The following is a 56,113-nucleotide window of genomic DNA, read 5'->3' on the forward strand; positions in this document are numbered from 1 at the left end:
CGAGCTTGTGATTCGCCCGCCGCTCGAGCTCTCGATCTGACATGGAATCTTCCTCCCAATCGGAAGACCCAACTGTCAACAACCTCCGTCAGTTTTAGAAGGCCCACGGTGGCGGGGTGGCTTGCGGGGGTTGCGCTACGCGCTTGCCGGCCGACCGACGTTGGACGTCAGGCCCGAGAGCCAGCCCGCTGCTCTTGCCTTCTGGATCCAGTCGGAAGCGGTGCGTTCGGGAATATCGAGCTCACCGGCGATGAGCTTGACGGGAGGCAGGTCCGCGAGCGCGGCCGTTCCGTAGAGGATTTCGATCACCTGCCATCGCTCGTCCTTCATTCCGCGCTTGACGACGGCCTCCGCCATCCACGTCGGGATGATCCGACCTTCACTGCTCGTGAGGTCTGCGACGGTCGTCCATGCGGTGTCGGGGCTGTCGTCGAGTTGCAACGTGACGCAGTGGGGTATGGCGGTCTGGATGATCGCCTGAGCGGCGGTGTGCTTCAGGCGATCTTCGTTGAAGTCGTCAGCAATCGCACGGTTCGTGATGGCGGTGATGACGTAGCGCCCTCGCTGAGGCCTGTACTGCGCCTCGATGGTGGTTTCCACTGCCGTCGACTCGTCAACGGTGGTGGCGACGAACGCCGGGGCGATGCGGAGCGCAGACCCAACTGCCTCGGTCGCGTTCGCTGCGGACATCGTCTCGCCGTAGGGCGTCTTTACTTCGACCTTCACGGCTTCAGTTTGCCTTACTGCTCCTGCGTTCCGCAGATACCTCTTGCGGAGTATACGGATTAGGAGTGTACTACTGCTGAACAGCATGAACGTTCCGCAGAAGGAGTGAGAGATGGCGACAACGGCGAATCCGGCAGAGCCGGTACTCAACAAGCGCCTCTTGACCCCGAACGACGTAGTCGCGTTGATTCCGGGCTTGAAGCTGAAGCTGCTGGCGGAGTGGCGGTACAAGAAGACTGGGCCGCCCTACTACAAGGTCGGGCGGATCATCCTGTACCCCTTCGATGATCTCGAGGCGTGGTTCGAAGGCCTCGAGCGAGGTGGCGGTTCCGATGACTGAGATCGACACGCACCGGGTAGGGGACGGTTCGCCGGCGGTGGCGATCGTGGCTGTTGCCAACCAGAAGGGTGGGGTTGGGAAGACGACCGTCACGATGCAGGTGGGTGCGGAGCTGTCGCGTCGGCATCGGGTGCTGGTCGTGGATGTGGACCGGCAGCAGTCCACCGTGTGGTGGGCGGAGAACGCCCGAGACCGACTGCCGTTCGACTTCGCCGGCAGCCAGCACCCCAACATGCTGAGCCGGCTGCGGGAGCTGCGCGCCGACTACGAGGTGGTGCTGGTAGACACCCCCGGCAGCCTCGAGGACACCGCCGTGCTGGAGACGGTGCTGGATGCTGCTGACTATGTGCTCGTGCCCGTCACCCCCGAGCCGCTGGCGGTGGAGCCCACACTCCGCACGCTGAGTCGGCTGATCGAACCGCGCCACCTGCGTCATGGGGTGTTGCTGAATCGGATCGACCCGCGGGTGCCGCACCAGCTCGAGACCTGGCAGCGGCTGCTGGACTCCGAACTCGGGGTGCCACGGCTGGAGGCGCATCTGCGGCAGTACAAGGTGCAGTCAGATGCCCCGGTGCTGGGTCAGCTGGTCACAAGTCTGCGACGCAACCGCCGCACCGAAGGACCGATCGCGGACATCGCCGCGATCGCCCGCGAACTCGAGCAGCTCCTGTCGCCCGCGCCCGCGGGAGCGTGGTGACGATGGCCAAGGTCGACCTCGCCGGCAAGCTCAGCGACGCACGGGCGCGCGTGGCAGCGGAGATGCCGCCAGATGAAGCGCCGGTGGCGATGTTCGCCCAGCTGTCTCGGAAGGACGCGCGGCTCCGCGACGACCAGCTCACCGCACTCGCCGCTCTGGTCGATGCGGTCATGAAGCGCCGCCGCTTCAAAGCGGAGCGGATCACAGAGAACACCCTCATCCGGATCGGGATCGATCTGCTCCTCGCGCACGCTGATCAACTGCGCGGCTCGACCGAGGACGAACTTCGGAACTCCGTGACCTCGGCACTCACGGACCTCTGCGCTCCCGCATCCACAGGGACGGTGACCCGCCCCACCGCGAGCGCGGACCACCCGACGGCGCGGACTGATCGAACTTCCGGAGTTCCGCAGATCGGGACGTCGGAAGTTCCGGACCCCGAACCTCACGTCACCGTGCCCGATACCCAAGGGGCGATGCGATGAGCCTGCGGCGGGAGGGGACATCCGAGGAGGAGCCCGCCAACGGCGCGGAGCAGGATCGGGAGGCGCGCCGCACTTACCGGGAACGCAACGCCGAGCGCGTCCGCGAGGGTCAGCGGGCATGGCGGCAACGCAACCAGGAACACATCCGCGCATACCGCGCCGCTTACAACGCGGAGCATCGTGAGGAAGTGGCCGCGCAGAAGCGGGCGTACATGAAGGGGTACACCGCGCGCAAAGCGGCCGAACAGCGACGACGCAAGTCGAAGCGGGTGAGCTCGAAGAAGTACTACGAGGCCCACAAGGCTGAGCACCGCGAGTACACGAAGCAGTGGCAGGCCCGGAAGCGCGCGGAGGATCCGGAGGCGTACAAGGCGATGCGCGCCAAGGCACAGCGGCGCTGGTGGCAGTCCCACAGGGACGAGTACAACGCGAAGCTGCGTACGCAGCATCGGGAGAACCCGGAACCGAAACGCGCGGCGGCGCGGGCGTACTACGCCGCGCACGCCGACGAGCTGAAGGCGAAGAAGCGCGCCTACTACGCCGAGAACCGCGAGAAGGTACTCGCCAACAACCGGGCATGGAAGGAACGCGAGAAGCGGCGCAGGGAGGCGGGGCTCCCACCGCGCCGGACCCGCACGATTAGCGCCGCGGAGCGCCGCACTAACGCCGCCGCGGCCGACGCGTTCTTCGCCCGAGCTCGGCCACCCGAGGAGATCGCAGCGATCCGGCGGAAGCCGGCCTCTCCCGTGGAGTTGCTGCAGTCCACACCGCCGGAGCTGGTCGCGGCGTTCGAACGCAACAGCCAGCGTGCCCGCATCGAACACACCCTCGCCACCGACGGGAGTTACGCGAGCCGCAGGCAGATCGCCGAGGCGCGTCGCTGGCAGGCCGCCCAGCAACCGACGCGTCGCGAGCAACGGCAGGCGATCGAAGATGCCCGCCTGGACGCGATCGGCAAGCAGGTCAACGACCGCCTCCGCCACCGCGATCCGCCGCGACGCCGACACCACCTCGACCCCGACCCCGCCGCGCCACACCCGATGCTGAACCCGAACACCACGATGGGAATGAACCGATGACCACCACCCCGACCGGAGAGACGATCATGCTCGACCCCGCCGAAGCCGAAGCCGCCCTGTACCGGGTCGCGACCTGCGCCTTCATGTGGCATCCCAACAAGGAGGCCGAGGAACCCGGCTGGACCATCACCGAAGACCTCGACTGGTGCCTCGCCCCACTTGCCGGACTCCCGACCGACGAACTGGCCGACCTGCGCGCGACGATCCACGTCCTGATCACCACCCCGACCGCGGACCGGCAGGCCTTCATCCGCCACCTCGCCGCGCTGAGCGGCGACACCTCCTTCGACAACCTCTAACCCCACCCAGCTCGAAAGGAACCATCATGAGCATCCCCACCCAGCTACTGCCCCTGGCCGCCGCCACCGCGATCGCCTCCACCCTCGCGGTGCTGCTGCTCCCGATCGCCGCGGGACAACTCCTCCGCGGGCACCCGATCCATGCCGCTCGCACCACCGGGGCCGCGGCTCTCTGTGCGGTTGTCGTTGTGGTGCTCGCCACCGCGCTGGCGACCTCAACCTTCCCACCAGGCTGACCTCGAGAGTCGGGGCTGCCGATCAGGTGCCGAGGGAGACGGGTCACCGCAGGCTGGGGTCTTTCCTGGCGGGTCATCGTAGCTCCCTCCGGGTACTCCGTACCGGGCTTTCGACGCTTCTATGTTTGTCAACGCTGAGAGCACGTCCGCGTGCATCAATACGTCGGATCTGCTGATCCGATGTCGGGCCGGTCGTAGGCTCGTCAGCATGAGCGGATACTGGTGTTAGCGCCTCCCGGTTGGGAGCTTGCTGGCGTGGTGAGCGAGGGCGAGCCGATCGACATTCGCGGCGTCGATCCATGGCGGCAGAAGTGGTCTGGATCGCGGCGGGCGATACCCGTTGCACATCCCTCGTATCCTCAGCAGCGGCACTCGGCAGACGTCTACCTCGCCGCCGATCCTGATGGCCAAGTCGTGACTTACGCCGCGGCAGAGCTATCCAACGGTGTGTACGCCTTCTTCGTTTGGACGGGGTTGGGGTAGCCGCTCATCTCCCTCAGACGGCGAGAGTGTAGCGGGGCGTTGACGACTCCGTTCCTGTCGTTCGCTTTTGCAGACTCCGCTGTCCGCTGCGCTGCGAGCTGCGCTTAGCATCGCTCGCTCGGGCACTACGTCGCCCCCTCCCCGCTTGATCAGCCGATTGTCGGAGCGAGGGCGGAGTCCGAGGCGTGTACGGTTCCGAGTGCATCGTCGTAGAGGACGTTGAGGGTTCGGTAGAGGTGTCGGGCGACGTAGCGTTTGATGCAACGGCGGATCTCAGATCGCGTGCGTCCTTCGCCGACGCGCTTGGCGACATAAGCCTTGGTCGCAGGGTCGCGGCTCATGCGGGTTATCGCGACAAAGTGCAACGCTCTGTTCAAGCGCCGGTCTCCGCCCCGGTTGAGGCGGTGCCTCGTGGTGTTGCCGCTGGAAGCGGGGATGGGGTTCACACCGGCGAGGGATGCGAACGCGGCCTCGTTTCGGACTCTGCCGGGGTGCGACCACGCGGTGAGGATGACCGCAGCGGTGTAAGCACCGACGCCGGTTTCCTCGAGCAGTGGCGCGGCGGGGCTTGCGGTGATGAGTTCGGTCAGGCGCGCATAGTTCTCTCCCAGAGCGTGGTGGAGATCAAGGATGCGGTGGGCCAGGCGGATCGCCTCGTGCCGTGCAGTGGCGAGAGCGAGCGGCTCGGTCCGGTGGTGCCATCGCGACACTTGCCCGATTTGATCCATGATGAGCGGCTTGCGGGCATCGATGCCGAGCTCGTTGGCTCGCAGCAGTGCGATGAGCGCGTTGATGTTCATCGTCTTCTCGGACGCCATCTGATCGCGGGCGGCGACCAGCACACGCAGCGCTTGACGGGTCCCGTCGTCGGCGCGGGGACGACACAGCCGGTCCTCCTCCACCGGAAGGACCGCTGTGGCGATTGCGCGCGCGTCCAACGGATCGGACTTGCCGACCCCGTGCCGGGTCTTCGCGTTCATCCGGGGTGCTTCGACCACCGCGTAGCCGCTCTCGGCTGCGGCCCGGGCCAGTCTTGCCCCGTAGGTGGCGATGCCCTCGATCGCCCACAGGGTTGCGGCGTCGCCTCCGGTCAGACGGCCGGACCAGCTCATTGCACGAGCGATGCCTTGCGGGGTGGTCGGGAACTCCTCGGTGCCCAGGAGCTGACCGGACGTCGTCTGTACGACGGCATAGGTGTGTGTCTTCGCGTGAGTGTCCACGCCGATGACGAATGGATGGGAGTGCGCGACGATCGTCATTGCGGATCGGTCCTTCCTCGATGGAATACGGGCTCGGCCGCGCGACGGCCGGCGCCGGCCGGGAGAGAGCCACATCGAGGCATCACTGTGACGGGCCACAATCCCCGGAAGGGGGTCGAGCAGGCTTCTAATCAGGCCATCGAGGTGGACCGGGAGGCGCCGGCCGCCCTCGCCCGGACGGACATGTCGAAAGCAAGGCCCATGAAGGGCCAACGGCATAGTGAGTCACGACCAGACGAAGGCGACCAACACCACTCAGCCAGCCAGTCCCAGACCAGCCTCGTCAAGACTCACAGCGGCATAGCCTCCCCCCTCCGCCAGGGCTCCGGGCCTCGTTATTCCACGGTCCCGGCACTGCGCACCCTCCGCTCGCACACGACGCCACTGCCAGGAAAGGCACCACCAAGTCACGAAACGAGGAACCATCATGAACACGACAACGACGTCCCCCACCCGCCAGGCGACGGGAGCGCACCCGGCCAGCATCGTCGCGTGGGACCGACTCGAAGAGACCATCGACCGGCTCGCCGACATCATCGATCAGCGACTCGCCGGCCACGACGACCAGCTGGTGTGCAGCCTGCAATTCCCGGAAGCGGAAGCCCTCGCGGAGGTGCTCGACGCCGGCAGGCACACCCACACCGCAGCGAGACTGATGCACCGGTGGGCGCTCACCGAACCCGACTGGGAAGACGACCGCGCCCACGAAGAGATCGTCCGGAGCTGGCTTGACCTCGACTACCACCCACAGCCGCCAGGCGCGGACCGCTAACCCGCCGAGTCGGGATCGCGGGGGAGCGGGGCGAGCGCCCGCTGCACCGAGTTGGCGCTCACCCCGAGCACCCTCGCGATGTGGGTAATCGGCCGATCCAGGTTGCGCAGCTCCACCGCCATCGCTACCTTCTCCGGGGTCATCACTGTCGGCCGACCGGGCCGCTTCCCGGCGGCCGCCGCCGACGCCATCCCCGCCCGGGTCCGCAGGCTCACCAGCCGGCGCCGCAGCCCCTCCACCGCCGCCAGCACCCGGGCCGGATCCACCGCCCGGTCTGCGCCGGTGCAGAAGGCCGGCTCCGTCAACGAACGGAATCCCACACCGCGCGCATCGAGCTCGGTGACCGTGGCGGAGAAATGGGTGACGGCGTGCGACAGGTGTGCGGCACTCGGCACCACCAGCACATCGCCGGCCTCGAGGAACGCCAGGCACTCAGTCAGCGCGGGGCGTTTGCGGGGATCAGCGCTCCCGTCGTCCACGAACACCCGCACCGCCCCGCTCGCCGTCAACGCCGCGACGTCGGCGGCTGTGTCGAGCTCCGGGGCAAGCTGGCGGGTGTAGCCGACGAGCCGGGTCACCGCGACACGCCTCCACGCTCCGGACCGCCCGGCACGACCACGGGCGCGGCGAGATCGATCGGACCCGCCGTCGGCGTGACGGACTGTCGGAGGGTGACGAGGGCGGCGACGGTCTTCTGCTCGATCGCGGTCGTAAACTTCCCGCCCGCGGGGACGTGCAACCGTGGGATCACCTCCCGCAGCGCCGTCTCGTGCAGGTTCACCAGCAACTCACCGACCCCGTCCGGCATCGATCGCAGGCTGACGGCGAAGTCGGTGACGTGGTGCAGCTCGCTCAGCCACTGGGTCGCATCGAACCGACTCATCCGCGCCGATTGCGCCCCCACCAACGCCGCCCCCGCCCCAGCGAACCCCGGCTCGGTGCGGGTCGCGTCGAACACGTGCTGGCCGTCGCGGGCGACGACCGTCACCCGGTCCACCCCTCCGGACTGCTCCACTGACTCCACCAGCCGCCGGGTCGCGTGGAACGCATCGTCGTGCTCAGCGCGGCGGGGCAGCGTTGCCCGGCGTCGGGCCTGCACATCGCGCAGGTAACCGGACGTCACCGACAGCAAACTCTCCGCCCGACTCGATCCCACCACCACCAGGCGGGTCGTGAACCCCTCCGCCGCGAACCGCTCGGCAGTGCCGACCACCGCTGGCACGTTGCCGAACGACCCCTCCAACACCACCGACCGGTGGTGCTCACGGGCGTAGCGGATGCACGCGCTCAGCCACCCCGCGACCGCCTGGGCCACCTCAGAGGAGTCCGCGCCCGAGTCGAAGAAGGCCGGGTGGAACCCGCGAAGCTCGGCGCTGTTCAGCACCACGAGCCCGGGCGTCGATTCGCTGCGCGGTTGCGCAGCCCCACGACTACGCCCGGAGCCGGGTTGCCCCGAGAGCAGCGTGAACGTCGGAGTCGGGTCAGCCTCCTGGCCGGGGAAGTACAGCGGCAGGATGTCGCGTCGCAGGATCTCCTCGCGCGCAGTGTCGTCCAGTGTCGGTGTGCTCACGGAGTTCCCTCGAGCTCACGGACGCGGCGGTCGATCCGCTCAGCGAGATCGGTCACCGCCGTCCGGTCGTACCCGTCGACAGCCGCCACCTTGCGACGCCACCCCGCCTGCTCGACCCGCGCCTGCTCCGCCTCGGGATCGGCCCCGTTCGCGATCGCGAGCAGCAGCGCGGACAGTGTCGTAGCGGCGTCGCGCATCCGGTCGTAGGTGACTACATCGTTGACTCGCCATGGCGAGGTCGTTCCGGGCATCGACCCTCCTCGTCGCCCATCGTACCGAGTACCCCAAAAAGGGGGTGCGCCACCTCTTTTGGTGTTGACCGCGGAGTCTGATCGGCCAGCCGCGGGCGGCTGCCAGTGCTGCCCGCCCGCTGCCGCGGGCGTTGTTCGCCGTGAAGCCTGCGGCAGTCTACGGTCGGCGCCGCTGCGCGCAAGCAGCTGACGCTGCCGGCTCCTCCGAGACTTTCGGCACGCGGTCGCAAGCTCCCTTATTTCGCGCCGAAACTCTCTCCCCCTCCGCCCTCCGGGTTGCACTCCGCGTCGCGCTCCCTGACAGGCACTTCGTGCCTTCCCGGCAAACAACGACAGGGAGAGAGACATGACCATCACCACCACCCCCACCGAGACCGTCGAACACATCGACCCCCGCACGCTCATCGTCGAGACCAACGTGCGCACCACCGCACCACTCGACCCTGGCTTCTTGGACAGCATCCGGCAGGTCGGCGTCCTCACCCCGTTGCTTGCCTGGCGGGACCAGGACGGGGGAGTGCACGTCCGCGCCGGGCAACGCCGCACGCTCGCTGCCCGCGAAGCCGGCATCACCACCGTCCCCGTCTATGTCGTCGACGCAGGGGATGGCGACACGGCGCGGCGGATCGTGGAGCAGTTGATCGAGAACGACCAGCGCGAAGCGCTCACCGACGCCGACCGCATCCAAGCCTGGCGCGCCCTCGAACTCGAAGGACTCTCCGCCACGACGATCGCCACGCGCACCGGCACTACACGCGACCGGGTCAAGACCGGCCTCGCCGTCGCCCAAAGCACCACCGCCACCGATGCCGTCACCGAGGGAGGGTTGACGCTGGACCAGGCGGCGATCCTGCTGGAGTTCGACGGCGACACCGACACCGTTGCGGAGCTGACCGAGGTCGCGACCACGGATCCCGGGTACTTCCCGGTCGCGGTGGAGCGGGCACGGCAGGACCGGGTCGCGCGGGAGGCGAAGGAGAAGGTCGAGCAGGAGGAAGCCGCCAAGGGACACCGGATCCTCGACGAACGCCCCAGCGACTACCACACCGCCCCGTACCGGGTGCGGATGCTCCGCACCGCCGACGACGAACCCGTCGACCCCGACACCATCCAAGGCAAGCCCGGTGTCGCCGTGTACGTCGCCACCTACTACGGGGGAGAGGCGCGGGCCGAGTACTACCTCGACGACCCCACCGCGCTCGGGCTCACGGTCCGCGAAGAGGCAGGCTACGGGGTCGGCGGTACGCAGTCGGGGCCGATGACCGACGAGCAGAAGGCGGAGCGGAAGGAACTGATCGCCAACAACAGGGAGTGGGATGCCGCCGAAGCGGTGCGCCGCGAATGGCTCGCCCAGTTCCTCGCCCGAAAGACGGCGCCGAAGGACGCGCAGGCTGTGATCGCGGAGGCCCTCACTGCCGCTCGGTGGAAGATCGCCGACGGGCTCACCCGAGGATCGGGAACCGCAAAGGTTCTCCTCGGCATCGACAGCCAGGACTACGGCGACCAGATCGCCGAGTACCTGACCGCGCACCCGAACCGGGCCGTACACGTCACCCTCGCCGTGCTGCTGGGCGGGATCGAGCAGAACACCAGCCGCAACACCTGGCGGGCGCCCAGCGCCGATACCGCCTGGTACCTGCGCACCCTCCAGGGCTGGGGCTACACCCTGTGCCCCGTCGAACGCATCGCCGCGATGCTCCCCGAGAACACCGTCGAATAGCCGGCAACGGGTGGGCATCCCGGAACGGATGCCCATCCAACGTCCCGACTCCCTGCCCTAGCCGAAAGGAAGGAAGTGTCATGAACACGGTGACCGTCTACACCACCGGACCTGGCTGCCAACGCTGCAAGCTCACCAAAGACATCCTGACCCGCAGAGGCGTGGCCTTCGTCGAGGTCGACATTCGTGAACAGCCGGCCGCCCGCCAATACGTCGTCGACGAGCTCGGCTACACCGAGGCTCCCGTGGTGGTCGTCGACGAGCACGACCACTGGAGCGGGTTCCGCCCTGACCAGATCGATCGGATCGCCCGATCATGACCACGCTCATCGACCTTTGGCTTGAAGCCGCTCACGAGGCGTATGCGCTCCGGGCACAACTCGCCTACCTCGAGGAAGCGTGGCTCCGTGCCGAAGCGGACGCGGACTTCTGGTACTTCCAGGCCTGCAATCGCAATCTCTCGGAAGCGCCAGGCTAAGCACAACAACCCGGCGCGGTGACAGAGGGGCAGGTGCCGTAGCCGAGGGCGCCGGATTGCTGAGACTCAACCGAACGTCATCCACGAGGATCGGTGAAGGGCTGGTGAAGCGCGCGGCGAGGGCGCATTGTTGGTTCGGAGGTTCAGATGATCAATGTCGATCAACAGAATCTGGTGTAGAACCGCTTGACGAATCAGCGTGGCGGCTGTGCGACACCAACATTGACGAGCACGACGCAGCGCGTCTGGTTGCCTACGTCGAACGAGTCGACAGCGGCTACGAGGCAATCTGGCTGGGGCTTGGCATGCGCCCCAGCTGGTATGCATCGCGGGACGATGTGCTCCGCACCGCTCGAGGCCTGCGGCGACCGGACGCGACCACGACGCGATCTAAGCCGCACCCAAGTCTCCGGGTCACTCCGGTGTGAACCATGCACCTCGAGCGGGCCATCACCGTAGTGGTGCGCACCGTGCGTAGCGAGCTTTCCCGGAATCGCCTTGTCTCCTGGCGTTAACAAGGGTGTCGTACCATCGCATCAGCACCGCGACCACTCCTGAGAGTCAGACCGGGATGAGGTGAATGCATCGTGACGGCACCGGGGTATGAGGTGAGCGTCTGGGAGCGCTACGCCACCGAGTTCACACTTGCTTTCGGTGAGAATCCGTCGCGCATCCGGGCGGTGCGGGTGGCCTACTTCGAGCACGAGTTCGATGTCGACTTGATTGCGCAGCTCAGCGGCTTCCCTGTCTGGAGGATCCGACAGGCGTTGTCCCAGGGACTTCCACAGGCGAGTTGAAGAATCGTCGACCAGAGTCCCAGAACTGCCTCGCCCATCTACCATCGAGCCGCGGGCCGATGACACTAAAACCTGCGATCATCGCCTCATGACTGATCGTCGACAATTGCAGTCGAAGTGGGTGCCTTACGTCGACAAACGGATCCCCGTCGGCACTCACCGGTTCCTCCCGCGCGGCCCGTACGATGCGCTCACCGCCGCTCGCGTGGATGACTTCGTTCGCGTTACTGCAACCGACAGGGACATTCGCCTGCAGGTCCTCGCGGTGCTGCGGATGCATAGTTCCAACGGCGCCGAGGTCGTCCTTGGACTTGCGGCGATCTTGCTGGCCGGATTGGCGATAGTTGTCAGCGTATTCGTCGCGATCGCCGGTTGGGGCACGACGATCGCCGTGGTCTACGCGGTACCCGCGCTGGTGATCTGCGGACTACTCACCAAGCCGGCAATCGCTGCTCACGCGAGAAAGATGACCGCGCTGGTCTGGCTTGGCGCCTATGAAGACGGGATCCGGGATATCGCCACTGGCGTCAGCGCGACTCCGGATCAACGACAAGAGGTCTGAGCTGTCTTCGCAACAACCGAGTCTTGGTCTCAGGGAGATCGCAGCGCACGCCGAGGGCATCCGAAAGCACGCATTTCCAACCGTGAGCCTGAGATGGCTCAACGGTCTCGGGGGGTCAGGAACGCGCCTGAGAAGAGCAGAGCCGGTCAGAAAGGCTGCCCGCTGCGGTCCCTCTGCCGGGCACCGGCCGTTTGAGGATCCGTAATCGGGCAATGCGCGCGAGGGGTGGGTCGCGGGCAGGCTACAGCGTGCTCGATTGAGGTTGCTGAGCGCGCATCGGGAGGCTGAAGTGAGCGATGACACCTACACGGATTCTTGTGAGAAGTGCCGTAGCCATCGCCGGTGATAGCCAGCGGCCGCGTGTCGCCGGCCGTGAGAGTTGCCAAGCGCGACGATGCTCGGGTACGCGTCGAGGAGGCCGTCCCATCCGACCACGTGCTCCGGCCTATCGACCGTGGGCAGTTCGGTGAGGAGCGAGTCCGACTTGCGCGCGTTGCACATGGTGTGGAGGGTCGTGAGGTTCGCGATGTCGCCGGTACCGCCGCGTGCGTGAGCGAGTGTGTGGTCCGCTTCCGGGGCGAGCGCCCAGTACATCGGGTGGATCGCACCGCGGCGGTAGTTCGGGTGGTACGGCAGTTCGCGAGGGAACAGTTCGCTGAACGCGACGAGGACGTTCCTCGGTATGCATCGCCCGCCGCAATAGGTGCAAGCCATCTCATCACGCAGGAAGACCTGCGCGCGGATGCGGTCGGTGACGTCGCGGGCGCGGCGCTCGACCGTATCCGAGGATGAGCCAGCCTTCGCTGCGTAGCGGAGCCGCCCCTCCCAGCGTTCGAAGGCGATCGGTCCGATGACCTCGCGCGCCTCGACGACGTCGCCGGTCACGATCGTTTTGGCTGCCGCGTTGAGTGCGTCGGCGTATCTGTCGACATCCGCAAGATCGATAGTGAGGACGGCGGCCACCGCGCCACTGTATCGATCCCGTGCGGGCGGTGCCCGGATGAGGGACGACTGCGTGCCACCGGGGCGTCACCGGAAGGGCTCGCATCCACAATCGACGTGTCTTCGCCGGAATGAGCGACGTCCGTACGGCAGACTCAGCTCTCGTCGGCCCGATCTGGGGGCGAGGGCGAAAGGGCTGCAATGACTACGAATCCTACGACTGAGACACGGGTGGCGTGAAGGATGCTCGACTTCACAACGATCGACTTTGAGACCGCCAACTCGTATCGGGGTTCTCCGTGCTCTGTGGGCTTGGTCCGTGTGCGAAACGGGCAGATCGTCGAGCGTCGGCATTGGCTGATCCGGCCGCCGGAGGGCGCTGACTGGTTCGATGGCTGGAACATCGCCATCCACGGGATCACCGCCGAGATGGTGGCGGACGCCCCGCGGTGGAGGGACATCCTGCCGGCCATTGTGGACTTCATCGGCGACGACGTGGTCGTCGCTCACAACGCAGGCTTCGACCTCGGCGTGATCCGGTATGCCTGCGCTCTGGACAACATCGAATGGCCCGAGATGAGATTCCTCTGCACCCTGGTCATGGCTCGCCGCGCAATGGCGCTCCCCACCTATCGGCTGCCGTTCCTCGCCGAGACGATGGGCATCCCATTCGAGGACCACCACGACGCGCTCGCTGACGCGACCGTGGTCGTGGACGTTGCCGCGCGATTGGCCGAGCAGCAGCAAGCCGCAGATCTGCTCGAGTTGGCGGGCTCTCTCGGCGTCGGCATCGGACACATGGGCTCCGGGATCTACCGGGGCAGCGTCGCCGTCTCGAGCGGCGGCCACGGTACTCGCAACTTCACCCCGATTGAGGTGAACGCCGACGCCGACCCCACCGGATACCTCTATGGCCGAGTCGTCGTGTTCACCGGCACCCTCATGTCGATGACACGAGACACCGCCCGCCAGGAGTGTGCCAAGGTCGGCGCGATTCCGGAACAGACCACCACCAAGCGAACCAACGTCCTCGTCGTGGGCGACATCAATCCGGCCGTACTCCGACCCGGCTCCAACGTCACAGGCAAGGCCCGCAAGGCGTTCGAGTTGCAGGACAAGGGCCAAGAGATCGAAGTCATGACGGAGGACGACTTCCTCCGCTGCCTCGACGGCAGCACGCTGGAGGGAGCCGAAGTGCTCCTCGCCGAATCGGAGCTCTCGGCCTGACGCGATCACTCGATCCCCAAGCGGGCGCTGCGCGAATGACGCGGGTCGCGTACGACTGATGTGGCGCACGCTTCAGGTTCCTATGTGCCGTGGTCAGCCGGGGTGGCAGAGGCCAGATGGCGAGTGCGATGGCGTTGAATCGCCCAGACCAGCAGGGCGGGGCCGAGGCGATCATCAATGCAATAGCCCGCGGGACAGGTGAAGCGACTCAGTCCATTCCTGGTCGGTTCGTCCACGAACTCGTTCCCCACTGCAATCCATTCCACGCATCGCGCAGGTCACTGTCAGTCTCCGGTGCGGCAACAGTCCGAAGTTCCAACAAGCGGCGCGCGACCCAGCGCGCATCAGCAAGCATCGACCTCGACCCACCGATGCTTTGTAGGCGCCTCGAAGCGTCACCGCCGTGAGCAATCGCGCTGCGGACTCGGTATACCTCGTCATATCGCTCGAATCGTTCCGCGCGACGCGCCGGTTCGCGCTCCAACAAGGCGAACCGTCCCTTGCTTACAGCGCCGGGGACCGCCTCCTTGCCCGTCAGTAGCGAATCCAACGCGACACTGACCGCCAACGCGGCGTCCTCATCGGCGTCTGCCCAAAATGCACGCGCATACCATCGCGCGGCTACGCGGAGTCGTTGCGCGATCGCATCAGTCCCCTCCAACAGATCCCCAACCAAGGCGCGCCCTCTGCTGTCCAACAGGCTGTCGAGCGGCATGGAATTCGCGCTGTACCAATGGAAGCTGTTGCGAGCACCCCAGTCCCCGATGGACAGAACTCGCGCCCCTAGTTCGCCCGCCCCCTTCTCAGAAAGCAGCTTCCCCAGTGCATCGCGGTCTAGTGCGAGCCCACGGATTCCCGGCCGGTTGGTGGCGCCCCGCCCAGAGACGATGCCATGTCGCTCCAACTCGCTTGAGAAGAGCAAGGTCAGCCCGATCAGATCGTCGAATGAGCGCAAGAAGTCGTCGTGGGCGAGCCGCTCTTGCCGGGCGCTGACAACCGACGCGACGACGTAGGGGCCGAACTCACGGGTGAGTTGCTCGGCGTGCGAACTGAGTGCTTGCGACGCTGCGCCTGACAGGCCCAGGTGGGAACTCAAACGTTCTGCATCCCCGTCTGATCCCATCGTCGCGAGGGTCACGGTTCCGATGGTTGAAGGGTTTGACTCCCAGGTCATGTTCGCCAAGGCGCCGAACTGCCGCACGGGTGTCGGTGCGACGATGCGTTTCGCAGCGAGCTCCAGATCTATCTCCGGTCTCGTGCTCGCCACCCCGATTAGTGACAATGCAACGGTCCAGACATCATCGTCGCGCCACTTCGCGCGGACGCGCGGATCACGGAGAAGTTCCTCGACGGCGTCTACAAGAGCTGGCATGCCGTCATCGTCGATCGTTAGCGCCCCCTTTGGGCCGATGAATGCCCGGTCAGCGGACGACCGATACGCCGGATCGAGCCACGCCCATCCAATCCGGGGGTCGGCGTCCGAACTACGGACGGCGTCACGCGCCATGGCCAGTCGAGATCCGATGCGTGGAAGATCTGTCTTTGGGCTCACGGCATCAGTTCACAGCATGAGCGGCCTTCGCACATACGTGGGACGCGCTCGCAGTTGGCAACGCTGGATCGGCTGCGTCGCCCGAATCTAGCCAACCCCGGAGACAGGCAGTCCATCTCGTGCGTTTCTCGCGCTTGCGTGTCCGTGCACCCGCTGAGCTCTCTCCTACATTGACCTGGCAGGGTTGCCCCGGTCAACATTGGCGCGGGGCGGGAACGCGGTCTCACGAGTTCCACCCCCTCGCGATTTCTTGTCCCACGTCCGCCAGGTCCTCGTCAAGCCCGCGTGGGACTAGTTCGTCAACAGTGACGAGCGCACGGCGCAACAGAATCACGGCTGCGGCTTGATTGCCCCGTGATTGGTTGCACACGCGGATAACGAGATCTTGTACTTCGCGAGACTGGAGCAACCGTCGCGCTGCATCGGAGATTATCCAGTCGAGATCTCTACGACTCGCCTGGATGGATTCCGAGTCAGTTGCGCTCGCGAAAGTCGTGATGTCGTCAAGGAGCGCCTCTTCCAACGCCGACCATTGCAAAGCCTCCTCCGGCGAGAAGCGAGCCGCACGCACGGTTGACTGGAGAACGCGCGAGGCCGACACCACGGGGCCACTTGCGTCACGCCGTCGGTCAAGACGCGTGCCCGTCTGGAAAGGGTCGAGCAGCTTCTTCGCCACTTGACCAGAAATCTTGGATTCCCGCTCCCAGTCGTGGACAACCGCCAAAGCTCCGAGGCGGTCCCTACCACCGGAATGGGAAGCGTTGTAGAGATTGTCTCTGACTATCTCGGCCGTGCGCTCGTCCCGGCCATTGATCGCCGAGCGGGCTATCCCGCTCAGTCGCTTGAGCTCCGGGCCGGGCCAACGTCCGATCTGCGACATCGCCAGCGTGAGGAGCGACCTGCGATGGGCAGGCACGGCGATACCGAAGTCGTCGTCAAGCAGGTCGATGGCCAACCGGGACCCGTAGCCGACGAACGAGCCGACGGTAGAGTCGTTGTCTAGTCTGCGGATTCTCTCAAGTAGCGCATCCCGCTCAAATTCCCGCGTTGTGTAGAGCCGGCCATAGGCCAGTAGGCACGTGTTCCGCCAGTAGGCCGAGGGTGCGAGTCTCGCCAAGCGTTCGTAGACGCGAGCCGCTGGACCCGTTGTTATTGCGCGTGCGGCCATGTACTCCTGAAGCGATCGCACCTCGAAGGATAGGTTTGAGCCTCGGCGAGCAACAAGCAGCACCAGTCGCTGCTTAACCGCCCTATCGAGGTCAGCCGACAGTCGGTCGATGTCCTTCTGGTCGAACTCTTGCTCACTTAGGCGCTTCCGGAACAGATCGACGACCGCGTCGTCGGGAAGTGAAGCTTCCGCTTCGCCCGACAACTCCGCGTTCCGCTGTAGCCCAAACCCAATCTGTTCGTGCACCCAATCAACCTGCTCGGAGTGCGTTCGGAGGAGCTGCCCCAGCCATCCTGCCTTTCGGCTCTCGCGCGCGTAGATGGCGCGGTAGTAGCCATCGAAGAGTTCATGCCTGGTATCCGGCACGCTTGCGAGTTCTTCGAGGAGGAACTCCATGATGGAAACCTGAAGCGGCGTCCGCATCAACCTTGTCGTGTGCGGTTGCTGCAGTGCCGCCTCGAGGTCACGCAGCACCTTCCGCGCGGTCTCCGGGTCGTCCCGATACTTGGCGCGGATGATCCTGCGCCCATAGGCCGCGCCTTCGGCCGAGCTGAGATACCGCAACTCGAGTTGCCTGGCATTCAGTTCGGAGAACTCGTCGCTATAGCCTTGCGGACGCGTCGTACAGACCACCATCACGTCCCAGTTATCGAGGCGCGACTCGATGATGAGGTCGTTCAGCGCTGCAATAACAGCGTCGCGGCTTGTACGTGCGGGAACCTCATCGAGCCCATCAAGCACGAGAAGCCACGGCCAGGTTGAGAGCCATGACGACACGGCTCCCGCTTGTACCGCGGCTCCCTGAGACCGGAGCTGAGTCGCGATGTACTCGACGACAGTGAGCAACGAGTTCTCGGCAAGTGCGTCGGCAAACGCGGCAAGCTCGACGACGACAGGCCATCTGCGATTGCGAGGTACGTCCAACTGCAACTCTGCGAGGCACTCCTTCGTAGCGCGAATCGCCGCGTCCACTTGAGGGGTAAGCGGCGACGTTGAGTTCTCGAGCAGGCCGATCCTGTATGACTGCGCGAGAATCTGGCCAACCGTGCTCTTTCCCTGGCCGGGCCCGCCGAGCACGACGAATCCGTACGGGGCTTCGCCACGGTGGGAGTTCCTCAGGCTCTTGTCTCCAGCCTTGAGCAAGTAGTCAACGACCATGAGGTCGTTGCCCGATGTCGTTACGGCCGGCAAGTCAATCGCAACTTCGCTCAAGCGGACCTTGTTGGCTTCTGAGATCTCACCCGTTTCGAGCTTCAGCGCCTCCTTCGCCGAAAGCTGAGAGGCCGCGTGGATCTTCAGTACGGATCCCACTCGCGAGGCGCTGCCATCCAGAACCTCGGCGAGCTGCGTCAGCACGTCACCGGGAGTGACGAACCCCGCAAAAGCCTTGCGCACACCGACGTGCTTGTCCAGGAGCCGGCAAAGGTGCTCGTAGTGCCAGATGGCATAGCCTGCGAGGCCAACCGCATGCAGTCGGAGCGTGTCCGAGACCCTGTCGATCCCACCTCCGGGCGTCGCTGACAACCGTGCGTTGGTCGCGATGATGTAGTTCCGTGGAGGTGCGGGAGCCTCCGCGTCTTTAACGTCCCTTGGCAAGAATCGATTGAGCTCTTGCTCGATCGCCGCGACAAGTGCGGTCGCATTTGCGGCAGGCTCTCTGGGGAACCTCATCGACTTGGCCTGCACGATCCCGTATCCGCGCCAGCTCCCAAAGTCATTGGCACCGTGGTTGCTAGGTCCCGCGTCGAAGGTTGCCTCGCGACCGCCATCCGCGCCCGCCCCGAAAGTGGAGACCGAAATGCCTAGCTCAGCGATTGCGAGCGCCTGAACCATGTGCTCAAACTCCATGGCGCCGAGGCGATCCAGGTCGTAATCCATGGCGCCCATCTTGCCGCAGTATCAGCAAGCGCCCGTGAGAACGACGAGATGCCCGAGGAGGGAGCACCGTGGCGGGTGGGAGTAGCCTGGCCCCGCGTTGGAGTCGCGGTGCGGGCAGCCCACAGCCCGCCGCCCCTCGATTTACGCCGCCTCCGCCGCGAAAAGCGAACGTGCGCGGCTCGACCCATGCATTCACCCGCATGGGGTGCACCGTCCCCTAGTCTTCGATGCAGGGGGGTATGGTGATCAACTATTCGTCGCTCAAGCTCGGGAACGTCATGATGCACCGGGTGCTTCGGGACAATCTCGGCGAGCACACATTTTCGACAATGCTGACCGACGCCCCCGTGGACCTCTCTCCGCAGGATCTTGGATACCTCGTCAGTCGCTTCCAGAAGTCCCTCTACAGCAGGGCCCTCCCCATCGTCCAGGCCGACGCGGAGAAGCACCCTGCTCGAGACACCCTCCTCGCACTTTGGGCGTCGTCCACATCGCTGGAGGCTGCGAGTAAGTTGCTGGCTGATGCTCTGGCGTCCACTCAACCCGGTACAGCGGCCGAAGGGTTACTTGTAGTCGCCGAAGCTAGCCTCGGGAATGAAGAGGGCTTCGTCATCGCCAAGGTCGAGCACCAGGAGGCGATGCGCTTGGAGCCAACCAAAGACGAGCATGGCAACAACGTATTCGCTGTCGAATTGCTACGGGACCTTGTATTTGGCGACAAGACAAGGATCTACAAGGTTGCGATCTTCATCAAGGCTTGGTCGGCAGCGGGCTTCGTGTCAGGAGAAGCCGTCGACGAGCAGAGTGATCGAAACATCGCCGCCTACTTCCTCGGCAAGTTTCTCGGGATGCGTCTGAGAGAGGAACCGTCGGTTATGACTGAGATGCTCCTCGACGGGATCACGCAAGCGATCAACCGGAGCACAATGACTGGCGACCAGAAGGTTGAGGTTCAGCACGCGCTCTTGTCTGAACTTCGTTCGAACGACAAGCAGTTTGATCCGACAGCTTTCATTCAAAAACACGTGCCGAACGGACACGGCAAAGAGATCGCGTCTCTGGCGCAAGCCGCCCACGCGCCCCTGATTGCCTTCTCGAAGGACAACTCACGTATCGACAGTCGCATGCGGAAGGTGCGGATCGAACTCGAGAACGACATCACCATCACTGCACCCCCCGAGGAAGTGGGGGGCGACGGCGCCGTGCAGGTGTCGGATGGCGCGGCCGGCCCCATCGTCGAGATCAGGGGAGCGCGCGTGGAGACCGTCAAGAACGGGGCACGATAGGGATGACGACTACAGCGCGAGAGCTGTACGACCAGTATGCGGAGCTGCACGAGCAGTACAAGTCGCAGGCACGTCAACTCGAGATTGCGCTGGCCGAGTGCATTGGCGAGCGGGGCGTGCTCAAGGCTTCTGTGTCAGCTCGCGCGAAGGAACCCCTCGAACTCTTCAAGAAGCAGCTCCGTAAGAAGTACTCCGACCCGTGGTCTGAATGCGCAGACATCATCGGCGCCCGCGTGATCGTCGGAACGTCCTCCGAAAGGTCGGAGGTAGTCGCTAGTCTGCGTAACTCCAAAGTCCTTGAAGTCGTCGAGGTAGAGAACCAGGAGGAACAGTCCGACCCATCGGTCATCCGTTATCGGGGCCTGCACGCTCACATTACGTCCGACGCCGTACGACGTCCCGACGGGACGCTGCTGCAATGCGAGGTGCAAATCAGAACCGCCGCGCAGCACGCCTGGGCTGAAACGGAGCACCGCTACATCTACAAGAAGGGGGAGGTGCCGGACGCCGTGAGACGACACTTCAACCGCCTGCTTGTCTTGATGGAACTCTTCGACCTCCAGCTCGAAGAGGGTGTGGCGATGGCACGTGAGCTCGACGGCTTCCGTCGGCTGGAGCTTTCTCAGTATCTCGAGGTTACGGTGAATCATCTGACGCACGCTCCCAGCGATGCTCAGCTCACGATGGATGTCATCGAGCAGGTAGAGGCGGCCGGACTTGGTTCCGCGGTCGAGCTACGGGCCCTCGTCGAGGTCTACATGCGGGAGAACCTCGAGGAAGTCTTGAGCGTCATCGATGAGTACGGCCCACAATCCGATTCGCATGATGTGACCTCAGGGTGGATTACGACTCAGGGCGAGCTCATTCTGGTGCTCGCCCTACTGGACCGCGACGAATATCAGCTATCGAACGCGCTTGCAGGCTCCGACCTGTTCGATCCAGTTGAGCGACTCGCGATGGCGACAGGGCGCATAGGATTCCTGCGGAATTAGCTCGACCGCCTTCGCGGCGCGTCATCGGGCACGTCTAGGGCCGCTCGGCGTGCGGTTGTTCAGCGCGGGTCACAGGGCGGAGGACGTTTCCGTTGTGCGATTCGTCTCCCGTGCTTCGGTGGCCAGCCTGCCGGATCTCAGGATCGTATCGCGCCGGGATCGTGAGGGCGGCGGCAGTCGTGGCAGGCGCGGTCCGGTCAGCATCCGGCGCGGATAGCGGGAGCGAAGCGAGCCCGAGAGGCGGTCGTTAGGCGAGCACCAAAGACATGCTCAGAACCCAGCGCACCGCTTCGTCATTGCCGCGGTCCTTGTTCTCCCGATCCATCCCGATCTTGGCCGCCACCCGGGTCGAGGCGCGATTTTCGGGGTGGACTATCGCGATGAGTTCCTCGGCCCCGAGGCGGTCTCGCGCGAAGTCGCGGCATGCGGCGGCCGCTTCCGTCGCCAGCCCCTGCCCTTGCCAGTGGGGCAGGACGTGGTAGCCGACCTCGAGGCGCCGGGTGCCATTGACATCCTGCCAGGTCAGGCCACAATCCCCGACGAACTCTCCCGAGATGGTTTCGATGATCCATAGCCCGTGCCCGTACTCGGCATAGTTCCGCTGGTTCCAGTCGATCCACGAGGCCGCCTGCTCACGGGTCTTCGGGGCGGGATAGAACCGCATGACCTCGGGATCCCCGAGAAGGTCGGCCATGGCGGGCAGATCGGGCGGAGCCATGTGGCGAAAGTGCAGTCGCGGGGTGTCGGGCGGGAGCATTCGTCGACCATAGCGAAAGCCCCTGCCTCCCTCGCCGTCGGGCGGCATATCGAGCGGGCGACCACAACCACCCAGGAGCCGAGGGCAGTCGATGGACTGTTCGTTGGCGTGCGGATGTCGGTCCTAAAGCGGACGCCGGCCACTACTAGAGTGCAAGGCATGGGTGACGCGCTGCAGCGCCGGCGTGACGCGGCATCCCCCGGCCGTACAGTCGTAACGCCTTTCACATTCCATGACGTCACGCTCCACACGCTGACGGTCTGGGCGACGTTCATGGTTCTCTCCCTGGCATACGGCTGCATCAGGTACCCGGACACGTTCCGTGACACCGGGGGACTGCCCCTCCTCGGCGCCACGGTCGTCGCCTACGCCGTCATCGCATTGGCCCTCACCTGGCTTGGCGCGCCGTTCGCGTGGCTGCTCGGGTGGGCGCTGAGCAGCGTTCACCGGCGCTGGGTTCACGTGGTCGCGTTCGGCCTGCTCGGTTTCGTTGCGGGCGCCGTGGTCACGTTGATTGCAGCGGCTGGAGCGCCGATCGCCGAGCCGATCCGGCTTATCGCGCTGATCTTCGCCGCGGTCTGCGGCGGGTGCACCGCGCTCGGGCGCTGGGCGACATTCCGTCTCCGTAGCCGGCGCGAGGCCGTGTCCAAACGGACGGGCGTCAGCGTAAGCGGAGTCGCAGGCGAATAACGATCTCCTCGCGCGAGGCACGATCGACACGAGACTAGGCTCCATGCGACGACTCGCTTCTTCGATCGCGGCAGCCGCAATGATCCTCGCGCTCACTGGCTGCGCATCATTTCCGATCCCGTTCGCGTGCCCCGCGATCGGCTACAGCAGCGCCGCATCGGTTCAGCTGTCAGCACCCACAGCCGGACTGAGCCTTGAGCTCTGCAGCGGGGAGGATTGCCTACCCGGGCCCGTTGAGGAACCGGTCAAGGTCGGATCCACGGCGACACCTATCGCAACCGGGGTATTCGGACTCGAGGGCGACAGCGTCGGTGGGTGGACCGCAACACTGCTCGACTCCCCGGCGCTGATGGGATACCGCGTCTCTGACGCTGACGGGGCGATCGTCCAGGAGGGCATCATCGACGTCGACTGGGCACGTATCGACGGCACCGAACAGTGCGGCGGCAATCAGCACGCCGACGTCATCATCGACCTGCAGCTTCCGCGAGCAAACGGCGTTGATTCCCGGGTAAGACACGTCTGAGGCTCCAGGTCTCATACAGACCTCCCGCCCGCGGGACGGTCGCCGAACGGTCCATGCGCGGAAGCGGCCCGTCGAAGTTCGCCGTCCGCGACGTGCGATCACCGGTCCTTGCCCGGGCCGCCCGAGGCTTAGTGCGAAGACCTGCTCGAGCTACCACGCGAGCGTGAAGGAACTTCCGCGAGAGCGTGAAAGGATGACGCTCGTGGCGTGGGAAGAACTCAGATACTCGAAGAACGCTGTGCGCAAAGCCGGCGAATTGATCGGCCAAGGCAACGGCACATTAGACGAGATCGACGACGCCCGCACAAAGCTCAGCAACTTCCGCAGCTCACACGGATACCCACTGCTGTCGATCACAATGCACGTCCGCGGAAACGCCATCGCCGTCAAGCCCGACGCTGTCGTCGCTCGCCGCCTCAAGCGACTTCCCACCATCCTGGACAAGCTCGAGCGCTATCCGCGCATGAATGTCACTACGATGCAGGATCTCGGCGGATGCCGCGTCATCCTGTCCACCGTCGCGCAAGTCGATGCTGTCGTACGCAGGCTCGAGAACGCGGGCCGCGCGCAGAACACGATTGTTCGCAAGTACGACTACCTCCGTGACGCACCAGGACCGCAGTCGTCGGGATACCGCGGTGTGCACCTCGTTTACGAGTATCGTGCTACCAAGAAGGCGTATCACGGGCACAAGGTTGAGGTCCAGATCCGCACCGAGCTTCAACATGCTTGGGCCACAGCAGTAGAAACAATGGATCTGTTCGGCGGCGGTCGTCTGAAGTACAGCGAGGCTGACCCGGGGATCGCACGTTACTTCCTAGTCGTCAGTTCCCTGATGGCGCTCGACGAAGAACTGACCCAGCCCACCGAAGCGGCTTTAGACATCGAACGGCTTCGCGGCGAGCTGGCGGCACTCGAAGTCGAGCATGCTGTACTTCAGCGCCTAAGCGGCTTCACCGCAGTCGTCGAATCATTCGGGCCACAGATGCGCAACTCCACACTCGTGATGGAACTGTTCCGCGACAAGGGCGAACTGTATGTCTCGCGGTTCGACACCGTCGGCGAGGCGCAAGAGCGCCTTGCGAGCCTCGAAGCCCGAAACGACGAGAACATCGACGCGGTCCTCATCGGCATGACGAAGTTTGACCAACTGCAGGCCGCATATCCGAACTACTTCGCCAACACCACTGCCTTCTCCAACTTTGTGAACGGCATGCTGAACGGCTACATGCCGGAACGTGCCGTCCGATGGCAATAACGTCTGCAACTCGCTAGCCGTGCTCAGGGTGCGCCCTACGTGCGGAAGGCGGTCCCCGTACGGGCGACGAGTTCGGGCGCCTTCATGGTTATGCTCCGCACATGCATCTCGAGCGCGCCGGCTACGGCGGGATGACGGTCAACGAGCGGCTCGTCATGTCCGGGCAACATGGGATCGAGCGATCGATCATGGCGATCGAGCAACGGCGATCGGGGTGCTGGGGCAAGTCGGCCTCGAGAGCCAAGCCGCCGAGATCGTCGAGACCGCCCTAGCCCGCCGCAGCGGGTAGCCTGCGGCCGGCCGCTCGGAGGAGGGTCGGCGCGAGGGCAGTGCGCGCTTGAGGCGCGTGGCGTGCCGGCCGGAGTGCGTTCGGTTGTGGCTCCGCTTGCGGGCAGCGCCCGGCTTGTCGCGCGGTGACTCACCGGCCCGAGAGAAGCAGGGGCATGAGGATGCTCTCGTACTCCGGGGTGCCCCGAGGAAGATCGGGGCCCTCGGGCGTATCGGGACTGGCGTCAGCGCGCGGCGCCGTCTCGGCCTGACTCGTCGATCGCGGCCTGCACGTCATTCGAGACGGAGCTGAGGATCTGGACCATGTCGTCGCCGAGCGACGCGATGAGCTCGCGCTGAGATGAGTGCACGGCGATGTTCAGGGTGGCGCCCTCCCATTCGTCGACATCGGCGTCGGCGATCTGACCTGGGGTACCGAACGTCGGCGGGGTCCCCGGGTCGAACCCGGGGAACACTCGAATACGTACGTGGCTCGGCTGCCGCTCGTCGGAGAGCAGCAGGAACCACAGCGGCCAGTTCACCAGGCTGACCTGCATCTCGACCCCGACTGCCGAGGCCGGCGCGACATTCTCGACCGCGAAGTGGCCCCAGGTCTGCCCGTCCCACCACCTCTGTCGGCCAGACCCGTCGTCGTACCAGCCGGTCGGAGGAGTTCGCTGCTGGAGCTTGGGTGCAACGTGCTCCGTCCAGCGCGCGCCGTCCCACCACCGCTGCTGTCCGGAGCCGTCGTCGTACCAGCCAGGTGCTGCGTTCGTCACGACGCCGACCTTAGCGAGCGTCGACGACTTGTGCTCGCCGTGGCGTTGTCTGCCCGCACCCTCTGGCCGCAGAACGATCTCGACCGTGCAGAATCGACGCCAAGTCCGAGCCTGGCCGGAGCCGTCAGCGCTGCAGTGGCCTCATCGGGTACTGGTCAAGAAGCGGTCGCGGACGATATCCAGATTGATTGCGTACTGCCCAGTCGTTTCCAACCACCATCCGTTGGAGGGATGCCGCACCTCAATCAACGTTTGGCCCGCGTTGAGGATCAGCGCCCGGCCGAATGGATGCGCGAATCCTCCGCATACGGCCACGATGCAGTCGGCGCCCATAGGCACGTTTCTCATCCGGTGCTGCAAGTCGCCCCGGAGCGCCGCGGTGACGGCCTGCGCCGCGGGGTCTACCGCAACGTGTGCCGCCTTACTCGCATCGCGCATGTCATCGAGGACCCCCCAATCACTCAGCGGCGGCGCGGCGATCCTGGTCCGTGGTTTGAACGCCTTCTCCTGGAGGGGCACCGTCGAGACGTTGAGTATTGCGACCCGCCCGTCCCCGGCATCGATCTTGTCCTTCACCACGTGGCCCAAGCTCTCCGTGCCTCGCGTCTGCTGGCGGAGGATTGCCAATGCATTCCGTCCGGTCATGCCGGCAACCGGGTGCCTCGAGATCAATTCATCCGTGTGCGGCGATTCCAGGATGAAGACAAGCTCGACATCGCCTGCGCCCCGCAGCACGAGGTCGTCCACTCTCGCGGCAGGGTATGCCCCGGCAACATAATCAACGGCCTGCATCAGCGCCAAGTGTGGCAGACCTCAGCCCAAGAGCGCGGGGGCCGTGCCGTGCTTGGTCTAGCGAGCCGGTCCTGACGGGGAATCACGCTCGCACACGGTCCGTCATCGAACGGGGTCGGGCGCCGCTAGATGGCGTGACGGAGTGCTTCGCCCAATCGCGTTATCGCGGAGTCACCAGCGATGTTCCCGCGTCGCGGAATGAACCCATCCCACCTGAGTAGAGGCGGAGGGCACCTCTGGCGGCCGCGCGGAGCTCTTGCGAAGTGGTGATCCCCGCAAACTGCAACTGGAGGCGCTTGGCAGACTCACTCCGAAGTGGATCGTCGTCGAGGATCGCGGCGGAGCGCAGCTGAGCGATGGCGCTCTGGATCTCGTCGACGCTCTCTGCTACAGACGGCATGGCCACACGCTATTCGACCCGAACCCTCGAAAATCCGCCGCCCGCGCGACGGTCGTCCACCGCGCCGATATGCACATCGATAGCCGGATCGGAACCCTGCCAGTCCATCGCGACCGTGGAGGTCCTCGGGTGGGGCCGGGACCGAAGATCGCGGTGGGCAGCCCTTCTGACTCAGAAGCGTCCAGCCCGATTCACGTCCCTGGGGGAATTCCCAGCGCGTGCGCTATCACTCACCTCGTCCGCCCGGGCGATCGAGCGGGCTTCGCTTCTAGTCAGAAACCGGGATTCCCGCGTGAGCTCCGAAGACGCGGCCTAACCTTGAAATCGATTCGCGATTTCCTCGCTTCCCGCCTCGGGCGGTGCCGGGAGATTCTTCACCAGCAGCGTCGCGGTTTCGTAGCCTAGCCGCCGATAAGCCTCGAATCGTTCGGCTGAGTACACCTGTTGGATCGTCGCATGGAGAGGGAATCCAGGGTCTTGTCTCTCGTACTCGCGGATGACAGGGGAATGATCATCGGACACTCCCAGCTTCAGAACGTGAAGCGTCGCGGGGGGAAGACCCTCGTGCGCAGGATATGTGATCGTGCCCGTGACGCTGGTCGTGCGGGGCCGATTCCTCTCGTTCAGCGCGAAGACATCCAGGTCGATGTCGATGAGACAGCCAATCTCGGATTCGGCGATCATGATCGATTGCGCGAGAGAGGATGCTCTGCCACGCGGGTCTGCAGATGCGTCGATGGCCCAGATGACATTGCATCGGCGCCGCATAAGTTCGACGATTCCTAGATTCTCATAGTGTCCGCCGTCGCTCGCGTACACGATGCGAGCCGTCGACTTATGTGCACCGACCATCTCCATGACCAGGTGGTTCGATCCAACGTCGAATTGGGCGCTCTTGCCTTCAGCGACGTCCTCTCGGGCCTGCGGCGACATCGGATTGGGAAGCCATACTCCCAATCTCACGTTGAGACTAGCGAGCATGGACCGGAGGTGGGGTATGGAATGGCGGCCCATAGCCGGGGAGACGGCGGCTCCAGCGATGGCGATTGCGGAAGCGACGCTGAGGGTCGGCTGAGGGGCCACGCCGAATCGTCGCTTGGACGGCGACTTTAAACGCTCCATCTGTTCGACCGGGATGCGCTGGCGTCGATCGGTTCCCACCATGACCCACCTTGAATCGATAACCAGCGGAAGTACGTTGCTGCCGGCCGGTGCGGCCCCCGTGTCGCTGACATTGGCGGCGGCGCAAATGACAAGTTCTGGGTAGGCGACCTGGTCGTACGAAGGCTTAAGCGAACTGAGGGCAATTTCCTCCGGCTTGACCGCAGCTGCGACCTCATTTGACGACGTGCGCATGACGGCAAAGCATCGACTGAGAAGTTGCCGGTAGGGCCGGTGCGGGGATATTGCGCCGGGCAGCCAGTAGAACACGACCGCCGCAATTAGGACGGCGAAGAACCCAACGAGGCCGAGGACCATCCGGCCCCCCTCGTCCTCATCTCCGGCAAGCGCATGACGCAGGTACTCCATCCATGCGAAAGTGCCCACCCAACAGATGACGAGGATCGCGAGAGCCCATGGGAGTACCGCCGCGACGGTCGCGACGAGCCCGGACGCAAGCGCACCTAAGATGGCCAGCGCCCGGATGCGTGCAAGCCAGCGAAGCGTTATGACCAGGAGCCCGAAGCCCACCGCGGCGATTGTGATGACAAGCCAATAGTCTGCGATCCAAGCAGGCGAGGACAGTATCGGCGAAGCGAATATACGAGCGGTGAGGAATGGGATGGCAAGCAACAGCACGATGAGTGCCAGCAGCCTCAACAGCGTCGCACGTGTCTTCGCCATGAAGCGGCCCGTGGCTTCCATGCGCAGGCCGGAACGAAACAGCAGAACAAAGAGAACAACACCACCGACGCCCAGTGCCCATTGAGCCAGCGGATCGGCCATCCATGAAGGTTTGGGTCCCGCCCATCCTTCGATCCACCCGTGGGTCATCAAACTCACCATTGTCAGGTCGGCGATGAGCATCACACCGATCCAACAAAGAAGCACCGCCAGCGAAAGGAAGCTGGCGAAGAGCAGCCAGCCGATTTTTGTGGCTGTTCGCCAGCCGCCGTCCTCAACGAGGTACGAGCTATGCCGGAGTACGTGGGCTGCCTCAGGTGAGCCGGGCGCGAATGGTGCTTCGTTGGCCGCTAAGTCAACAGCGCCGATTGGCTCATCATCCACGTAACGCGCGCGGCTACCTGCGTTAAGTAGCGTGATCGCGCTCGCGATGTACGAACCTCCCGAAACTGCGGAAATCCATTTGGCTGCTCGAGGCCCTCGCAGTAGACCCATCTTGACGTTCAGGGCTTGAAGCGCACCGAGACTGAAGGAGGCGGCTCTCAAACCTCCGCCGGACAAGGCGATGCCGACCGAGTGATTGCCATACTCGCGCAGATAGTGCGCTGGAGATAACTCCACGTCTGTTTCCGGCATCGTCGCCCCCACCACACCCCTACTGCCCCAGACCTGACGCGATTGTAGACGAGTAAGCAGTCGTATCGAAGCAACATGCGGCCCTGAACGTGATCCGGCAAGCATGCAGATGGCTAGCCCTGGGCGCCCCGATGCTCAATGCCGTCGTCCGCAGTAAGTGTGGCAAGGGGAACCAGCGAGTCCAGCATTCCGGCTTCCGCATCTGCCGAACCAGGCCTGCCAATAGAGAGACCGGCGACCGCCGGAAATCGGTCGCGCTACGGACCTCCCCGACGAAATCAGCTCGTCCACGTAACTGGCACGCAAGCTGACTAATTGCTGCAGCGGGGTGTCTTAGGGTGGGCGCGTGCAACGACGTGCGTTGGGCCCCGTGTTGGGCGTGCTGATGATTGGTGTGCTTGCAGGCTGCGCCACTGGCGCGGGCGGCACGGATCCGGAGGTGTCAGCGCCTAGCGCTTCCACGATGGCGTCGGCCTCCCCGGAGGGAGATGCTGAGGCGGCGGCGAAAGCGCAGTCATGGATCGACGAGGCGGTGCTCCCACCAGGAGCGGTGCGTTCGCCGGAGAAGCCGCTGACCACCGGTGCCGGCTTCGGCAACGAGTCCTACCGCTGGTGGTGCTCCCCGATGGAGTTGCGCGAGGCGTACTGGACGATCCCCGGAACAACGGTCGTCGAGACCGCCAGCTGGATGAGCGAACACCCCACGGCGGACTTGATCGTCACCAACCCGTTCGGGAACCCCACCAACCGCGTCGTCCACAACGCGACCGTGCCGAATGCGCCCACCCAAGAATCCCTCGAGGGGATCATCTACACGATCGCCGAGGCAAAGGACGGCGTCGCCGTTCGCGCCCTCATCGGCGTCATTCCGGGCTCGGCGGTCTGCCCCACGCCCGAGCCCGGAACGAGTCTGGGCGGGCCTGGCCAAGGGTAGAGATCGGCCTGCACGCTCCGAAGTGCTAAACGTCCGGCGTGAAACGCACTCTTGGTGAGGAAAGCGGGTGACGCAATGCCAGCAGAATTGCTTTGACCATTGCGGAAGCCGCAATCGATCCCCGCTCGCGAGCGGGTCCATCATCGAGCACGCGAGCGACGCCGCGTCTCCGAGATGAGGTAACGGACGGCGAGCACTTCCGCTACCAGGGACCTGCAGGAGAGGGAGACCATGGTGCGGAGGCCTCTCGGTGAGCGCTCCCATTCTCAGGGGAGTTGTGGGACTGTCGGCGGCGCTGCAGAACTGGTCGATTCCGGCGCTTGAAAAGTGAACGGTTGCGGGCAGTCTAGTCAGGCGTTTCGGCGGTGGTGGTGCGGATGCTGGGGAGGCTGTCGATGCCGCGTCCGCGGAGTCGATAGCTGGCGCCTTTGAGGGTGAGTACGTCGGCGTGATGGACGATCCGGTCGATCATCGCGGCGGCGACGGCTTGGTCCCCGAACACGCCGCCCCAGCCGGAGAACGGCAGGTTCGAGGTGAGGATCAGCGAGGCGTGTTCGTAGCGACTGGAGACGAGCTGGAAGAAGAGGTTCGCGGCGTCTTGCTCGAACGGCAGATAGCCGACCTCGTCGACGATGATCAGCCCGTAACGGCGCAACCTCGCGAGCTCCTTCGGGAGCAGGCCCTGCCGGTGCGCGTCGGTGAGACGGGTGACCCAGTCCGTCGCGGTCGCGAACAGCACCCGGTGCCCGTGCCTCGCCGCGACGATCCCGAGCGCGGTCGCCAAGTGGGTCTTGCCGGTGCCGGGTGGGCCGAGCAGCACCACGTTCTGCGCTTCGAGGAGGAACCCACCGGAAGCGAGAGCCGCGACCTGCTGGCGGACGGCGGGTTGCGCGTCCCAGTCGAAGTCGTCCAGCGTCTTGCGGGCGGGAAACCCGGCGGCTTTGATCCGCAGCTCCGCGCCCGACGCGTTGCGCGCCGAGACCTCGCGTTCGAGGACGGCGGCGAGGTAGTCCTCGAACGACCAGCCGGCGTCCCGCGCCTGGTCGGCGAGCCGGACCGCGGCTTCGGTGATCCGCGGCGCCTTCAGCGCGCCGGCCAGATACGTGATCTGCTTCGCAGCCTCGGTGGTGCTCTTGTTGGCGGCCATCAGCTGAGCCCGCCGCCTGAGATCCCGAACGCCCGGTCGTAGTCGGCCAGATCCCTGGTGAGGTCGTCGCCGGCAGCGACCGCGCGCGGCTGCTGGAACTGGCGGCGCAACACCGCCGCCGTCTCCACGTGAACGGGATCGGTGACCACCCTGCCGCGCGCCCAGAGTCGCGGGTGGTCGGCGACGATCCGCCCGTCGCAGCGGACCCGGACCCGGTCCAGGTCCGCAGTGACGTCGACGATCCGGCCGATCACGTGTGGGTCGACGGAGTAGTCGTTGGTGTCGATGCGGACGTAGTAGTCCCGACCCAGCCGCAGCCGGTTGCGCCATCCCAGATGCAACGGGATCGGCGGCAACGGCAGCATGCTCGCCCGATCCGCATCGAGTCGATCGACCGGGGCGGCGCCGGTAGTGCGCACCACCCGGGCGTTCGCGCGGCCCAGCCAGTCGGTGAACTGGGTGTTGAAGTCCGCCGGCGAGGTGAACGAGCGACCCGGCATGAACGACGTCTCGAACCAGCCGTTTCGGCGCTCCACCACTCCCTTGGACTCCGGATCCCTCGGCGGCAGCAGCACCAGCTTGGTCGCCAGCGTCCCCATGAACGCGGCCACTCCGTCCGCGCGGCGCTGCCCGCGGCCGATACCGGGCTCGTTGTCCCAGAGCAGCCGGCGCGGCACCCGTCCCAGTTGCTGGATCAGCTCCCACGACCCCAGCAGCAGGTCCTCGGTCTTGCGGGTCGGGATCATCCGACCGGTCACGAACCGCGAGTGCGCGGCGGTGATCACCAGCACCGGCAGCAGCTTCGAAGTGCCGTCCTCGAGTGGGATCTTTCGCGGCGGGAACCACAGATCGCACTGCGCCGCATCTCCCGGCTCCCACACCAGCCGGTCCGCGGGATCGATCCGCCGCTGCTCCGGCCGCAGCCGTTTCACGTTGTCCCGGAACCACCGGATCGACCCGGTCCACCCGACCCGCTCAGCCAACACCGTTGCGGGCATGTCCGGCGTCTCGGCCAACAGTTCCCGCACCCGCGGCTCAAACACGGTGAACGACGTCGGCGCCGGTGTTCGCTCATACCTGGGCGGCGAGTCGGCGTTCACCGCCTTGATCACCGTCGTCCGAGAGATCCCCAACCGTTCCGCGATACGCGCCTTCGGAACCCCCTCCGCAGCCAACCTGCGGATCAGCGCCCAGTCCTCCAAAGTGATCACTCTCCAATCGTTGAGTGTTCACTTTTCACCGCCGCAAGTGTTCAGTTTTCGAGCGCCGCCGACAGGGACTCGGCGCCTGGACGCAATCGAACGGAGGAGGGCCCTCGAAGGAGGGCTCGCAGGCATGGCTCCGGCTTAACCCAGAAGCTCCTTCAAGAATCGAAGCTCGGCCAGCGCGCTGTCGAGCGCGGTCGATTCATCCTCGAAGCGACGAAACGTCGATTCGATGCGACCCGCGCGTTCGTCCGTCGCAATCGTGAACCACTCACCCGCTCGCCACACGCACAACTGGTTCGTCGTCGTTCCCACAGGAGCCCCGATATGCAGCCAACGCTCGAGTCGATCGCTCTGCACGGCTTGCTCGAATGTTGCCCGGTCCACCAGCCAATGCTCGCACGTCGCCCTGCGTTCCCCTGCGCGGTTGCCGGTCGGCGTGAGGGCGATGCGCGCTTGAGGCGCGAGGCGTGCCGACCAAACTGCGTTCGGTTGGGGTTGCTACGGGTGCGCGTCGGCATCCGCGATTGACCGTGGCGTCAGGAGGGCCTTGTGCCAACCATCTCGACTCCGAGCAGCCGGCCTTCGGTGAAGTCCAGTGCGCGGCTGGAGCCCGCAGCGTCAGAAGTAGTAAAGGTCGAGGACCATGAGCACGGTTGTCACGCCGCGGAGCGTCGCCCCGATGGTACCCATCCACCGGCCCCGTTGGTGGTTGCCGATCGCTGAGCGTGCGCCTAGCAGGCCCACGATGAAGGCAGCGATGGCGAGTGGTAGCGCGAGCGGCCCGAGCAGACGGGTGAGGATCGCGAAGACGACCGCCAGAATGCCCAGGACGAGGCCGGTGACGGCCGCGCCGTTCGTAGTCTGTGTGGGCCGCGGCGCGGGCTTGGTGTCGCTGGTCCACTGGGTGCCGTCCCACCAGCGCATCAGGCCGGGCACGTGGGGGTCGGGATACCAGTTCGGGGCGGCGTAGGCCTGCGGCGCGCTCATTGCCGCCACTCTACAAGCGCGACGTCAGCAGGGGCCGCGGCGTCGGGGAACCGAACTCGTCGCCGTCAGTCCGCATGACCGCCTCCGGCGGCGCGCATTCGCCAGAAAGACGCAAGGAGCGACACTCCTCGGCTTCATCCGCAACCGCGTGCGGGACCTGCTCGAGGTCGATCAAGGCGTCGCCCCGGTCCTTCTTCCTCCCCACTCCCGCGACTCCGCAGTGGTGATGAGGTGGAACCAAGTCGCCGCGGTCCGCCGGGCTCTAGCTCCAGTGCGTTGCTCGCACGTGAGCAGCGACACGGTCGTCCGATATCGTCCAGTCATGGTGTCGTATGAAGACCTCTCCGACCGGCACGCGGTCGAAACCGCACTCGACGAGTTCGACCGTCTCGGGCGGTGGACGTTTCTCGAGAAGTACGGCTACGGCGAAGCGAAGGAGTACTTCCTCGTAACCGACACTGGCCGATACGACTCGAAAGCCATATTCGCGGCTGCCTACGAGGTGCAACATGGAGTGGCCGTCTCAAACGCCGAGATCAGCGGGGGAAGGACGGGAGCGGCGCGACGCCTGCAGGAGCTCGGGTTCATCGTGGAGGGGATCGACGACGAGCGGGGCCGTCGCACTTTTGCCACATTCGACGCGGCTCTCCACGAGTTCCGAATCCCATTCGAAAACCTCGGGACGGTCCGCGAACACCTCGCCAAGTTCGAGTTCCGCGAGGCCTACATACCCCGAAGCGGCGGCTACATCGCCATGGTTCCAGCCGATGGCGGCCTCGTCCACTACATCAACAGCGGGTCCATCTACTTCCGCAAGGCCGATGGCACCGGTGAGCAGATCGATCTCCCGATCAACCAGTCCGGGCGAAGTGGCTTCTCACGGAGTGCCTCGGCTCGTAAGACCGCCGAGGTATGCACCGAATGCTGGCTCGAGCTTCCCTCAAGTGGCGTCTGCCCAAATCACTGACCCTCTCCAATGCAGCCGCGCTGCACGCATCCCGGTCCGCTCGAGGGCGATGCGCGGTTGGGGCAGGTGGCGTGCCAGCCGGAGCGCGTGCGGCTGGGGTGCGCACCGGAGCAACGAGCGATACAGGTAGCGACGGTGCGCATTGGGCAGGATGAACTTTATGACGATCGAAGCTCATATTCCCAGCGAAGACCTGCAGGCAGTCATCGCCGCCGGCGGACTCTCTGAGGATGCGCTGCAGGCGATCACCCGGATCCCCGCCGAGTCGATGGCTCGCTTCCTTCGCGGAGACGTTTCGAACTCACAACCCGGCGCGTGGCCTCCGCTTCTGACTAGCGAGGAGAGCCGTCGGGTCGCACTTCTATCGGCGCACCTCTCTGAAGGGCTGTCGATCGACGACAACGAAAGACTCCAGGGCATCCTCGAGTCGCTCACTATCGAATGCCATCTCACACCGGAGAACATCGCGCAGCTCGTCGACGTCGATGTTGAACACGTCGAACGCGCACTACTTGACCCACCGGCGGTGCCGCTCGACGCCAGGTACCGCCTCGCGCTCCGGACCTCCTATATCGTCAACGCGGTCAATCAAGCGCGTCCCCACTGAATGCCGATGCGTAGGAGATCGGCGAAGGACTGAAGAGAGGGTCGACCACCGTGCGGCAAGATCGCAACTACTGGCCGAATTGAGTCTCCTTGTGCGGCGCGCCCGAGCGATCGTAGGTGGTCCAGACTCCGATCTGGCGACCGCGATCAAACGACCCGCTGCGCATGATGCTCCCGTCGAGTCGGAACCACTCCCAATAGCCATGCATCTCGTCGTCGAGCATCTGACCGCGCGCTCGCACGCTCCCGTCCTTGTGGAGCTCTTGGTGCGGTGTGGGCTCTGCCATCCGACCATGTTCGCAGAGGCAGGCGACAGCAGCTCGCTCACGCAAGCGCGAACGACGGTCGTTGATCGAGGTGCCGAGAATGGCGTCGTCGCGATCGGAGCTGTGGCCACTGCGGTCGCGGATAGCCGGGTCGATGAGGTGCGCGATGAGGGGTTCGTCTGCGAACGCCAGGTACAGACCCAACGGATGCTGCCCTCACCGGACGAAGCTCGCGGTGACGAAGATCGCCCAGCGACGCGCAACGAGCGAGCAACGAGCAACGAGCAACGAGCAACGAGCAACGAGCAACGAGCGAGCGGCGAGCTACCTGGGACGAGCGACCAGGGACGAGGAAGCGCGACCAAGAAAATCGGAATGCACGCAGGCACTTTCTGTGGAAGTCATTTCGAGTTAAGCAGTTTGGGTCTATTCTGGTGGAATGCGGGGTGGCCTCGAGCGGTGGAAGCGGGGTGTCGAATCGCAGGGGGTTCGGCAGGCGCTCTCGTACGCGCTGAAGGGGTCGTGTGACTCCCATCTGCGGTCCGCGGGGGTGGATGCGCTCGCTGGCTACGGGGGCGATGACTCGGCGGGTGTGACCCGGTTCACGGTCGAGGACGGTGTGATCCGCACGGACCTCCTGGATGAGACCGCGCTGCGACGCTGGGTGGACGGCTGCGACCCGGTGACGGGGGAGCGACGGGGCAGGGATCTGCGTTCCGCGGATGCGGATCTGATCCTGGATGGCACGATCAATGCGCCGAAGTCGTACAGCATCGCTGCTCTCATCAACCCGGAGTTGGCGGCGGCGTTCGAGGCGCTGCAGGACCGGCTGCGGGATCGCATCATCACCACCTGGCAAGCGGAGCTCAACGCTCGTCGCGGCGCGGGTGGTCGGATCCGGGAGGCGCTGCACCGGGTGGAGGTGGTCGAGTTGCAGCACCGGCGCTCCCGGGCGCTGGACCCGCACATCCATCGCCACCTGTGGCTGAGCGTGAAGGTGCTGGGGCAGGACGGGCAGTGGTCCAACGTGGACTCGCGGGTCGCGATGAAGTTGCACACGGTCATCAACGCGGAAGGGGAGCTCGCCGCCCGCACCGACCCGGATTGGCGGCACGCGCTCGCATCCCACGGCTACACCCTTAACGCCGACGGGGAGATCGCCGAACTGGCCCACGTCGTGCGGCCGTTGTCGCGCCGGTCGACGCAGATCGAAGCGAACCGGGCGATGCTGCTCGCGGCTTGGCGGGCGGAGCATCCGGGACAGGATCCGAGCCCGGATCAGCTGCATCAGATCGACCGGCTGGCGTGGGCGAAGGCCCGCCCGAAGAAGCCCGACACCATCGACGAGACCTCATGGGAACACCTCATCACCGACGAACTCGCCACCCTCGACCCCACCCTCCTGGAGCCTCGACCCGGGGTACCGGTTTGGGTGGTGACGTTGGAGGATCTCGACTTCGGGCTGCTCGGGGCGCGCGCCGCGGTGGATGCGGATGCCCGCTCCACCGCGTGCGGGGGGCGGTTCAGCCTGTTCGATCTTCGTGCCGGCGTGACTCGCGCGCTTGCCTCGTCGGGTGTTGTCGGCGCGCGTCGGGACCTGCAACCGGTGATCGATGAGGTCTTGTGCCGGGCCGTCGAATTCACCGTCGACCTCCTGGCGGAGGAAGGCGACCGGCCCGCCCATGTGAAGGGGTACATGGCCACCGCGACCGCGGCACTGAAGGTCGAACTTGGCGCACGATTCGACGCCCTCACCCACGCGGGGACCCCGGCTCCCGAGGCGGAAGTGGTCGCGACTGCGGGCGAGGTCCTGCGGGAGGAGGTCACGCTGGACCGCCAGCAGGTGGCGGCGGCTGCGGCGATCGCGGGCACCGCCCGGCTGGTCTCGGTCACCGGCCCTGCGGGTGCGGGCAAGACCACCATGCTGCGGGTCGCGAAGACCGCGCTGGCCCGTCGCGGACGGGGCATGGTCGTGGTGGCACCGACGAAGAAGGCGGCGTCGGTCGCTGGCCGGGAGCTTGGCACCACGGCGTCGAGCCTGCACGCTCTGCTCGCCGATCACGGCTACCGGTGGGGTCGCGACGACGCCGGCGCCGAAGTGTGGACCCGGCTGACTCCGGGCGACATCGACCCCGCTACCGGATACATGTATGAGGGGCCGCGCCGGTTCCCGCTGGCCGCGGGGGATCGGATCGTGGTGGATGAGGCGGGCATGATCGACCTGCACACCGCGAACGCGCTCACCACTGTTGCGGCCGATACCGGGGCCGGCATCGCGATGGTCGGCGATCACCTGCAGGCCCGCCCGGTCGGCCACTCCGGCGCGATGGCCGCCCTCACCCGACGCGCCACCGCCGTCGTCGAACTCACCGCGGTGCACCGATTCCGCGACCCGGACTACGCCGCGCTCACACTGCGGATGCGGGAACCCGCATCCAAAGAGGCCGCCCTCGCGGTCGCCGCGGAGCTGGACTCCCGCGGTCTGATCCATCGCGTGTCCGACCATGTGCAGGCGCGCGACGTAATGGTGGAGGCGTACCTCCGGTGGACCCGTGACCATCACCGGGTCGCGCTTGTAACCGGCACCAATGACGAAGCCGATACCATCAACGAGGCCATCCAGCAACGCCGCGTCGATGCCGGCGAGCTCACGCTGGCTCGGATCGCGGTCGGGCAGGGCGAGCAGCGACTGCTGGAGGGGGACGTGGTGCAGACCCGCCGCAACGACCGCGAGACCGGCGTCGAGAACCGGGCCGTCTGGACTATCCGCCACATCACCCCCACCGGGCTGGAGCTGCAGAGCACCTCCGACAGTGGCGACACCCGCACGGTCACCATCGAGTACGCGGCTCGGCACGTTCATCTCGCCTACGCGTCGACGGTGCACGGCATCCAGGGGGAGACCACCGACGCCGCCGTCGTCGGCCCTGGGGTGGACGCGTCCGGGCTGTACGTCGGGATGACCCGCGGCCGCAGTCACAACGTGGCGATCGCGATCGCCGGCACGGACGCGGCGGCGCGGGACCGGATCGCGGACAGCATGCTCCGCGGCATCCCCGAGGTGAGCATCGACGACTCGTTCCGCGCCGCCCGCACCGAGCTGAGCCGCGCCGCCCGCCCACCCGCGCCTCCCTCATGGACGGACCACGCCCGACGACCCCTCGGCCACGTTCTCGACATCGACCGGGTGCACGCCGAGTACCAGCGGCGAGAGGCGACCACCCGTAGTGAGATCGACGCGGCCACGCAATGGCTGCACACCACCTGGCGCACGCTGCTCGACCTCGACGCCCGGATCGCGGGCGACACCGCGACCGGACACGGCCGCACCAACGGAGTCGACGGAGAGCTCCACGCCACTCGAGACCGGCTCGCCGACGAGTACCAATCCCGCACCCGCGCCCACGCGGACCTCGTCCGCACACACCGCGAGCACGCGCACCAGCTCGACGCTGCCGAGTCCGAACGCCGCATCCGGGCCACGCTGGACCCTGCGCAATCCCGCGCCGAGAACGTCGCGCGCCAGTCGCACGCAGCAACACCCGCCTCGGCATCCACGCCAACGACGGCGTCTCTGCGCCGCTGAACGCGGGAGTGTATCGACCGCGCCGTCCTCAGGCGACGGCGCTCACCGCATTCGCCCACACCCAACACCGCAACTCCTTGTCACCGACCGTGAACTGGATGCCGCAGGCAAGGTCGTTCCAGACCACCACGACCGCGTCGACGAGCATCGCGTGCGGACCGAACCGCACCCACGCCTTACACGCCTTCGGTTGCGGATCCCGCGTCACCGGAAGGGTGCCTTCGCGGCGCTCCTCCGCCGTCAGCGACTGCAGCGGGTTCTCGTCGGCGATGCGCTGGAGGATGCGGTTGTCCATCTGCCGGTCGTAATACTCGGCGTACCTTTCGCTGGTCCCCATCCCGGACATCCCCTCATCCGGCCGCGTCTCCGACTCTAGCAAGACTCGAAGCTATGTTCTATTCTTGTGTGTCATGGTCGAGGTGGCGGTAGAACACGAAGTGACTCTATGGATGGTCGACGACATCCCGGTGCGGATGTTCCACGCCGGTAGGCGGTGGCGCGTCACCGACATCCCGACCCGGTTGCGGGACTCGATCTGGGCGTCACCCGGCGAACCGTCTCGTGGGTTGTATGGGTGGCGGTTCCAGGCGACGGATGAGGCGGGTGAGGCGGTGGTGTTCGACGTCTACCGGGCAGAGACCGACTGGCACGTGCACCACTGCTACGTATAGCGGCACCGCCGCGTGCGCGGAACCGGGGGCGTCCTCGCCAAGGGTGCCGCCGGCGTGCTCGGCGTCAGGCGGAGGGGATGCTGCCGATCACAACGATCCGGCACGAATGACAGGCGAAGCCATGGCCGGCGTCGCGCAGCACGGCCGAGCATTCCGGACAGCGCGGCTGTTCCGCGTCGTCGAGGGGATCGCTCATGGCGCCGACACTACGCCGAGGCGGCAGCGGCTGTCCGGATGGCGTGGAAATGTGACGCCGCCCAGCCGGGGCGGGCGGTTGCGTCGGCTGGGCAGAGTGGCGGGGCGAGAGTACAGTGACTCTCGCCCCGCTTGTCTGTTGGTTCAGGTCAGCGTGACAGTTCGGCGCCGGCGTACGAGGCCGGTGTCGCTATCGGCCCCGAAGCGTCTGCTGCGGGGCCGTTAGCTTTTGGGGATCGGTCGACGATGACGTCGGCGAACTTCAGCGAGGCGCCGACGTTGTCCGCGACGATGTCGCGGGTATCCCTTGCCTGTCCGGTCTCCTTGTCGACGTACGTGCCGAATCGGAGGTCGCCGGCGACGATCACTGAGTCGCCCTTGCGGAGCGAGTCGGCGACGTGCCGGGCCTGCTGATTGAACACGACGACCCGGTGGAACACCGTGCCGACGTCCTCCCACCGGTTCGTGGTCTCGTTCAGGCGGCGGTCGTTGATAGCGACGGTGAACCGGGCGTACTCGTTGCCCGATTCGGCGTTGCCGTGTTCCGGGTCACCGGTGAGGTTGCCCTCAATGGTGACGGGGATCCTGGTGGTCATCCTTCTTCCTTCCTGTCAGAGACACCGGTGGTGTCTCGGTGGGCGTGGGCCTTCCTGGTCCACGCGTCCCATTCCTGCTCATCGGTGATCCCGTCCCACGAGCGGGGTTTGAGGGGGTCGTGTCCGCGCGCGCAGCCACCCGAGTACGCCTTCGCCATCCGCGGCAGGGCGAGGCTGAGCCGTTCGTGCCAGCCGATCGGGCCGAAGCCGGCGTCGGTGGTGTCGAACGCGACGGTGTGCGCGGTGTGCAGCGCGGAGAGTTCTTCGACGAGCTGCCCGTGCTTGTACCAGCACGCCGGCACCACGGATTCGGAGATGCGGTACCGGACGGTGAACCATTCCACCCATTCCCGCAGCGCCGTCCAGGCGGCGGGGGCTTTGTGGTCGGGGAGGGTGCGCCAGTTTATAATGTGCGCGCCGAGCGGGTCGGACGGCCCGTACCGCTGGTTCGGGTCGTACCCGGAGACGTCGTTCGCGACAGCGTCGTCGTAGTCCGGCGGTGGGGGCAGATCGGTCATGCCGCATCCCCGTGGTCGGGGTGCAGTTTCTGCCGCAGCCGGGCGAGCGCGAGATGGGAGGCGGTGCGGCGGGTGCGGTTGCGGGCGAGGACGGCGTCGCGGTCGATGAGCCGGTGCAATAAGTCGTGGCAGTACGGGTGCATCGCCACCAGGTCCTCGTCCGCCTCCCCGGCGCTCCAGGCGCCATCGAGAAGTCTCACCCCGCGGTAGTCGAGGTGGTGCAGTTCGAGCTGGCCGCGGGTGGCCGCGCGTCCGCAACCCGCACAGGTCAGCGGCTGCCCGGTGGTGGCGTGGTGGGTGAACCAGCGGTCGCGGCGAGCGAACCATGCCTTCGATCGGAGGAACTCGTTGCGGTACAGGTTGAACAGTGCCGGGCGGCGACGATTGCTCATACCTCTGTCACCCCCTCCACCGGCTCCGCACTCTCGGACTCCGGAGCTACGGAGCTCCGGGAGTTCGGAACCCGCGTGGTCGTGTCGAACACGGCCTGCTGCTCCTGTTCGGTCTCGCGCTTGCCGGACTGGATGATGTGCGCGTCGCGGCGCTCGTCCCAGCCGGCCAGGTCCAGCAGCACGCTACGGCGGTTGCGGTAGGCCAGCAGCCCGACGCTCGGTGGTAGCCGGCGGATCTCGTCGACTGACATCAGCGCGCGGCGCTCAAGATGCTCACTGGTCGAATGCCCGACCTCCCGTGTCGACCAGGACCGCTGCTCACGACGAGTGTCCCTCGTGCCGAGCAGCGACTCGATGTCGCGGAGATGACCGACGTGGCTGGCGCCGCCGAGAAGGACTTTGGCGGTGGCGGCGGCCCAGATGGTGTCCGCCTCGGCACGGGACCAGGACGTCTCCGCCTGCGAGAGGGCCTGCAACACGATAAAGGTGCAGATCCCGCGGCCGCCACCGTCGGCCATGATCCGGGGCAGGTTCCCCCACCGGAACATGTTCGCGATCTCATCGAGGATCAGCCCGAGCGGGTGGGGAAGGCGGGAGCCGGGGGAGGCGAGCGCGGTGGTGCGGGCGACCTCGACGATGTCATCCAGCACCGCGCCCAGCCAGCCGCCCATCGCCGACGCCCCCGACGATGACCCGATCAAGTAGAGCGTGTTCGCGGCGTCGAGGAACTCGCGCGGGTCGAACAGTTCATCGCCGGGGCGGGGGAGGAGGGCGTCGCGGATCTGCGGCACCGCCAAGGGGGCGACGGCACCTTGCACGCCGAACCAGATGGACGAGACCAGCTTCTCGTCGGCGGATATGGTCGCGTCTAGGCTGTCGCCCCAGCCGGGGGTGCCGTCCGTCTTCAGGATGTCGACCGCCGCCCTGGTCTGCGCCGGGGAGGTGCCCCAGTCGTACAGTTCGGCGATCGACTTCCCACCGACCGCGGCGGCGTGCAGCAGCCGCCCGAGGACCACCCCGGACGCCTGCGCCCATTCCTCGTTGGTGCGGGAGGCGCCGAGGGCGGTGCCGGTGATGATCGCGGCGCCGCGCTGCATCGCGACGAGCGGGTCCTCGCAGCCGGCGATCGGGGAGATGCGGAGGGGGTGGCGGATGCCGGACAGGCCCTGCGGGTCGAACACGTGCACCTTCCCGCGGGTCTGCCGCATGCGCATCGTCGCGGTGAGGTTGTCGTTCGTCGTCGACGTGGTGATGAGGGGTCCGGACCAGTCGAGGATCGCGGAGATGAGGACCCGGTATCCCTTTCCGGAGCGGGGTGGGCCTTCGAGGGCGACGGAGTCCTCAATGGACACGTACACGTCCTGCCCCCGCGACCTGCCCACCCGCCACCCCACATCGGTCGCGGTCGGCTTGACGATGTCGGGACGGAGCTGGGTGGCGCGGCGGAGCACGGCCTTGGCCGAGAGGTGATCGCGGATCTCCGAGGCGGTGGCAAACCCGGGGCGGGTGCGCAGGTCGGTGATGAACGCTCGATCCGACTCCCGATACCGGTGCACCGCCACCAGCACCCACACCGCCAAACCACCGATCAGCAGCACCGCGATCACATCCACGATGCGGATGAGAACGACCGGCAGGGTGCACCCGGTGGGTGGGCTGTAGGTGGCGGGGTTGCCGGTGACGGCGAGGACGAGTCCGGAGAACAGGTTCGCCGGGACGGGCCGGGCGCCGCAGGTGAGCGTGGTGGTGGCTTCGGCGATGAACCCGCACGCGAGTGCGAGCAGCATCGCGGCCGCGATGAGGATCGCGGCCGCTTTCCCGAGGATGCTCTGGTTCATCGGTCACACCTTGGCTTAGAGGCCTTCGGCGGCGGAGGCGGCGGCGCTGAGCCACGCGTCCCTAGTGCGGGGGCGGAGGGTGTCGAATCGGAGCGGCCCGGCTTTCAGGGCGGGGTCGAATGGGATGGTGTGGACGGCGCGGACGTGCCCGGTGAACCCGTCCGCGATGCGGCGGGCCTCGGTGGCGCCGGTGGGTTCGGATTGGGTGACGAGGACGACGGCCCGGTCGGCGAGGGCGGCGGAGCGTTCGTCACGGCCACGGAGCGCATCGAGGAGCAGGGCGGCAGATTCGGCGGACTCTGGGCTGGCGAGGGTGGGGATGACGAGCTGGTAGGAGGAGTCGATCATCCGCAGCCACCGTTCGGCGGATTCGTCGTTGCCGGAGTCGAAGATGACGAGGCGGTAGAACCGGGCCGCGACCTGCATCAGCAGGTCGAAGTCGGTGGCTCTGATGCGCTGGTCGGTGGCGAGCAGCTCCGGGTTGGAGCGGAGCACGTCATAGCGGTCCGCCGTCTGGTGGTGTACGAACCGGCTGATGTCGGACACCCCCGCCGCGGGTGTGAGGAGTGTGGGGGCGGCGGGGAGGAGGTCGCGGAGGGTGGTGTCGTACAGGCCTTGCTCGGTGCGCCAGCCGAGGGTGCCGCGCGTGTCGTTGTTGTCCCACGCCAACACCGTCCCACCGCCCTCCCGGGCGTAGACCGCGGCGAGCATGGCCGTCGTCATCGTCTTCCCGACCCCGCCCTTGCCGTTGACGACGGCGAGGGTGCGGCATCCCGCCCACTGCGTGGCCACCAGCGCTCGTTCTTCCGCCTGTCGTGTCTCGGTGGCGGAGGGGCGGACGGCGATGCCGAGGCCAGCGAGGATCCCGCGCCACCCGGTGACCGGGGGCGTGGCGTCGGTGATGGGGGTGAGAAAGGTGGGGCGGGGGGACTCCGCAGCCGGCGCGGAACCTGCGAGGAGTGCGTCCGGCTGCGAAGTCGCTTCCCTCACCTCCTCTCCACGTTCCGTCGTGATGGTGTCGTCGATGTCCTGATACGGCCCCAGCTCCAGATCATCCCCATCCGGCCCCTCCTCGTCACCGAACCCGAGTGCTGCCGTGGTGGGGATGAGGGTGAGGTCGCCGGCGGGGTCGACGAGCAAGTGATGCCTGCCCCGGTCGCCGGAGGTGACGAGCTCCACCGGGGTGCCGGTGCGGCGCGCCTCGTCACTGGCCCGGCGGATCACGGCATGCCGGATGTCTTCGTCCCCTGTGGCGGTGACGGGTTCGGTGTGTCCGTCGGTGGTGATGAAGGTCGCGGTCGGACCGGTGACGGTCGCATAGGTGCGGGGGTGAGCGACGGTGGTCATGATCACAGCTCCTCGGTCAGGTCGCGGGTCTCGGCGGTCAGCCAGCCATCCACACCGGCATCCGCAGGTTCGGGTTGGGGCCAGTAGTCGTCGAGCGCGCCGGTATCGATGACCCGGACGGTAGCGTCGTCGTGGTCGGCAGGACCCATGGCGTCGTCGGTGGCGAACAGCTCGTACTCCCACGGCGTGCTGGTGGCGAAGCAGTCCACCAGGTAGGAGTACTGCCCCACGTAGGCGAGGAACTCGCCCTTGCGCAGCTGCCGCGCCATCTCCACATGCGGGGCGGGCAGGTTGAGCCGGGTGCGCAGCGCGGTCTGTTCTTGGTGGTTGACGCGGAAGATGAACTTGTTCTCGATGTCCCCGACGATCGAGTACGCCAGCGACCGTTCCAGGGAACCGTCTTCGCCGACGGCGTCGAGGTCGCCCATCTTGTGCAGGATGACGATGTTGCTGATCCCGTAGTGCCGGGAGAGTTTCAGCCATTGCTGGAACATCTGCAGCGACGCCAGCGACGTCATGTCCCGCCACCCCTCCTCCCGCACCACATACCGGGTCCGCCGTGCCGCACGATCACTGATCACCGCCTGAATCCACGCCGTGGAACACACCTGCGTCAGCTGGGCCGCCAGATCCCCTCTCGCGAACAGCTCGGAGGTGTCGGTGACGACGATGGGGGCGTCCTGGTCGAACTCCACCGTTGACTCGTCTTCGAACAGCCCGGAGAGGTCGCCTTCCACGAAGCGTCGGAGCACGAACCGGGGCTGGATCGCGCCCTCGGCAGCACGGAACGCGGCATTCGTGTCGCCGGCGAGGTGGCCGAGCTCCTCGTAGACGCCGCGGAGGGTGGGGCGATCGCCAGTGGTAGCGATGCAGCGCTCGAGGGCATCGAGGATGGCGGCGTGCTCGACCGCGGTGAGTCGGTTGCCGAGGGTCATCTCGATGAGCGCGATGAGGGTGCCGATGCGGCGCTGCTTCACCATCTGCTCGTGCTGCTCATCCGACGCCCCCGTACGCCGCGGACCCCGGTCCAGAGGGTTGAGGCGGGTGCCGGTGCCGCCGCCGAGCCGGATCACCCGCCCGCCCGGGATCGCCTCCGCGACGGTGACCCATTCGCCTTTCGGGTCGGAGGGGACGACGACCTGGTGGCCGAACGCGATGGAGCGGGTGACGAGGGTCTTCACGGTCGCGGACTTCCCACCCCGGTACGCGCCGAGCACCAGGATGTTGGTGGAGAACGTGCCGCGTTCGGTGGCGTCGACGTACGCCTCCCAGGGGGAGAAGTGCCAGAGTGAGTCGGCGTTGAGGTCGACACCGAGGATGGGGCCGCGGTGTCCGAGGCCACTGTCGGCGACGAACGGGTAGATACCGGCGATGTGCTGCGAGGTCGCCTGATGTGCTGGGATCCACGCCTTCGCGAGGTTCCAGTACCCCTGCGTGATCCCCGGGCCGAACGGCCCTGGCACCGCCGGCTCCGGCAGGTTCCGATCCCGCCGCGACGAGCGATCGGGCTGCTCCTCCTGCTGCGCCTGGCTGATCTGTTTCTGCAGGTCGCGGCGCTCCTTGCGGGTGAGGCCGGTGGGGGTGAAGGTGGCGGCGTGACGGGTCATCACTTCATCCCCAACCCGACCGGGATCGCGTTCACCATCAGCGCTTCGGCCTGCTGGCAGTACAGGATCTGCGCCTCCATGCCCGCCCGCGACAGCGCGTTGCGCATCCCGGCGATGGCCTGGTCGAGGCGTTCCTCGTCGGGGGCGGTGACGGTGAGATAGGCGCCGTACTGGAACTCGCCGTGCCCGTTCGCGAGCTCCTGCTCCTGCTGCTCCAGCGCCTTCCAGTCCGCCGCATCCGCCGCCGACCCATCCGCCCCCCGCTTGGCGCGCAGCTTCTCGTTCCCGCGCCACACCTTCTTCTCATCCCGGATCCGCTTCAACGCCTTCGACACCGGGACGGGGGTGAGCACGATGGAGAAGATGTGGGTGATCGCCTCCCCGGTGTGCGGATGCCGGGCGAATACGACCGGGGCCAGGAACCCGACCGGGGAGTCGGAGCGGGGCCATTCGTGCACCCACATCGTGGTGTGCACCGCGGAATCGGTGGCCACGATCCCGTTGCGGCCCTTCGGCTCGTCCAGGTACATCGGCCCGATCGCCACCGGGTCCACTCCGGCGAGGGTGTCGGGACGGTTCTGCACGGTCGCGGCGAACTCCGGATCGAACGCCAACCTCCCCAACGCCGCCACCTCACGGGGAGATAGCCAGCGGCGCACCTTGATCTTCGCTGCGGTGAGGGCGTCGGCGAGGTTGCCGGCCTCGATCTGCGCGAGGGCGACGATCGCGTCCTTCCCGCCGCCGAGCGCCTTCAGTTGCGAGCCGAGGATGACCAGGTCAAGGGTGAGGACGAGGTAGTTGCGGTGCGCGACCTCGAACCGTTCCGCGTGGTCCATCACGTCCTGATAGTTGCGGGCCACCGGCGACTCCGGGTTCAGGTCCCGCACCCGCCGCACCGTCTCGTAATGCTCCCGGGCGGCGCGGATCGTGGTGGGCAGGGTGCGTTCCTGCAACGTCACCCGCTTCACTCCCGGCCGTTGCGTGAACGGGCCGAGGACGCGGTCGAATTGCTCGGCCAGGTCGAAGCGTTCCGGCAGGTCGTGCATCAGGAACCCCTGCACCTCGAGCTCCGCGATCACGCTGACGGACCGGTCGTGTGGGTTGTAGGCCGCGGCCGTCCCGTTGCTGTCCCACAGCTGGATCGACGCCCGGGTGCCTGGCAGGTTCAGTGTCCCGGTGAGCCGGGGTTGTTCGGGTCGGAAGGTATGGGTGGTGGCACCGGCGGTGTGGCGGACTTGCTTCATGAGCCACAGTCCCGCCATCCGCGGGGTGGAGACGCCGTGGATGCTGGTGAGCGCGGTGATCCCGAAAAGTAGGTACAGCGGGGCACCGTAGAGGAGGCCGAGGGGGCCGAACCGATTCACGAAAATCAGCACGACCAACGCGGCGGCGGTGAGGAAGGCGATCTGCCACCCGTCCATACCCATGACGACGCCCTGTCGGGACCGGCGCGGCAACCGCACCGGACGAAGGTACTCGGGGGTGGTGCTCATGACGGGCTCCCCTCAGATCGAGGCGGTTGCGGAGACGGTGACGACGGCGGCCGCGGGGACGGAGTTCCCGTCGAGGACGGACTCGTAGGTCGGCCACCGCCCGGGGCGGGGGTGCGGGCAGCCTGTGCGGGAGCGGTCGCACCGCGTGGTGCGTTCGCCTGCCCGGACCGCGCGGATGCCGGCTTCGCCGCCGGGCCGCTCGAGGATGGTCCGGTGCTGGAGGGTCGGATCCCGGAGGGGAGGCCGCCGAGTCGGGTGGGGATGGCGGCGACTCCGCGGGCACCGGTGGCGGCCATCCGGCCACCGTGAGAGCCGAGCCGGGAGCCGATGCTGTCGGCGGCGACCGCGCCGGTGAAGCTGAACAGCCCGAAGATCGCGAACGGCGCGAACGCGACCAGCACCAGACCGATCAGCAGTGGCCACGACTGCGGATTCCAGATCGTCTTCACCGACGCAAGTCCCTGGACGATGAGCGTGACGAACCCGATCGTGAGCGGCGCGGTCAGCAGCAGCACCATCACCGCCGAGAGGTAGCCGACGACCCATTGCGGGCCGATGCGGCGCACCGGGAACAGCATCCACGCCACCGGGCCGACCATGATCAGCGCGGCGAGCGCGATGTTGCGGAACGCGAACACCAACATCAGCAAGAACATCCCCAGCATCAGCAGCCCGTGGATCAGGAACGCGAAGAAGTAGTTCGCCTGCCCGCCCGCCCACATCACCGACTGCAACGTCGAATACAACGACGCCGGCCCGTCGCCGTTGAGGATGTACCAGGTCATGTCATCGACCGCGTTCAACAGATGCCCGGTCAGCCACAACGTGAGCGGCACCGCCGGGATCGCGATGAACGTGCGCACCAGCGCGCCGACCAGCTCGTCCCGGTCGCCGGAGACGACGGCAGCGGCGATCGCCCACACCATCGCCCCGAACGTGATGATCAGGATCGCCCACTGCCAGAACGACCACTGATCCACCGCCGCCGACCACAACAACGTCGACGTATCGAACCGCATATTGTCCGCCACCAGAAACATCACCCCAGTCGCTGCCAGCGCCATCCCGCGCCCCGCGTTCTCGAACGTGAGGCACACCGCGTCACCGAGACTGCACCCGTACTTCACGACTAGAGGAGTCCCGCCATCGGCTTGAATGGTCTGGACGTGCCGCTCATAGGTGGTGCAGACTGTTGCGCGCTCACCGCCCATCGACACCCCCATGAAGCATTGCTGGGCGGAGATTTCCTGGGGGTTGGTGGGAGTGCAGGTGACTTGTCCGCTCGCGCTTTGACAGTCAACGGGGAAAGTCGGCGCCGACCACGGCTCGCCGCTGATCGCGTCCTTCTTTACCGGCGCCATAGTGTCGGCGGTGTTCGCGTGTGCGGCCGTGCCCGAACCAAGCACGAGTGCGATGCCTGTAGCGAGACCGAGCCGGAGCAGCCAGCGGACGTTCATCAGAAGCCGAAGTCGAAGTTCACGAACCAGGCGAACAGGCCGGACGCGGCGCCGAGCACGGCGGCAGCGATGAAGATCCACAGGATGTTCTCGCCCGCCCAGGTCCGCACCCGATCGTTGGCGAGGCCGCGGAATGCGAGGGCGGCGCCGGCGATGATCAGCATGATCAGCACTACGAGCATCGCGCCGGCCAGGATGTAGGACGCGACGACTTGGAAGCCTTGGAAGAACGGGGCGGAGAAGTCCGGTTGGATGTCGGGGACGTCGACATCAGCCGGGACGATGTGTGTGCGCATGGGGCTGCTCCTTGCTGGTTGCTACTTCAGTTGCAGGCCTTGGCTGGCCATGAACGGCTCCGGATCTACCGGAGTTCCGGACTTCTGAACTTCGAAATGCAGATGGCACCCGAACGACTTCCCGGTGTTGCCCTCCGCCCCCAGCGGTGCCCCCGCGGCGACCTGGTCGCCGACGGAGACGTGTAGTGATCCCCATTGCATGTGCCCGTAGAGCGTGACGAGCTCGCCGCCGTGATCGATGCGGACTGTGTTGCCATACCCCTGCCACGACCCTGCGGTGATCACCCGACCGGGACCGGCCGAGTAGATGGTGGCGCCGCAGCCCTGGGCCATGTCGTAGCCCTGGTGATTCGTGGAGCAGTAGCCGCAGCCCTGCACCGGGTTGTATCCGAACCCGCGCCCCTTCGAATACCCGCCGCCCAGCGGGAAACCCCACTCCCCGCTCGCGACCGAGGCGGTCTCGACCTTCGTCGGCACCGTGCTCGCGGCGCTGCCGGCGAGGGCGAACGGGATTGCCAGCAGTGGGGTCAGCAGCAGTGCGGCGACGAGCGCGAGGATCAGGAGAGCCCCTGTCAGGATCTTCCGTCCAGTCCTCGAGTTGAGGGCTGCGGCGGTGATCACCGGGGCTGCCATGTCAGGGCTCCAACGGCTCCGTGAAGTAGCGGACCACCTTGCAATCGCCCGCCCGCTGCGCGGAATCCGGTGTCGGCACCGACCCCGGCCCGCACAGCACCTGCACGCTCACCCGCACCTGTTCCTCATACGACGTCTCCCCGCCACTGCCATCCGACCGGCTGAACGTCAACGTCACATCCGACGTGCCAATCGCCATGTCACCCGACGTGTCATCCGTGACCGGCACATAGACGAGCTCACCGGTGGTGGTTGCAACCACACGCCCGTCTTCGCCGGCCAATGAATCCCACTCCTGCTGCGGTAGCACCACCGCCTGCCGGAGCAAGCCCTGCGACTCAACCATCGCGGCCTGCTGATCTGCTTCCGCGATGAATCTCGTGTCCGGGGTGAACCAACTGTCGAGGTAGACGAGCCAATCGTCGCGCTCGCTCTTCGTGGTGTCGAAGGTGGCCGCGGCTCCGAGGGCGGCGCGGATGTACACCTCACGATCCGTTGTGATCGGCTCCGGGAGCCAGCCCTGATCAACGACCGACGCGTCAACCACGTCATCCGCCAGTGGCTCCGCCGTCGACGTCGAGGCAGTCGGCTGGGGTGTGTTGTTGTCGGTCGGACCCGGTGCGGATTGTGCGAGTAGGGAGCTGACAACAATCGCCACGATCCCGGCGATGAGGACGAGGCCGCCGACGATGGCCCACACGAGTCCGCGGCGTCCTGACGTCTGGTTCGTCGTCACCGGTCAGCCCTCCTGATCATTCAGGACGGCCACCGTGCGCATACGGGACGCGCTGGGGGACGGTCGCCGTGCACGCAGTCTACGCACGAGACCGTCCAGGAAGGGCCCCAGAATCGGAAGGTTGTGGAGAACCAACGAGACCGACGCGAATGGGGAGGAGGCGCTGTAGTGGAGCGTGGACAGGCTGCACCTTAGACCTTCAACCAGGTGGATGTCTGTCCGCCATTCGGGGGACACAGCGCGTCGCTCGGCGCAAACAGCAGGCCCACCGGGCGCGACGCTTCCGAACATGACCCATACGGTATAGCAAGATGGCACTGAAGTACACAACTAATTGGGATGGTTTTCTAGACTCGCCACCCTCAGTGCGACAGACTTGGCCCATGCCCCGACTCGCGCAACCGGCCGGCTCTGAGGATGCTGAAGAGCCTGTCGCTCTGCTCGGCAACCTTGTCAAGGCATCGATCCTCCGGTACGTGAGGACCAACCCGGACACGACGATGAAGCCCATTTGTGATGCGCTCGCACTCGGCCCCACCACCATTCATCCACGTCTCGTGGAACTCGAGACCGCCGGCCTCGTCATGGCCGACCCGCCCATGAGCGACGAGCAGCCGCGCGGCGGCGTGTGGGTGAGATACCGGGTCAACAATGAAGCCGTCACCGACCTGTATCTCCGGCTTGGGGCGGCGATTGGTGAGTTCTGAGATGTCACTGTGAGGTCGCGGGTTCAAGTCCGCTCCTGCTGCCGAAGTATCTCGTTTGGCCAAGGTTTGCTTGTCCGCATGAAGGGACAGGGAGTCGATGTCGTCAGCACTATTGCTCGAGGACCGCGTTGCGCGGCAGGCAAAGCGATCCTGGCCTGGACGATCACTGCGGAAGGTTCACGCACCCCGACAGTGATCTCTCGAATCGTGAACTGCTGGAACGTGCGGAGCGCGAGCGTTGTGAACTTCCGCTCGTAGACCCTCCTAGGTGCCCTCGGACCCGGCGAGGTCGACCTTGAAGTCGTCGAGGCACGCGGCTGCTAGCTCCCAGAACGGCGAGCCGGCCGCAAGGCCGTCGCCGGCGCCTCGATGCGCAGTCGTCGTGATAGTGCGTTCTTTGCAGCGTTTGGAGACCCCTACGCGGCTGCTTGCGGCGTCCGCCCCCCAAACCACGGAATCTCGTCGACGCACCAAAGCGCCGCGCCGGGATCTTGGTCGCAGTGATCTTACCGAACGTCCCTGTCGGCAGCCTCGGGCGGCCGGTCATCAGCCCGCGCCTCGCAGCCAGACTTCGCCCGCCTCGTGGAGACTGTCCAGGCAGTTCCGCTCATCGGAGACTCGGTGCGCAATTCGCGACCGATACCTATGCCGGCCGGGCCGCGACCGTCGGCGCGGGTCCTAGATCGTCTGCAGGTGCACGCCCGAGATAGCCGGCGAACTCACTGGCGTTGAGAATCGGCTCGGTGCCGAGCCGGAGGCGTCCGGCATTCATGCGTAGTAGGTGCACCAGGAAACCGAGACGAGGCGAGCACCTTGCTACTGGGCGTCCGCGGTGCTCGCCGACGAGTAAGCACAAGTTTGTTGAACGGGTGAGCATCTGGTTATCCAGATGCTCACCCGTAAAGTGTGATGGGCAGTGCCGGCTCGGCGCACCGCGCTGACGCCCGACGCTGGCGTGCTGGCTCGGGGTCTGTCAGACACTCGCGGTGCGGTGTTCATCTTCAGTCCTCGCCGAGCCCTGCCGCCGAGATGGGCGCTTCGCCCTCGGCTTCGAGCTGCTTGTTGAGCAGGCGCAGATCGAACAGGCCCTCGATCGAGCCGTCCTTCTGGGTGCCCGCCTGGATGCCGTTGTCGACGAGGGTCTCGAACGTGTCGGCGTGCGGGTCGACCGAGAACGTCACGTGCTCGAGCGCACGCTGGATGACGGCGTCCGCGAGCGGCTTGCCGGTCTCCTTCTCGATCGCGTCGTTGATGACAGCCGGCGCCTCGTCGGCGTTGTCGGCGATCCACGTGACGGCGGCCTCGTGGCCCTTCAGCAGGTCCGCGACGACATCGGGGTGCTCGTCGAGGAACTCCTTGCGCACCAGCAGCACGGTCGTGGGGAACTCGCCGTCCTCCCACAGGTCCGCCTCGTCCTGCAGCACGTGCGCACCGGCGTCGATGACCAGCCGCGACACCCACGGCTCCGGCAGCCAGGCGCCGTCGAGCTGCCCGTCCTGGAACAGCGTCAAGGTCTGCGCGTTCTCGGTCGGCGTGATCTGCACGTCGCCGCCACCCGACGTGTCGGTCTCGAAGCCCTGGTCGGCCAGCCACACCCGGGCCGCCACGTCCTGCGTGTTGCCCAGCTGCGGCGTCGCGATCGTGGTGCCTTCGAGGTCGGCGGGGTCGTCGATGCCGTCACGCACGACCAGCGCCGCACCGCCGGTGGCGGCACCGGCGATGATGCGCGCCGACTCGCCGGCGGACTGGATGAAGGTGTTGATCGACGGGTTCGGGCCGATGTAGGTCGCGTCGATCGCGCCGGCGGTGAGCGCCTCGATGGCGGCGGGCCCGGCGTTGAACACCTGCGTGGTGATCGTGACGTCGTCGCCGACGGCGTCCTGGAAGAGGCCCTCCTCCAGTCCCACCAACGCGGGCGCGTGCGTCACGTTGGCGAAGTAGCCCAGGCGCAGCTCGTCGACCGAGGGCCCGGCGTCGCCGCTGGAGGTCTCGCTCGGTGATGCTGCAGCGGAGGCGCAGCCGGCCATCATGGCCGCCACGAGTCCCAGGGTTGTGAGTGCTGTCGCAGTGCGGATTTTGTTCACGGTGTCGCCTTCGGTCGCCCTATCGAGTCGGACCCCAGCGGGCCCAATCGGTGAGGCTAGGGGCGAGGACTGGATGGAAGAAGGCTGATCGTCAAGCGACGACTTCTTCGGAAACCGTCCGATATGCGAGTTGCACTCGGGTTTCCTGGACGCGGTTCACCAAATCGTCAGTAGGAGGCGGCGTGGCAGATCGCTCCTCGTGGTCTGCCGGATCGTCGCGGACACTCCGTGGGAGCGCAGCGCGGACAGGGCACTGCTCGCAGCATGAGCGTCGTGACCGAACGGTAGGCCGTCGGACCGACGCGCGGCTGCAGCCAGCGACTACGTGAACGGGGGGGGATCAAGCCGAACTGCAACTGCTTGTCGGACCATGCGTCACGCTGGCGGTCGGACCTGGAGGCTCCTCCAAGAACGACCGCGCCGCAACCGGAGCGATCTACCGCGCGATGGCACCGAGAGATCTGGCGGACCCGTCCCGTCGGCGTGGTCGACTTCGACGGCGGAGCCGCAGCCTGCCGAGGCCTTGAACGCGGCTGTGAGGGCTTGCGCCGATGGCCTCGATTCTGCGGGGCCCCGAACGATACCTGGGCGGCAGGCCGGCGCAGCCTTCTGACGCAGCGATATTCCCGGTGTCGAGTCCCGGCCCCCAGCGGGCTTGCGACCGCGCGAGCGCGGCTCAGGTCCTCGGACGCCGCAACCACTATTTGCGGCGTCCGAGAACCGTCCGTGCGCCCCATGCGCAAGGGAGGTCAGCGGCCCCAGCCCCAGAGATCCCCCAGGTAAGCGCCGAATCGGATCAGTTCCCAGGATCGGATCGTCGCTTGAGACCTACGGTACCTTGTCCCCCTAATGGGGGACAAGGTGCAGACGGGAGGGGTTGCGGGATCGCCGCACAAGAAGCTGGAGATCGTGCGCGTGAGCCACAGCGCGCTGTCGAGTCGCCGAGCTGCGAGAGGACTGCCGACGGTGCGCGCGAGGATTGGCGCGTCGCACGGGATGTGGATGAACTCGGGCCATCGACGTGCTGACCGGCCGCTTACCGGAGGAGGGAGGACGTTCGCATCACGCGTCAGCGGTTTTCCCTCGGCTGTCGGTATGCGCGAGCGAGCAGCGGTGGCACGGCGTCCCGCCCGGCACCCTGGGGCTGTCGGGTGGGACGCCGCTCCAACACGACAGCTGTCGGGGGAGAGTCAACTGCCGGAAACAGAGACGCGCGACCTGAGGAGCTATTACGCGGATTTCATGAATGTGACAGCAAAACTCAGCAGTGCTAGGCGCTGGGGTGTCCTGCGCTTGAGTGGATTGACTTGTCCACCGCCGCCAGGATCCGCGACGCCTTGGTCCCGCCTGCTCGCACGCCCGGCCGTCGGGCTCGGCTGACCATGCCTCCGCTCCTACGTCTTGCGCGAGCTGGCATGGGAGGTCACCAGGTTGGGAGGAGCAATGGCCTGCCCGCGAGTAGGTTGGCGGACCTCGGGATCACGTCAGGATGCGATCCACTGAGGCACCCCTGCCGCTTCCAGTGCCAAGCGATGCGCTTCAAGGGCCGCGCCGGCAAGCGGTGTGACCTGACTGGTCACGAACCGGGGCGGATCGGTCGTAAGCATCGCCACGCGCTCGGCCAGTGCCGCAGTGAACTCCGGAAACTCGCTGAGAGGGCCGCCGAACGCGATGGCGCTGGGGTTGAGCGAGATCGCCATATTCGCGACCGCGAGCCCCAACGTCGAAGCGATAGCCCGCGCCGCTGGGGGAAGGGGGCGCCGCCCTAGCAACGCGACCGCTGTCGGAAGGTCGAAGACATGGCTCCCCGCCTTTCCGAGTCCCAATCCGGCGAGCTTTTCGGTGATGTCCACGTCTTCTGATGGGTCCGGTCGAAGGTAGCCGATCTCACCTGACAGCCCGCGGCGTCCGCGCAGCAGCCGCCCGTCGAATAGCAGGCCGGCGCCTAGTCCATCGCCGAGGTAGACGTAGATGAAGTCGTCGCAGTCTTTGAGTGCTCCCGTTCGGTGCTCCCCGATGGTGGCCCAGTTGACGTCGTTGTCGATCACCAGGCGTTCGGCCTCGTGCAGCTGGAGCTCTGAGCGGGGCCTGAAGTTTGGTGCGGGGAAAACAGACTTGGACAACACGATCGGGTCGCCGGTGTCAGCGTCGACTGGATCAGCGATGGAAACGGCGGCTGCCAGCAGCGGGACGGAATACGCCGCCGCGGACTCCGCAAGCAATCGATTAGTCGTTGCGGCTACATCGTCGAGCTTGTGATGCGGTGCGGCCCTTACTTCGAGTGTCGATTGAACTGTGCCGTGCAGGTCCATTGCCTGCACCGTGATGAAGTCATTGTCGATCACGACGGCGAGCGACCGTCCGAAGCCCGGGTTGAGTTCGAACAACGTCGCGACGCCCCCACGCCGGCCCTCGCGAATGCCGACGTCTCGGAGGACGCCTCGATCCACGAGTCGCGTGACCGCTGCCGCTACCGCCGGTTTCGATAGCCCCGATGCCTCGGCGACCTCGGCGCGAGACATCGGCGCGCGTGCGTCGCTAAGGACAGCGAGCACATGTTGGTCGGTCATCGATGCCAGGACTTCCGGGCGCGGGGCGATGAGACGTGACGTGGTCGTCACTCGGTCATTGCTTGACTCCACCGAAGTCCTTCCCTATCATCATGGAATTATTCAGTAACCGTAGATTACTGAATCGGTTCTCCGCCAACGGATGGGCCGACGGACTACCGGAGGGACACCATGGCGCGCAGTGGCGCAGTAGGCATCGGCGTAATCGGCGCGGGCATGATCAGCGATCAGTACCTGTCCTTTCTCGCGAGATGTGCAGACGTTCGTCTCGTTGCAATCGGGGACGTGAATGCCGAACGAGCCGCTGCCCAAGCGGATCGGTACAACATCCCAGTGTCCGGCGCACCCGAGCGGGTCCTGGACAACAACCAGGTCGAAATTGTCCTTAACCTTACAATCCCGGAAGTCCATGTCGAGGTCTCCACGAACGCTCTGCAAGCGGGGAAGCACGTGTGGAGCGAGAAGCCCATCGGAATCGACCGGGCATCCTCCAAGAGGCTAGTCGACCTCGCGCAGGAGAAGG

57 protein-coding genes (1 of these 57 cut by a window edge) are annotated in these 56,113 nt (G+C 66.2%); 25 read left to right on the top strand and 32 right to left on the bottom strand.

Annotation, left to right across the window (positions count from 1 at the left end):
• Positions 1 to 135 precede the first annotated feature (135 nt).
• Positions 136 to 726 carry a hypothetical protein gene (locus ASF40_RS20300; RefSeq protein WP_235560310.1) on the bottom strand — a complete coding sequence of 197 codons (591 nt, stop codon included), beginning with the start codon at positions 724 to 726 and terminating at the stop codon, positions 136 to 138.
• A gap of 112 nt (positions 727 to 838) precedes the next feature.
• On the opposite strand from ASF40_RS20300, the gene ASF40_RS20305 reads away from it, so the two are divergent.
• The 6 genes from ASF40_RS20305 to ASF40_RS20330 are packed head-to-tail and all read left to right on the top strand — an operon-like array spanning position 839 to position 3,862.
• Entirely contained in the window at positions 839 to 1,066 is a 228-nt protein-coding gene (locus ASF40_RS20305; RefSeq protein WP_056372582.1) for a helix-turn-helix domain-containing protein, read from the top strand.
• A complete protein-coding gene (locus ASF40_RS20310) occupies positions 1,059 to 1,763 on the top strand; it encodes a ParA family protein (protein WP_162239878.1) in 705 nt (234 codons plus the stop codon). The genes ASF40_RS20305 and ASF40_RS20310 overlap by 8 nt, the downstream gene beginning before the upstream one ends.
• Before the next feature lie 2 nt (positions 1,764 to 1,765).
• On the top strand, positions 1,766 to 2,248 hold the full coding sequence (locus tag ASF40_RS21385) for a hypothetical protein (RefSeq protein ID WP_200919548.1): 483 nt from the start codon (positions 1,766 to 1,768) through the stop codon (positions 2,246 to 2,248).
• On the top strand, positions 2,245 to 3,327 hold the full coding sequence (locus ASF40_RS20320) for a hypothetical protein (RefSeq protein WP_056372587.1): 1,083 nt from the start codon (positions 2,245 to 2,247) through the stop codon (positions 3,325 to 3,327). The genes ASF40_RS21385 and ASF40_RS20320 overlap by 4 nt, the downstream gene beginning before the upstream one ends.
• Complete coding sequence (locus tag ASF40_RS20325) at positions 3,324 to 3,626, top strand: hypothetical protein (protein WP_056372589.1); 303 nt, start codon at positions 3,324 to 3,326, stop codon at positions 3,624 to 3,626. Before ASF40_RS20320 ends, ASF40_RS20325 begins: the two co-directional genes overlap by 4 nt.
• Positions 3,627 to 3,652: 26 nt before the next feature.
• The gene (locus ASF40_RS20330; RefSeq protein ID WP_056372590.1) at positions 3,653 to 3,862 is read left to right on the top strand and encodes a hypothetical protein; all 210 of its coding nucleotides are present in this window, start codon (positions 3,653 to 3,655) and stop codon (positions 3,860 to 3,862) included.
• 632 nt (positions 3,863 to 4,494) lie between these two features.
• Here the strand turns inward: ASF40_RS20330 and ASF40_RS20335 are convergent.
• Positions 4,495 to 5,604 carry an IS110 family transposase gene (locus ASF40_RS20335; RefSeq protein WP_056372592.1) on the bottom strand — a complete coding sequence of 370 codons (1,110 nt, stop codon included), beginning with the start codon at positions 5,602 to 5,604 and terminating at the stop codon, positions 4,495 to 4,497.
• A 427-nt stretch (positions 5,605 to 6,031) separates the two neighbouring features.
• On the opposite strand from ASF40_RS20335, the gene ASF40_RS20340 reads away from it, so the two are divergent.
• Entirely contained in the window at positions 6,032 to 6,376 is a 345-nt protein-coding gene (locus ASF40_RS20340; RefSeq protein ID WP_056372594.1) for a hypothetical protein, read from the top strand.
• Here ASF40_RS20340 and ASF40_RS20345 read toward each other — a convergent pair.
• The 3 genes from ASF40_RS20345 to ASF40_RS20355 are packed head-to-tail and all read right to left on the bottom strand — an operon-like array spanning position 6,373 to position 8,143.
• Entirely contained in the window at positions 6,373 to 6,954 is a 582-nt protein-coding gene (locus ASF40_RS20345; protein WP_056372596.1) for a recombinase family protein, read from the bottom strand. The genes ASF40_RS20340 and ASF40_RS20345 overlap by 4 nt on opposite strands.
• Positions 6,951 to 7,946 (bottom strand): zeta toxin family protein, encoded by a 996-nt coding sequence (locus ASF40_RS20350; protein WP_056372598.1) that lies wholly within the window; start codon positions 7,944 to 7,946, stop codon positions 6,951 to 6,953. The genes ASF40_RS20345 and ASF40_RS20350 overlap by 4 nt, the downstream gene beginning before the upstream one ends.
• On the bottom strand, positions 7,943 to 8,143 hold the full coding sequence (locus ASF40_RS20355; protein ID WP_056372600.1) for a hypothetical protein: 201 nt from the start codon (positions 8,141 to 8,143) through the stop codon (positions 7,943 to 7,945). Before ASF40_RS20355 ends, ASF40_RS20350 begins: the two co-directional genes overlap by 4 nt.
• Positions 8,144 to 8,543: 400 nt before the next feature.
• Here ASF40_RS20355 and ASF40_RS20360 point away from each other — a divergent pair, with 400 nt between their 5' ends.
• The 5 genes from ASF40_RS20360 to ASF40_RS20375 all read left to right on the top strand — a co-directional run bounded on the left by ASF40_RS20360 (position 8,544) and on the right by ASF40_RS20375 (position 11,754).
• The gene (locus ASF40_RS20360) at positions 8,544 to 9,917 is read left to right on the top strand and encodes a ParB/RepB/Spo0J family partition protein (RefSeq protein WP_056372603.1); all 1,374 of its coding nucleotides are present in this window, start codon (positions 8,544 to 8,546) and stop codon (positions 9,915 to 9,917) included.
• A gap of 80 nt (positions 9,918 to 9,997) precedes the next feature.
• Complete coding sequence (locus tag ASF40_RS20365) at positions 9,998 to 10,237, top strand: glutaredoxin domain-containing protein (RefSeq protein ID WP_056372604.1); 240 nt, start codon at positions 9,998 to 10,000, stop codon at positions 10,235 to 10,237.
• Entirely contained in the window at positions 10,234 to 10,395 is a 162-nt protein-coding gene (locus tag ASF40_RS21225; protein ID WP_157549864.1) for a hypothetical protein, read from the top strand. Before ASF40_RS20365 ends, ASF40_RS21225 begins: the two co-directional genes overlap by 4 nt.
• A 587-nt stretch (positions 10,396 to 10,982) precedes the next feature.
• Positions 10,983 to 11,192, top strand: a complete 210-nt coding sequence (locus tag ASF40_RS20370) for a hypothetical protein (protein WP_056372606.1) — start codon at positions 10,983 to 10,985, stop codon at positions 11,190 to 11,192.
• Between the two features lie 88 nt (positions 11,193 to 11,280).
• On the top strand, positions 11,281 to 11,754 hold the full coding sequence (locus ASF40_RS20375) for a hypothetical protein (RefSeq protein ID WP_157549866.1): 474 nt from the start codon (positions 11,281 to 11,283) through the stop codon (positions 11,752 to 11,754).
• 303 nt (positions 11,755 to 12,057) lie between these two features.
• On the opposite strand, the gene ASF40_RS20380 is transcribed toward ASF40_RS20375, so the two are convergent.
• A complete protein-coding gene (locus ASF40_RS20380) occupies positions 12,058 to 12,717 on the bottom strand; it encodes an HNH endonuclease (protein ID WP_056372610.1) in 660 nt (219 codons plus the stop codon).
• A gap of 222 nt (positions 12,718 to 12,939) precedes the next feature.
• On the opposite strand from ASF40_RS20380, the gene ASF40_RS20385 reads away from it, so the two are divergent.
• Positions 12,940 to 13,923 carry an exonuclease domain-containing protein gene (locus ASF40_RS20385; protein WP_056372612.1) on the top strand — a complete coding sequence of 328 codons (984 nt, stop codon included), beginning with the start codon at positions 12,940 to 12,942 and terminating at the stop codon, positions 13,921 to 13,923.
• A 208-nt stretch (positions 13,924 to 14,131) separates the two neighbouring features.
• Here ASF40_RS20385 and ASF40_RS20390 read toward each other — a convergent pair whose 3' ends face one another.
• Positions 14,132 to 15,295, bottom strand: a complete 1,164-nt coding sequence (locus tag ASF40_RS20390) for a HEPN domain-containing protein (RefSeq protein WP_162239879.1) — start codon at positions 15,293 to 15,295, stop codon at positions 14,132 to 14,134.
• Positions 15,296 to 15,698: 403 nt separating this feature from the next.
• Positions 15,699 to 18,521: an NACHT domain-containing protein gene (locus ASF40_RS20395; RefSeq protein WP_157549870.1), complete on the bottom strand. Its 2,823-nt coding sequence runs from the start codon at positions 18,519 to 18,521 to the stop codon at positions 15,699 to 15,701.
• A gap of 239 nt (positions 18,522 to 18,760) precedes the next feature.
• Here ASF40_RS20395 and ASF40_RS20400 point away from each other — a divergent pair, with 239 nt between their 5' ends.
• Both ASF40_RS20400 and ASF40_RS20405 read left to right on the top strand, forming a co-directional pair.
• Entirely contained in the window at positions 18,761 to 19,807 is a 1,047-nt protein-coding gene (locus ASF40_RS20400; RefSeq protein WP_056372618.1) for a nucleoid-associated protein, read from the top strand.
• Positions 19,808 to 19,809: 2 nt separating this feature from the next.
• The gene (locus tag ASF40_RS20405) at positions 19,810 to 20,799 is read left to right on the top strand and encodes a GTP pyrophosphokinase (RefSeq protein WP_056372621.1); all 990 of its coding nucleotides are present in this window, start codon (positions 19,810 to 19,812) and stop codon (positions 20,797 to 20,799) included.
• A 247-nt stretch (positions 20,800 to 21,046) separates the two neighbouring features.
• Here ASF40_RS20405 and ASF40_RS20410 read toward each other — a convergent pair whose 3' ends face one another.
• Positions 21,047 to 21,556 (bottom strand): GNAT family N-acetyltransferase, encoded by a 510-nt coding sequence (locus ASF40_RS20410; protein ID WP_056372622.1) that lies wholly within the window; start codon positions 21,554 to 21,556, stop codon positions 21,047 to 21,049.
• A gap of 159 nt (positions 21,557 to 21,715) precedes the next feature.
• Here ASF40_RS20410 and ASF40_RS20415 point away from each other — a divergent pair, with 159 nt between their 5' ends.
• The 3 genes from ASF40_RS20415 to ASF40_RS20425 all read left to right on the top strand — a co-directional run bounded on the left by ASF40_RS20415 (position 21,716) and on the right by ASF40_RS20425 (position 24,030).
• Positions 21,716 to 22,246 carry a hypothetical protein gene (locus tag ASF40_RS20415; protein ID WP_157549874.1) on the top strand — a complete coding sequence of 177 codons (531 nt, stop codon included), beginning with the start codon at positions 21,716 to 21,718 and terminating at the stop codon, positions 22,244 to 22,246.
• A gap of 43 nt (positions 22,247 to 22,289) precedes the next feature.
• The gene (locus ASF40_RS20420; RefSeq protein WP_157549876.1) at positions 22,290 to 22,772 is read left to right on the top strand and encodes a hypothetical protein; all 483 of its coding nucleotides are present in this window, start codon (positions 22,290 to 22,292) and stop codon (positions 22,770 to 22,772) included.
• Between the two features lie 193 nt (positions 22,773 to 22,965).
• Positions 22,966 to 24,030 (top strand): RelA/SpoT domain-containing protein, encoded by a 1,065-nt coding sequence (locus ASF40_RS20425; RefSeq protein ID WP_056372629.1) that lies wholly within the window; start codon positions 22,966 to 22,968, stop codon positions 24,028 to 24,030.
• 512 nt (positions 24,031 to 24,542) lie between these two features.
• On the opposite strand, the gene ASF40_RS21540 is transcribed toward ASF40_RS20425, so the two are convergent.
• The 3 genes from ASF40_RS21540 to ASF40_RS20445 form a co-directional block, all read right to left on the bottom strand.
• Positions 24,543 to 25,076: a DUF2510 domain-containing protein gene (locus tag ASF40_RS21540; protein ID WP_056372631.1), complete on the bottom strand. Its 534-nt coding sequence runs from the start codon at positions 25,074 to 25,076 to the stop codon at positions 24,543 to 24,545.
• Between the two features lie 141 nt (positions 25,077 to 25,217).
• A complete protein-coding gene (locus tag ASF40_RS20435; RefSeq protein ID WP_056372633.1) occupies positions 25,218 to 25,823 on the bottom strand; it encodes a hypothetical protein in 606 nt (201 codons plus the stop codon).
• 757 nt (positions 25,824 to 26,580) lie between these two features.
• Positions 26,581 to 28,749, bottom strand: coding sequence for a DUF3488 domain-containing protein (locus tag ASF40_RS20445; protein ID WP_157549878.1), 2,169 nt, complete (start codon positions 28,747 to 28,749; stop codon positions 26,581 to 26,583).
• A gap of 463 nt (positions 28,750 to 29,212) precedes the next feature.
• On the opposite strand from ASF40_RS20445, the gene ASF40_RS20450 reads away from it, so the two are divergent.
• The gene (locus ASF40_RS20450) at positions 29,213 to 29,683 is read left to right on the top strand and encodes a hypothetical protein (protein ID WP_056372639.1); all 471 of its coding nucleotides are present in this window, start codon (positions 29,213 to 29,215) and stop codon (positions 29,681 to 29,683) included.
• A gap of 346 nt (positions 29,684 to 30,029) precedes the next feature.
• Here the strand turns inward: ASF40_RS20450 and istB are convergent, their stop codons facing one another.
• The 4 genes from istB to ASF40_RS20465 all read right to left on the bottom strand — a co-directional run bounded on the left by istB (position 30,030) and on the right by ASF40_RS20465 (position 33,025).
• On the bottom strand, positions 30,030 to 30,830 hold the full coding sequence (gene istB, locus ASF40_RS20455) for an IS21-like element helper ATPase IstB (RefSeq protein WP_056372642.1): 801 nt from the start codon (positions 30,828 to 30,830) through the stop codon (positions 30,030 to 30,032).
• Positions 30,830 to 32,041: an IS21 family transposase gene (gene istA, locus ASF40_RS20460; RefSeq protein ID WP_056372644.1), complete on the bottom strand. Its 1,212-nt coding sequence runs from the start codon at positions 32,039 to 32,041 to the stop codon at positions 30,830 to 30,832. Before istA ends, istB begins: the two co-directional genes overlap by 1 nt.
• 135 nt (positions 32,042 to 32,176) lie before the next feature.
• The gene (locus ASF40_RS21235; RefSeq protein WP_157549880.1) at positions 32,177 to 32,422 is read right to left on the bottom strand and encodes a hypothetical protein; all 246 of its coding nucleotides are present in this window, start codon (positions 32,420 to 32,422) and stop codon (positions 32,177 to 32,179) included.
• Positions 32,423 to 32,656: 234 nt separating this feature from the next.
• On the bottom strand, positions 32,657 to 33,025 hold the full coding sequence (locus ASF40_RS20465) for a DUF2510 domain-containing protein (protein WP_082497252.1): 369 nt from the start codon (positions 33,023 to 33,025) through the stop codon (positions 32,657 to 32,659).
• Between the two features lie 322 nt (positions 33,026 to 33,347).
• On the opposite strand from ASF40_RS20465, the gene ASF40_RS20475 reads away from it, so the two are divergent.
• Both ASF40_RS20475 and ASF40_RS20480 read left to right on the top strand, forming a co-directional pair.
• Complete coding sequence (locus tag ASF40_RS20475) at positions 33,348 to 33,992, top strand: hypothetical protein (protein WP_056372649.1); 645 nt, start codon at positions 33,348 to 33,350, stop codon at positions 33,990 to 33,992.
• A 160-nt stretch (positions 33,993 to 34,152) separates the two neighbouring features.
• Positions 34,153 to 34,599: an HTH domain-containing protein gene (locus ASF40_RS20480; RefSeq protein ID WP_056372651.1), complete on the top strand. Its 447-nt coding sequence runs from the start codon at positions 34,153 to 34,155 to the stop codon at positions 34,597 to 34,599.
• 67 nt (positions 34,600 to 34,666) lie between these two features.
• Here the strand turns inward: ASF40_RS20480 and ASF40_RS21545 are convergent, their stop codons facing one another.
• The gene (locus tag ASF40_RS21545; RefSeq protein ID WP_235560311.1) at positions 34,667 to 35,068 is read right to left on the bottom strand and encodes a toxin-antitoxin system YwqK family antitoxin; all 402 of its coding nucleotides are present in this window, start codon (positions 35,066 to 35,068) and stop codon (positions 34,667 to 34,669) included.
• A 415-nt stretch (positions 35,069 to 35,483) separates the two neighbouring features.
• Here ASF40_RS21545 and ASF40_RS20490 point away from each other — a divergent pair, with 415 nt between their 5' ends.
• The gene (locus ASF40_RS20490; RefSeq protein WP_056372701.1) at positions 35,484 to 38,450 is read left to right on the top strand and encodes an AAA family ATPase; all 2,967 of its coding nucleotides are present in this window, start codon (positions 35,484 to 35,486) and stop codon (positions 38,448 to 38,450) included.
• 28 nt (positions 38,451 to 38,478) lie between these two features.
• Here the strand turns inward: ASF40_RS20490 and ASF40_RS20495 are convergent, their stop codons facing one another.
• Positions 38,479 to 38,787: a hypothetical protein gene (locus ASF40_RS20495; protein ID WP_056372703.1), complete on the bottom strand. Its 309-nt coding sequence runs from the start codon at positions 38,785 to 38,787 to the stop codon at positions 38,479 to 38,481.
• Positions 38,788 to 38,899: 112 nt separating this feature from the next.
• Between ASF40_RS20495 and ASF40_RS20500 the strand changes: the two genes are divergently transcribed.
• Positions 38,900 to 39,121, top strand: a complete 222-nt coding sequence (locus tag ASF40_RS20500) for a hypothetical protein (protein WP_235560312.1) — start codon at positions 38,900 to 38,902, stop codon at positions 39,119 to 39,121.
• A gap of 64 nt (positions 39,122 to 39,185) precedes the next feature.
• Here ASF40_RS20500 and ASF40_RS21635 read toward each other — a convergent pair whose 3' ends face one another.
• From ASF40_RS21635 to ASF40_RS20555, 12 genes are all read right to left on the bottom strand, one after another.
• Positions 39,186 to 39,317 carry a hypothetical protein gene (locus ASF40_RS21635; RefSeq protein WP_268776143.1) on the bottom strand — a complete coding sequence of 44 codons (132 nt, stop codon included), beginning with the start codon at positions 39,315 to 39,317 and terminating at the stop codon, positions 39,186 to 39,188.
• A gap of 148 nt (positions 39,318 to 39,465) precedes the next feature.
• On the bottom strand, positions 39,466 to 39,912 hold the full coding sequence (locus tag ASF40_RS20505) for a single-stranded DNA-binding protein (protein WP_056372655.1): 447 nt from the start codon (positions 39,910 to 39,912) through the stop codon (positions 39,466 to 39,468).
• Complete coding sequence (locus ASF40_RS20510; RefSeq protein ID WP_056372657.1) at positions 39,909 to 40,430, bottom strand: hypothetical protein; 522 nt, start codon at positions 40,428 to 40,430, stop codon at positions 39,909 to 39,911. Before ASF40_RS20510 ends, ASF40_RS20505 begins: the two co-directional genes overlap by 4 nt.
• Complete coding sequence (locus tag ASF40_RS20515; RefSeq protein ID WP_056372658.1) at positions 40,427 to 40,822, bottom strand: hypothetical protein; 396 nt, start codon at positions 40,820 to 40,822, stop codon at positions 40,427 to 40,429. The genes ASF40_RS20510 and ASF40_RS20515 overlap by 4 nt, the downstream gene beginning before the upstream one ends.
• Complete coding sequence (locus tag ASF40_RS20520) at positions 40,819 to 42,660, bottom strand: type IV secretory system conjugative DNA transfer family protein (RefSeq protein WP_056372661.1); 1,842 nt, start codon at positions 42,658 to 42,660, stop codon at positions 40,819 to 40,821. Before ASF40_RS20520 ends, ASF40_RS20515 begins: the two co-directional genes overlap by 4 nt.
• 15 nt (positions 42,661 to 42,675) lie before the next feature.
• Positions 42,676 to 44,007: a MinD/ParA family ATP-binding protein gene (locus ASF40_RS20525; protein WP_056372663.1), complete on the bottom strand. Its 1,332-nt coding sequence runs from the start codon at positions 44,005 to 44,007 to the stop codon at positions 42,676 to 42,678.
• 2 nt (positions 44,008 to 44,009) lie between these two features.
• On the bottom strand, positions 44,010 to 45,614 hold the full coding sequence (locus ASF40_RS20530; protein ID WP_056372665.1) for a hypothetical protein: 1,605 nt from the start codon (positions 45,612 to 45,614) through the stop codon (positions 44,010 to 44,012).
• A complete protein-coding gene (locus ASF40_RS20535; protein WP_157549882.1) occupies positions 45,614 to 47,107 on the bottom strand; it encodes an SCO6880 family protein in 1,494 nt (497 codons plus the stop codon). Before ASF40_RS20535 ends, ASF40_RS20530 begins: the two co-directional genes overlap by 1 nt.
• Positions 47,104 to 48,645, bottom strand: a complete 1,542-nt coding sequence (locus tag ASF40_RS20540) for a hypothetical protein (protein ID WP_157549884.1) — start codon at positions 48,643 to 48,645, stop codon at positions 47,104 to 47,106. Before ASF40_RS20540 ends, ASF40_RS20535 begins: the two co-directional genes overlap by 4 nt.
• Complete coding sequence (locus ASF40_RS20545) at positions 48,564 to 48,860, bottom strand: hypothetical protein (RefSeq protein WP_056372671.1); 297 nt, start codon at positions 48,858 to 48,860, stop codon at positions 48,564 to 48,566. Before ASF40_RS20545 ends, ASF40_RS20540 begins: the two co-directional genes overlap by 82 nt.
• A gap of 21 nt (positions 48,861 to 48,881) precedes the next feature.
• The gene (locus ASF40_RS20550) at positions 48,882 to 49,493 is read right to left on the bottom strand and encodes a M23 family metallopeptidase (protein WP_056372673.1); all 612 of its coding nucleotides are present in this window, start codon (positions 49,491 to 49,493) and stop codon (positions 48,882 to 48,884) included.
• A 1-nt stretch (position 49,494) separates the two neighbouring features.
• Positions 49,495 to 50,229, bottom strand: a complete 735-nt coding sequence (locus tag ASF40_RS20555; protein WP_157549886.1) for a hypothetical protein — start codon at positions 50,227 to 50,229, stop codon at positions 49,495 to 49,497.
• A gap of 383 nt (positions 50,230 to 50,612) precedes the next feature.
• On the opposite strand from ASF40_RS20555, the gene ASF40_RS20560 reads away from it, so the two are divergent.
• Positions 50,613 to 50,936 (top strand): ArsR/SmtB family transcription factor, encoded by a 324-nt coding sequence (locus tag ASF40_RS20560; protein WP_056372678.1) that lies wholly within the window; start codon positions 50,613 to 50,615, stop codon positions 50,934 to 50,936.
• Between the two features lie 1,001 nt (positions 50,937 to 51,937).
• Here ASF40_RS20560 and ASF40_RS20565 read toward each other — a convergent pair.
• Positions 51,938 to 53,020: an ABC transporter substrate-binding protein gene (locus ASF40_RS20565; RefSeq protein ID WP_056372680.1), complete on the bottom strand. Its 1,083-nt coding sequence runs from the start codon at positions 53,018 to 53,020 to the stop codon at positions 51,938 to 51,940.
• Positions 53,021 to 54,504: 1,484 nt separating this feature from the next.
• Positions 54,505 to 55,641: an ROK family transcriptional regulator gene (locus tag ASF40_RS20570; RefSeq protein WP_157549888.1), complete on the bottom strand. Its 1,137-nt coding sequence runs from the start codon at positions 55,639 to 55,641 to the stop codon at positions 54,505 to 54,507.
• Positions 55,642 to 55,761: 120 nt separating this feature from the next.
• On the opposite strand from ASF40_RS20570, the gene ASF40_RS20575 reads away from it, so the two are divergent.
• Positions 55,762 to 56,113: the beginning of a Gfo/Idh/MocA family protein gene (locus ASF40_RS20575; RefSeq protein ID WP_056372684.1), read on the top strand. It continues 791 nt past the right edge of the window; only the first 352 of its 1,143 coding nucleotides appear in the window; the start codon lies at positions 55,762 to 55,764; the stop codon falls past the right edge of the window.

Origin of the sequence: Microbacterium sp. Leaf288 (assembly GCF_001422925.1) — a bacterium.
In the GTDB taxonomy this organism is placed as follows: domain Bacteria; phylum Actinomycetota; class Actinomycetes; order Actinomycetales; family Microbacteriaceae; genus Microbacterium.

Coding starts and splice junctions, on each gene's coding strand:
- ASF40_RS20305 (WP_056372582.1), top strand. CDS start 839: ATGGCGACAACGGCGAATCCGGCAGAGCCGGTACTCAACAAGCGCCTC.
- ASF40_RS20310 (WP_162239878.1), top strand. CDS start 1,059: ATGACTGAGATCGACACGCACCGGGTAGGGGACGGTTCGCCGGCGGTG.
- ASF40_RS21385 (WP_200919548.1), top strand. CDS start 1,766: ATGGCCAAGGTCGACCTCGCCGGCAAGCTCAGCGACGCACGGGCGCGC.
- ASF40_RS20320 (WP_056372587.1), top strand. CDS start 2,245: ATGAGCCTGCGGCGGGAGGGGACATCCGAGGAGGAGCCCGCCAACGGC.
- ASF40_RS20325 (WP_056372589.1), top strand. CDS start 3,324: ATGACCACCACCCCGACCGGAGAGACGATCATGCTCGACCCCGCCGAA.
- ASF40_RS20330 (WP_056372590.1), top strand. CDS start 3,653: ATGAGCATCCCCACCCAGCTACTGCCCCTGGCCGCCGCCACCGCGATC.
- ASF40_RS20335 (WP_056372592.1), bottom strand. CDS start 5,604: ATGACGATCGTCGCGCACTCCCATCCATTCGTCATCGGCGTGGACACT.
- ASF40_RS20340 (WP_056372594.1), top strand. CDS start 6,032: ATGAACACGACAACGACGTCCCCCACCCGCCAGGCGACGGGAGCGCAC.
- ASF40_RS20355 (WP_056372600.1), bottom strand. CDS start 8,143: ATGCGCGACGCCGCTACGACACTGTCCGCGCTGCTGCTCGCGATCGCG.
- ASF40_RS20360 (WP_056372603.1), top strand. CDS start 8,544: ATGACCATCACCACCACCCCCACCGAGACCGTCGAACACATCGACCCC.
- ASF40_RS20365 (WP_056372604.1), top strand. CDS start 9,998: ATGAACACGGTGACCGTCTACACCACCGGACCTGGCTGCCAACGCTGC.
- ASF40_RS21225 (WP_157549864.1), top strand. CDS start 10,234: ATGACCACGCTCATCGACCTTTGGCTTGAAGCCGCTCACGAGGCGTAT.
- ASF40_RS20375 (WP_157549866.1), top strand. CDS start 11,281: ATGACTGATCGTCGACAATTGCAGTCGAAGTGGGTGCCTTACGTCGAC.
- ASF40_RS20385 (WP_056372612.1), top strand. CDS start 12,940: ATGCTCGACTTCACAACGATCGACTTTGAGACCGCCAACTCGTATCGG.
- ASF40_RS20390 (WP_162239879.1), bottom strand. CDS start 15,295: ATGCCAGCTCTTGTAGACGCCGTCGAGGAACTTCTCCGTGATCCGCGC.
- ASF40_RS20395 (WP_157549870.1), bottom strand. CDS start 18,521: ATGGATTACGACCTGGATCGCCTCGGCGCCATGGAGTTTGAGCACATG.
- ASF40_RS20400 (WP_056372618.1), top strand. CDS start 18,761: ATGGTGATCAACTATTCGTCGCTCAAGCTCGGGAACGTCATGATGCAC.
- ASF40_RS20405 (WP_056372621.1), top strand. CDS start 19,810: ATGACGACTACAGCGCGAGAGCTGTACGACCAGTATGCGGAGCTGCAC.
- ASF40_RS20410 (WP_056372622.1), bottom strand. CDS start 21,556: ATGCTCCCGCCCGACACCCCGCGACTGCACTTTCGCCACATGGCTCCG.
- ASF40_RS20415 (WP_157549874.1), top strand. CDS start 21,716: ATGGGTGACGCGCTGCAGCGCCGGCGTGACGCGGCATCCCCCGGCCGT.
- ASF40_RS20420 (WP_157549876.1), top strand. CDS start 22,290: ATGCGACGACTCGCTTCTTCGATCGCGGCAGCCGCAATGATCCTCGCG.
- ASF40_RS20425 (WP_056372629.1), top strand. CDS start 22,966: ATGACGCTCGTGGCGTGGGAAGAACTCAGATACTCGAAGAACGCTGTG.
- ASF40_RS20445 (WP_157549878.1), bottom strand. CDS start 28,749: ATGCCGGAAACAGACGTGGAGTTATCTCCAGCGCACTATCTGCGCGAG.
- ASF40_RS20450 (WP_056372639.1), top strand. CDS start 29,213: ATGGCGTCGGCCTCCCCGGAGGGAGATGCTGAGGCGGCGGCGAAAGCG.
- istB (WP_056372642.1), bottom strand. CDS start 30,830: ATGGCCGCCAACAAGAGCACCACCGAGGCTGCGAAGCAGATCACGTAT.
- ASF40_RS20465 (WP_082497252.1), bottom strand. CDS start 33,025: ATGAGCGCGCCGCAGGCCTACGCCGCCCCGAACTGGTATCCCGACCCC.
- ASF40_RS20475 (WP_056372649.1), top strand. CDS start 33,348: ATGGTGTCGTATGAAGACCTCTCCGACCGGCACGCGGTCGAAACCGCA.
- ASF40_RS20480 (WP_056372651.1), top strand. CDS start 34,153: ATGACGATCGAAGCTCATATTCCCAGCGAAGACCTGCAGGCAGTCATC.
- ASF40_RS20495 (WP_056372703.1), bottom strand. CDS start 38,787: ATGGGGACCAGCGAAAGGTACGCCGAGTATTACGACCGGCAGATGGAC.
- ASF40_RS20500 (WP_235560312.1), top strand. CDS start 38,900: ATGGTCGACGACATCCCGGTGCGGATGTTCCACGCCGGTAGGCGGTGG.
- ASF40_RS21635 (WP_268776143.1), bottom strand. CDS start 39,317: ATGAGCGATCCCCTCGACGACGCGGAACAGCCGCGCTGTCCGGAATGC.
- ASF40_RS20505 (WP_056372655.1), bottom strand. CDS start 39,912: ATGACCACCAGGATCCCCGTCACCATTGAGGGCAACCTCACCGGTGAC.
- ASF40_RS20510 (WP_056372657.1), bottom strand. CDS start 40,430: ATGACCGATCTGCCCCCACCGCCGGACTACGACGACGCTGTCGCGAAC.
- ASF40_RS20515 (WP_056372658.1), bottom strand. CDS start 40,822: ATGAGCAATCGTCGCCGCCCGGCACTGTTCAACCTGTACCGCAACGAG.
- ASF40_RS20520 (WP_056372661.1), bottom strand. CDS start 42,660: ATGAACCAGAGCATCCTCGGGAAAGCGGCCGCGATCCTCATCGCGGCC.
- ASF40_RS20525 (WP_056372663.1), bottom strand. CDS start 44,007: ATGACCACCGTCGCTCACCCCCGCACCTATGCGACCGTCACCGGTCCG.
- ASF40_RS20530 (WP_056372665.1), bottom strand. CDS start 45,614: ATGACCCGTCACGCCGCCACCTTCACCCCCACCGGCCTCACCCGCAAG.
- ASF40_RS20535 (WP_157549882.1), bottom strand. CDS start 47,107: ATGAGCACCACCCCCGAGTACCTTCGTCCGGTGCGGTTGCCGCGCCGG.
- ASF40_RS20545 (WP_056372671.1), bottom strand. CDS start 48,860: ATGCGCACACACATCGTCCCGGCTGATGTCGACGTCCCCGACATCCAA.
- ASF40_RS20550 (WP_056372673.1), bottom strand. CDS start 49,493: ATGGCAGCCCCGGTGATCACCGCCGCAGCCCTCAACTCGAGGACTGGA.
- ASF40_RS20560 (WP_056372678.1), top strand. CDS start 50,613: ATGCCCCGACTCGCGCAACCGGCCGGCTCTGAGGATGCTGAAGAGCCT.